The 41,005-nt window shown below is 45.9% G+C and carries 28 protein-coding genes; 2 read left to right on the top strand and 26 right to left on the bottom strand.

Annotated features, from left to right (window positions below):
- Nucleotides 1-4,479 (bottom strand): non-ribosomal peptide synthetase (locus H2C83_RS07350; protein WP_181739302.1); only part of this gene is annotated, 4,479 nt, incomplete at its 3' end.
- Between the two features lie 75 nt (nt 4,480-4,554).
- Complete coding sequence (locus H2C83_RS07345) at nt 4,555-16,080, bottom strand: non-ribosomal peptide synthetase (protein WP_181739300.1); 11,526 nt, start codon at nt 16,078-16,080, stop codon at nt 4,555-4,557.
- 451 nt (nt 16,081-16,531) lie between these two features.
- Here H2C83_RS07345 and sugE point away from each other — a divergent pair, with 451 nt between their 5' ends.
- Nucleotides 16,532-16,855 carry a quaternary ammonium compound efflux SMR transporter SugE gene (gene sugE, locus H2C83_RS07340; RefSeq protein WP_181739298.1) on the top strand — a complete coding sequence of 108 codons (324 nt, stop codon included), beginning with the start codon at nt 16,532-16,534 and terminating at the stop codon, nt 16,853-16,855.
- Nucleotides 16,856-17,085: 230 nt separating this feature from the next.
- Here the strand turns inward: sugE and H2C83_RS07335 are convergent, their stop codons facing one another.
- The 23 genes from H2C83_RS07335 to rimP all read right to left on the bottom strand — a co-directional run bounded on the left by H2C83_RS07335 (nt 17,086) and on the right by rimP (nt 37,852).
- Entirely contained in the window at nt 17,086-18,759 is a 1,674-nt protein-coding gene (locus tag H2C83_RS07335) for a ribonuclease J (RefSeq protein ID WP_181739296.1), read from the bottom strand.
- A 167-nt stretch (nt 18,760-18,926) separates the two neighbouring features.
- Complete coding sequence (dapA, locus tag H2C83_RS07330; protein ID WP_181739304.1) at nt 18,927-19,802, bottom strand: 4-hydroxy-tetrahydrodipicolinate synthase; 876 nt, start codon at nt 19,800-19,802, stop codon at nt 18,927-18,929.
- Between the two features lie 9 nt (nt 19,803-19,811).
- Nucleotides 19,812-21,041, bottom strand: coding sequence for an aspartate kinase (dapG, locus tag H2C83_RS07325; protein WP_181739294.1), 1,230 nt, complete (start codon nt 21,039-21,041; stop codon nt 19,812-19,814).
- 14 nt (nt 21,042-21,055) lie between these two features.
- Entirely contained in the window at nt 21,056-22,093 is a 1,038-nt protein-coding gene (locus H2C83_RS07320) for an aspartate-semialdehyde dehydrogenase (protein WP_181739291.1), read from the bottom strand.
- 95 nt (nt 22,094-22,188) lie between these two features.
- The gene (locus tag H2C83_RS07315) at nt 22,189-22,791 is read right to left on the bottom strand and encodes a dipicolinate synthase subunit B (protein WP_181739289.1); all 603 of its coding nucleotides are present in this window, start codon (nt 22,789-22,791) and stop codon (nt 22,189-22,191) included.
- Nucleotides 22,791-23,687: a dipicolinate synthase subunit DpsA gene (dpsA, locus tag H2C83_RS07310; protein WP_181739287.1), complete on the bottom strand. Its 897-nt coding sequence runs from the start codon at nt 23,685-23,687 to the stop codon at nt 22,791-22,793. Before dpsA ends, H2C83_RS07315 begins: the two co-directional genes overlap by 1 nt.
- Nucleotides 23,688-23,790: 103 nt before the next feature.
- Complete coding sequence (locus H2C83_RS07305) at nt 23,791-24,051, bottom strand: YlmC/YmxH family sporulation protein (protein WP_181739285.1); 261 nt, start codon at nt 24,049-24,051, stop codon at nt 23,791-23,793.
- A 118-nt stretch (nt 24,052-24,169) separates the two neighbouring features.
- Nucleotides 24,170-24,355, bottom strand: a complete 186-nt coding sequence (locus tag H2C83_RS07300) for an aspartyl-phosphate phosphatase Spo0E family protein (RefSeq protein ID WP_181739283.1) — start codon at nt 24,353-24,355, stop codon at nt 24,170-24,172.
- A 14-nt stretch (nt 24,356-24,369) separates the two neighbouring features.
- Complete coding sequence (gene dut, locus H2C83_RS07295; protein WP_376766349.1) at nt 24,370-24,798, bottom strand: dUTP diphosphatase; 429 nt, start codon at nt 24,796-24,798, stop codon at nt 24,370-24,372.
- A gap of 7 nt (nt 24,799-24,805) precedes the next feature.
- Entirely contained in the window at nt 24,806-26,059 is a 1,254-nt protein-coding gene (locus H2C83_RS07290) for a M16 family metallopeptidase (RefSeq protein ID WP_181739279.1), read from the bottom strand.
- A 77-nt stretch (nt 26,060-26,136) separates the two neighbouring features.
- A complete protein-coding gene (locus H2C83_RS07285) occupies nt 26,137-27,102 on the bottom strand; it encodes a polysaccharide deacetylase family protein (protein WP_181739277.1) in 966 nt (321 codons plus the stop codon).
- Nucleotides 27,103-27,217: 115 nt separating this feature from the next.
- Nucleotides 27,218-29,338: a polyribonucleotide nucleotidyltransferase gene (gene pnp / locus H2C83_RS07280; RefSeq protein WP_376766348.1), complete on the bottom strand. Its 2,121-nt coding sequence runs from the start codon at nt 29,336-29,338 to the stop codon at nt 27,218-27,220.
- 126 nt (nt 29,339-29,464) lie between these two features.
- Complete coding sequence (gene rpsO, locus H2C83_RS07275; RefSeq protein WP_181739273.1) at nt 29,465-29,734, bottom strand: 30S ribosomal protein S15; 270 nt, start codon at nt 29,732-29,734, stop codon at nt 29,465-29,467.
- A gap of 135 nt (nt 29,735-29,869) precedes the next feature.
- The gene (locus H2C83_RS07270) at nt 29,870-30,811 is read right to left on the bottom strand and encodes a bifunctional riboflavin kinase/FAD synthetase (protein ID WP_181739271.1); all 942 of its coding nucleotides are present in this window, start codon (nt 30,809-30,811) and stop codon (nt 29,870-29,872) included.
- The gene (gene truB, locus H2C83_RS07265; RefSeq protein WP_181739269.1) at nt 30,812-31,726 is read right to left on the bottom strand and encodes a tRNA pseudouridine(55) synthase TruB; all 915 of its coding nucleotides are present in this window, start codon (nt 31,724-31,726) and stop codon (nt 30,812-30,814) included.
- Nucleotides 31,726-32,703 carry a DHH family phosphoesterase gene (locus tag H2C83_RS07260; protein ID WP_181739267.1) on the bottom strand — a complete coding sequence of 326 codons (978 nt, stop codon included), beginning with the start codon at nt 32,701-32,703 and terminating at the stop codon, nt 31,726-31,728. The genes truB and H2C83_RS07260 overlap by 1 nt, the downstream gene beginning before the upstream one ends.
- Nucleotides 32,700-33,059 carry a 30S ribosome-binding factor RbfA gene (rbfA, locus tag H2C83_RS07255; protein WP_181739265.1) on the bottom strand — a complete coding sequence of 120 codons (360 nt, stop codon included), beginning with the start codon at nt 33,057-33,059 and terminating at the stop codon, nt 32,700-32,702. The genes H2C83_RS07260 and rbfA overlap by 4 nt, the downstream gene beginning before the upstream one ends.
- 24 nt (nt 33,060-33,083) lie before the next feature.
- Complete coding sequence (locus tag H2C83_RS07250) at nt 33,084-33,362, bottom strand: DUF503 domain-containing protein (RefSeq protein ID WP_181739263.1); 279 nt, start codon at nt 33,360-33,362, stop codon at nt 33,084-33,086.
- 1 nt (nt 33,363) lies between these two features.
- A complete protein-coding gene (gene infB / locus H2C83_RS07245) occupies nt 33,364-35,628 on the bottom strand; it encodes a translation initiation factor IF-2 (protein ID WP_246333800.1) in 2,265 nt (754 codons plus the stop codon).
- A 16-nt stretch (nt 35,629-35,644) separates the two neighbouring features.
- On the bottom strand, nt 35,645-35,944 hold the full coding sequence (locus H2C83_RS07240; protein WP_181739259.1) for a YlxQ family RNA-binding protein: 300 nt from the start codon (nt 35,942-35,944) through the stop codon (nt 35,645-35,647).
- A complete protein-coding gene (gene rnpM, locus H2C83_RS07235) occupies nt 35,937-36,215 on the bottom strand; it encodes an RNase P modulator RnpM (RefSeq protein WP_181739257.1) in 279 nt (92 codons plus the stop codon). The genes H2C83_RS07240 and rnpM overlap by 8 nt, the downstream gene beginning before the upstream one ends.
- 32 nt (nt 36,216-36,247) lie before the next feature.
- Nucleotides 36,248-37,369 carry a transcription termination factor NusA gene (nusA, locus tag H2C83_RS07230; RefSeq protein WP_181739255.1) on the bottom strand — a complete coding sequence of 374 codons (1,122 nt, stop codon included), beginning with the start codon at nt 37,367-37,369 and terminating at the stop codon, nt 36,248-36,250.
- 21 nt (nt 37,370-37,390) lie between these two features.
- A complete protein-coding gene (gene rimP / locus H2C83_RS07225; RefSeq protein WP_181739253.1) occupies nt 37,391-37,852 on the bottom strand; it encodes a ribosome maturation factor RimP in 462 nt (153 codons plus the stop codon).
- Nucleotides 37,853-38,287: 435 nt separating this feature from the next.
- Here rimP and pepF point away from each other — a divergent pair, with 435 nt between their 5' ends.
- Entirely contained in the window at nt 38,288-40,108 is a 1,821-nt protein-coding gene (pepF, locus tag H2C83_RS07220) for an oligoendopeptidase F (protein WP_181739251.1), read from the top strand.
- A gap of 245 nt (nt 40,109-40,353) precedes the next feature.
- On the opposite strand, the gene H2C83_RS07215 is transcribed toward pepF, so the two are convergent.
- Nucleotides 40,354-40,638, bottom strand: a complete 285-nt coding sequence (locus H2C83_RS07215) for a hypothetical protein (protein WP_181739249.1) — start codon at nt 40,636-40,638, stop codon at nt 40,354-40,356.
- Nucleotides 40,639-41,005: the final 367 nt, after the last annotated feature.

Genomic DNA, 41,005 nt, shown 5'->3' with positions numbered 1-41,005 from the left:
TCCTTTAAATGTTTGCAACAACTTCTGCTTTTCTTCCGGAGTAACCAGTTCCATTTCACCGAGACGCAGATCCGGATTTTCCACTACCTGATTGACAAGATAAATATAATCCCGAATCATTTTCCGGATGGTTTCGGTTTTGTACAAATGGGTTGCGTATTCCACAATCCCATTGATTTTCTCGTCCTCAACCATCATCCAGCTCATGTCAAACTTGGCTTTCTTCCATTCCCACTCTTCTGCCAGTTCAATGGAGAACCCGGGGAAATTAAAAGAAGACTGATCATTATTCTGCATGCTGAACATGGTGTCAAAGAGCGGGTTGCGACTCAGATCCCGTTTGATATCCAGTTTCTCCACCAGTTCTTCAAACGGATAATCCTGATGCTCCGCCATACGCAGGATATGCTCTTTCACTTGCCCGACAAACCGGGCAAAGGTGAGATCCGGATCCAGTTTGCTCCGGACGGCCAGGGTATTGGCAAACATGCCCACAATTGATTGGAGATCCGCATGCGGCCGGCCGGCAATCGGAGAACCGACTATCAGGTCTTTTTGCCCCGAATATTTTGCCAGCAACCAATTGTATGCCGCCATCAACACCATGTACAGCGTGGCTTTTTGTTTATCGCAAAACCGTTTCAACTTTTCGGACAGCACAGAATCGAATTCGAAAGTGAGATGGTCTCCTTCAAACTGTTGCACAGAAGGGCGCGGATAATCGGTCGGCAAATCCAGCACAGGCAGTTCTCCGGAAAGCTCGTTCAGCCAGTATTTCTCATGCCGGGCCCATTCCTCCTTTTGCTGCACATTTTGCTGCCAGACAGCATAATCCTTGTACTGCAAAGCCAGCGGCGACAGTTTTTCCCCTTTCATCAAGCTTATTAAATCCTGGAACAGAATCCGGATGGAGACCCCGTCTGCCACGATATGATGAAAATCCATCAACAAAAAGCGTTCTTCAGAGTCGATCCTGTGTAGCAACCCGACGCGCATTAACGGGGCCTGCTCCAGATCAAACGGACGGATAAATTGACGAATCACCTGTTTTCCATGAGACTCGTCTTCCGCCTGATAATGCTCAATGGTTATGGTGGCATCCGGGTGAATTTTTTGCTTTAATTCCCCTTCAATCAGATGAAAGGATGTCCTTAATGATTCGTGTCTCACAATCAATGATTGCAGTGCATTCTCCAGCCGCTTGACCGGCAGGGAGCCATGGACGCGAAAAACATAAGGCATATTGTAGCCGGTTCCCATTCCTTCCAATTGCCCAACCATGTATAGCCGTTTCTGGGCTGAAGAAACGGGATAAAACTCCATTGCTGGCGCAGGGGGAATTTCCGCATACTCTTTTTGATGACACATCTGGATATAGGCTGCCTGTTTCTGAACGGTCGGGCGGGAAAAAATTTCTCTTAACGGCAAATCCACATTGAACTGTTTATTGACTTGCGAAGAGAGAACCATCGCTTTTAACGAATGGCCGCCCGATTCAAAAAAGTCATCATGAATGCTGATTTGATCCACACCCAATACGCCTTGCCAGATTTCCACCAGTTTTTCTTCTACCGGATTTGCCGGCGCCACAAATTCCCGTTCGCTTTTTCTCGCTTCCGACGGTTTGGGAAGTGCTTTCCGGTCCACTTTTCCATTTGGCGTAAGCGGAAGTTGGTCCATTTTCACGAAGTAATCCGGCACCATGTAATCCGGCAGCGTTTCAGACATGTAATCACGCAATTCAAGATGGGAAACATCCTGTTCCGGAACAACGTACGCACCTAAATAAGAATGTCCATTCTCATCCTTGTCCGCCACGACTACCGCATGAAGTACTTTTGGATGGGACAGGAGCCTCAACTCCACTTCGCCAATTTCAATCCGGTTGCCGCGAATCTTGACCTGGTCATCCATCCGCTCAATGTATTCTATATTTCCATCTGGCAGCCATCGTACCAAATCTCCGGTTTTATACATGTGATTCCCCGGATTGAACGGATCTTCGACAAACCGTTCTCTGGTCAGGTCCGGCCGGTTCAGATATCCTTTGGCCACACCATCCCCGCTGATGCAAAGTTCGCCGGGAACACCAACAGGCTGCAGCTGCCCCCATCCATTCAGCACATACAGTCTGGTATTGTTTAATGGCTTGCCGATCGGGACACGCCCTGTGGCAAGCACCGAATTGTCAATCGAACAGGTTGTGGCAAATACGGTCGTTTCTGTCGGCCCGTATCCATTGATCAGCCGGTGTTCGCCCAGTTCCCTGACAGCCTTTTGCACATGTTTGACGGAAGCCTTTTCCCCGCCAAACAAAATTTTGCGCAGATTCCCCAAGCAATCCAGATCCAGGTCAACGATGGTATTGAACAGGGAAGTGGTCATAAACGCGACCGTAATCTTTTCTTCCCGGATCAATTGTGACAGCCGGGTAAAATCGATTCCGATCTCATTGGGAACCAACACCAGTGTGGCTCCATTTAACAAAGCGTTATATATGTCAAACGTAGATCCGTCAAAACAGTAATTGGACAATTGGAGCAGTCGGTCATTCTCATGGATCTCTATGTAACCATTATTGATGACCGTGCGGATCACATTGCGATGGGAAGTCAGATTTCCTTTGGGCTTCCCGGTCGATCCTGAGGTGTAGATCACGTAAAGAAGGTCATCAGCCTGGTTCACTCCACTTAAGTTCGATCTGTCTTCATTCGTCCAGATTTCAGGAAGCAAGTGGATGATCTCGCTTTGATAAGACGAAGGAACATTCAAACCTGGCTGCAGTAAAAGAACAGACGCCGCTGAATCTTGCAGCATAAATTCTTTTCGGTCCGGCGGATATTCCGGATCAATTGGCATATAAGCCCCTCCGGCTTTCACAATTGCCAGCATCCCGATCATCATTTCAAGCGACCGTTTGGTCACCAGACCAACAATTTGTCCGCGCCGGACGCCATTTTTGCGCAAAACACGCGCCAGCTGGTTGGCCTGTTCATTCAAATCCTTGTAGGTTAGTGCTTCTTCACCAATTTTTATCGCGATTTGCTGTGGATATTTCTCCACCTGTTCCTCAAAGATTTCCTGAATCGTTTTTTCCCGGGGATAATCGGCATCTGTTTGATTAAAACCGATCAACAGCTGCTCTTTCTCCGTTTCCGTCACCAGCTCAATCTCTTTTAACAATTTCTCCGGCTGTTGAATCACTTGCTCCGCGATATGCCTGAAGTGGCCAAACAGCTTTTCGACATAGGCTTTCGAACAGGCCAGCTCGTTATATTGGAACAGAATGGTCAGTTTTTCATTCGGAAGCACAATCACGTTGAAGTCATAGTTGGTTTTGTCAAATGTGCTTCTGGCATCGGTCACCGTAAAGCCCACCTGGTAGCTGTATTTGTCAAATACACCGGGGTCAAACGCGTAATTTTCGAAAACCACGATATGATCAAACAACTGATTCCCAGCCTGCGTATATTCCTGTGTATCGGCCAGGGATACGTAATCGTACGGTTCAGAAGCCAGTGCCGACCGTTGTACACGTTTCGCCAGATCGATAAACCGTTCTTCGCCAGATCCCCGTACACGCACCGGAATGGTATTGATAAACAAGCCAACCATCTTTTCAATATCGCGGATCAGTTTGTTCCGACCGGAAACGACAGACCCGAAGACAACGTCTTCTGTATTGTTGTATCGTTGCAGCAATACGCCCCAGATCGTCTGAAATACATTATTCAGAGTAAGATGATGCCTGCGGGCCATCTTATTTAATTCCCTGGTCAGTTCTTCGTCCAATGACAGGGTGAGTTCTCCCAATTGATACTCCCCGTCTGCAACTGGTTGCATACCGGGAACTTTAACGGGCTCTTCATATCCTGACAGATATTGTTTCCAATATTCCATGGCCTCTGATTGATTCTGCTGTTCCAGCCATCGGATAAATTCACGATATTGCGTCACTTTCCCGGCCGGTACCGGTTCATTGTGTTTGAGCTTCCCGTATATCTCAAACAAATCTTCAAAAACAATCCCCATGCACCATCCATCCATGAGAATATGGTGGGTGCTGAAGATGACCTGATACCGTCTGGTTTCTGTTTTCAGTACTGTAACACGCAGCAAAACATCTTTAAGCAGATCAAAAGGTTCTGTCTGATCCTGCCTGATCCACGCTCTGATTTTCTTTTCCTTTTCTTCATCCGTTAAATGGGAAAAATCCTCATACCGGATTTTGGTTTTACGCTCCTTTAAAATCACCTGACGTGGCTTTTGCACCTTTTTATACAGAAACACCGTCCGAAATATTTCATATCGGTCAATCAGCATGTTTAAGCTTTTTTCAAACAATTGCGGGCTAAAATCCCCCTCTATTTTCAACACCAATTGTTTGAAATAAGAGTTTCCTTTATCAAAAAGGGAGTGAAATAACATCGCTTCCTGCATCGGGGACAAAGAAAGAATGTCCTGTTGTTTTATTCCCATAATCAATCTCCTCAACATTACCTGAATTCATAATAAGCCAGGGGGCTTCCCGCTTTCACACCCCTGGCTTATAGCTTATAAATCAGAAAGCAAGTCGGAAATATCCTCCAACTCCTCAAAGGTCAGATCGCTGGAGCCAAAGTCGCTGGGTGTCCACTCTTCTTCTTTGGAAGAACAATGTTCAATAATCAGCCTCAACTTGCTCATAAATTCCTCCGCCACCCTGGTTATGGTTTCCGCCCGGTGGATTTTCTGATTGTAATCAAAATGCATTTCCAGGCGATGGTGCATCACCAACCCGTAAATATTCAACAAATACGGGCTGGATGATAACGGGCTGACTTCGTCACCCTTCGGCATCACCGACGGGCCAAAGAGTTCATGGTCAAAATCGCGATCAAATTGCCCCAAATAGTTAAAGCTGATCTCCGGTTGAACGCGGAAACCGATTCCTTCTTTTTGTTGTGGAGAAGTCAGGTATTTCAAAATCCCGTACCCAATCCCTTTATTGGGAATTTTTCGCAGTTGTTCTTTTATTTGCTTGATGGCTTCACCCACATCTGTTTTCTCCAGGTGCAATACAACCGGGTAAGATGAGGTAAACCAGCCGACGGTTCTGCTTATGTCAAGTTCGTTCATGATCTCTTCCCGGCCATGTCCTTCCAGATTAATCACTGCCTTGTTTTCACCCGTCCATTTTTGCAAGGCCAAAAGCAGTGCTGTCAGCAGAAGATCATTGATTTCGGTATGATAGGCATGATGTACCCCGGTGAGCAGTTTTTTGGTTTCTTCTTCCGTAAGTTGTACCGTTACTGTTTCGTGATCAAGGAGAACCCTTTGTTTCGGCGGCGCATAATCTTTCGGCAATGACGGGACCGCCGCTTCCTCCACTTGTTTCCAGTAAGAGAGTTCCGCCAGGGCATCCGGTGTATTCGCATATTCAGCCAGTCTTTTGCTCCATCTCTGATACGAGCTTGTTTTGTTTGGCAAGACCAGTTCCTGGCTGGCGGATGCCTGCTGATAAACTTTAGCAAAATCTTCGAGCAAAATACGCCACGATATTCCATCAATCAGCAAATGGTGTATGACAATGAGCAGATGATCTCCCTGATTTGTCCTGAACAAACCTAACTGAACCAATCTTCCTTGAAACAGATCGTTGCTCCGTTGCAATTCGTCAGCAACTTTTCTGATTTTTGGCGCAGGGTCCGTTTCATGCCGGAAATCGAATTCATGGAAAGTGAAAAATTCACCTTCTTCCAGTCCCCGAATTCTTTGCACCCACTTCTGTCCTTCAGGTTCAAAGACCATCCTTAAGGCATCATGATGCTCAACCAGCTTTAAAAAGGCCTGTTTGACCAAATGAGAGTCGAAACCATCTGGGTGGAATAGCATCATTGATTGATTCCAGTGATGCAAATTGGCAAAGTTTTGTTCAAAGAACCAATGTTGGATGGGGGTAAGCGGCACTTCTCCTTCGACATGATCCTGATCAGCCTCAGCTTCCGCCAATTCGATACAAGGTGCCAATTCGCAGATGGTGGGATTGTCGAACAAATCGTTGATTTTCAGTTTAAAATCCAGTTGGTGCAATCGCGATATGATCTGGATGGCTTTGATCGAATCCCCGCCCAGTTCAAAGAAGTCATCATGAATTCCAACGCTTTCCAACCCCAGAACTTCTTCCCAAATTTGCACCAATTTTTCTTCCACTTCATTTGTTGGTGAAGCCGGTTCCGTATTGGCCTGAACAGAATAAGTTGGTTCGGGCAATGCTTTTTTGTCGATTTTTCCATTGGGAGTCAGCGGGATGCGTTCCAACTCCACAAAGTAAGACGGGATCATATATTCCGGCAATTCTTTTATCAAATGCTGACGTAATTTCGTCACCGACCAGTCGCCCTCTGCAGTAAAATACGCGCATAAATAGACTTGTTCCATATGACCCTCGTGGGCGACAACCGTGGCTTCTTTGATGCTTGGATATTTGATTAATTGATTGGTAATTTCCCCCAATTCTACCCGATACCCTCGAATTTTGACCTGATCATCGACTCTACCCAGATACTCGATATTTCCATCCGGCAACCAGCATGCCAAATCCCCTGTCCTGTACATTTTGGTACCCGGAACAAAGGGATTGTCCACAAATTTATCCGCTGTTAAATCGGGCAGGTTCCAGTAGCCCCGGGCTAATCCCGCTCCACTGATACACAGTTCACCAGGCACTCCAATCGGCTGCAACTGATGATGCTTGTTCACGATATATACTTGTTGGTTAAAAAATGGTTTTCCAATCGAAGTTTCGGAAACAGAATCGTGATATTTGGCAATCGTTGCACATACGGTTGCTTCGGTTGGCCCGTATGCATTGATAAATGTACGCCCTGCTCCCCATTTGTTCACCAGGTCAGGTGAACATGTTTCCCCTGCACTGATAATGGTTTTTAAGTCAGGAAGTTCGCCGTATGAAACGGATTTAAGAACAGACGGAGGTAACGTCACATTGCTGATCCTCTTTTCTCTCAGATATTGAACGAGTTGATTCAGCAACACCATTTTTTCTTCCAGATACAAGGTCGCACCTGTAACAAGGGTGGGAAATACCTCTGCTACTGAAGCATCAAAGCTGACTGATGCAAATTGTAAAACACGGGTGTTTTCGTGAATTCCGTAAGGTTTGGCAATTAAAACCAGATTGCACAGATTCCGATGCTCAACCATGACTCCTTTTGGTTTGCCTGTTGATCCCGAAGTATAAATCAAATAGGCAAGGTCGGTCGGTTGGTTGACGACCGGCAAATTGGACGGGTCTCCCTGCAGCAATGACTCGTTTACGATAAGCACATTTTCCCGATAGTTGGCCGGAACTTGAAGTCCCGGTTGAACCAGCAGCAGTTTCACCTGACTGTCATCCAACATGTACTGAATCCGCTTGGCCGGGTATTCCGGATCAATTGGAAGATAAGCGCCACCTGCCTTTAAAATCGCCAAAATCGAAATGATGAATTCTGGTGACCGCTTCATCATAATTCCAACGATCTGTTCCCGGTCAATTTTGTTGTTTCTAAGAATCCGTGCCAGCTGATTGGCTCGTGTGTTCAACTCCTTGTAAGTCCATTCTTTTTCTTTATAAACCAATGCGATATTTTGGGGAGTTTTTTCAACTTGCTTTTCAAACAATTGATGAATCGCAACATTTCTGGCATAATCCGCTTTTGTGCAATTAAAGTCGACCAGTAATCGTTGCTTCTCTTCATGCGGAATAATCTCCAGCTGATGAACAGGAGTCTCCGGATTTGCCAGAATTTGCTCCATTAATGTTTGTAAATGGTCTATCACTTGCTTCATCTGATATTCAGTATAGATTTCTGTGTCATACTTCAATTTTACGAGCCATTCATCTCCCGGATATACAATCAGACCGACTCCATAACTGTCCTGTTCAAATGCATCCAGACCGGAAATCGAGAAGCCGGGTTCTTCTTTCCTGTTTTTAAACCGGTTGAGATCCAAAGGATAGTTTTCAAAAGCCATAATGTGATCAAATAACTTGTTAAATAACGGCGTGCCGGATTGAATCTCCGCCAACGAAGCATAGTGAACTTTTTCCGCTTCCAAAATTTCATGCTGCACTCTTTGTAACAGAGTCGCAAAGGTGTCATACTCCTTACTGCGAATCCGGATTGGAACCGTATTGATGAAAAGCCCGACCATTTTTTCCACTTGCGGCAATTCTGATGGCCTTCCCGAAACAACGGTACCAAAGACGACATCGTCAGTATCGTTGTATTTCTGTAGCAAAATGCCCCAGATGGTTTGAAAGAAAGTGCTTGGTGTGACGTGATACTGCTGTGCCAGCGATGTCAACCGTTCAGTCAATTTTTGCGGCAGGATGAAATCCGTTTCCTTTTTCTCCAGCTCATAATCCGTCTTTTTCCTGATTCCCCGGTTCAAAACACTTGCCGTCTGTTCATAACCACGCAAATAATCTTTCCAGAATGCTTTTGCTTCTTCATGATCCTGTTCTTCCAACCAGCGAATATATTCGCGGTATGGAGTAACCCGTTCCAGTTGCATCGAGGTTCCCTGCAAAAGAGCCTGATACATGGACAGCCAGTCTTCGAGCAAAAGGGAAATACACCAGCCGTCAAACAATATGTGATGGAAACTCCACACAAAATGGAATCGGTCATCAGCCAGTTTGAACAGGGCAAAACGAAGCAGTGGTTCGTGCAATGCAGGAAAGCCTTTTTTTCGGTCTTCCCGCTTGAATTTTTGCAAGAATGCCTGCTGCTTTGTTTCAGACAGGCTGCTTAAATCTTCATACAGGATCGGCACTTCGACCTTTTTCAGCACAACCTGCACCGGTTGGGCCAGATTTTGAAACATGAATACCGTTCTGAGCACATCATGTTTCTGCACCAGTTTTTCCAGGCTTTGCTTAAATGCGGCAAAATCAACCGCTCCGTCCAAATCGATGTAAAACTGCTCAAAATACTGGATCCGCGTCTGGATGGCATGGAACAGGATCCCTTTCTGCAAGGAAGAGAGCGAATAGATATCCTGGATACGATCAGCCGGCAACACGGAATATATGTGTTCCAGCTCAGCCATGGACAAATCTTTTGTGTTGAAATCACTCGGCGTATAGGTGGTATTCTCTTTTTCCAGACAATGCTCGATACATTCCGCCAAATGTTTGATAAAACTGCGGGCCACCGACTCAACCGTCTGTCTTTTGAACATCCGGGTATTGTAGCCTACACGAATTTTTAGTCTGCCGCCTGTCACCATACTGTTGAAAGCAAGCGCATGCGGCTCAGGCGTAAGCGGGCTGAACCAGTCTCCGGTCGGAATCTCATTTGACCCCAATCCTTCTTCTTCGAACTGTCCGAGATAGTTAAAGCTGATTTCCGGTTCCAGATCAAACGACAGATCCTGTTTTTGTTCAGGAGCAGTCAAATAGCGTAAGATTCCGTAGCCAATTCCTTTATTGGGAATATGGCGCAATATCTCCTTGATGGCCGGAATCACCCGTGACAGCCGGGAATCCTGAAGTTCAAAAACGACAGGATACATCGATGTAAACCAGCCGACGGTCCGGTTCAGGTCTACACCTCCAATAATTTCCTCACGCCCATGCCCTTCCAGATTCAGGGCAATTTTCGATTGTCCGGTCCACTCATTGATAGCCAGTGCCAATCCCGCCAGCAACAGATCATTCACTTCGGTGTGATAGGCATGATGCACCTGGGTCAACAATTGTCCGGTTTGAACCTCATCCAGTGTCAACTCAAATTCATCGATATCCCTGTGAAGTTTTTCTCCAGTCCAGGCAAAGTCTTTTGGCAGGGCTTCTATTTTGCCTGAGCAGAGCTGTTGCCAGTAGCTCTTTTCTTGCATCATTTTATTGCTGTCTGCATATTGGCGCAGCTGCTTTGCCCATGTTCTGAAAGAGCTGGTTTTTTGAGGCAGAATAATTTTTTGCCCATTGGCCGCCTGGTGGTACGCCGTTTTAAAGTCCTCCAGGATAATTCGCCAAGAGACCCCATCAACAACCAAATGATGAATGACAATCAACAGATAATCTCCGTCATCGTTATGGAAAATCCCCGCACGGACAAGCGGTCCGGTCTCCAGGTTGAGGCTTTGCTGCAAACGGTTGGCGTGTTCTTCCAAACTTTTCGAGCCGGGTTCCTTCAAATCCAGCCGCTCTACCGTAAATGCCCGGTGTTCTTCAGGCTGATTGAACTGCTTTACTTCGCCACCCGTAAAATCATATGTCATTCTTAAAGCATCATGATGCTTTGTTAACGTCTGAAATGCCTCCTTCACCCATGGCAGGTTCCATCCGTCAGCAGAATACAGCATCATTGCCTGATTAAAATGATTCGGTTTTTTGGACTGAAGTGAGAAGAACCATTGTTGAATCGGGGTTAAATGAACAGCACCCGTAATTTCACCCTCTTCTTCCAGCCTGTTCAGTCCGCTTTTTACATTTGGAGCCAGTTCTGCAATTGTTGGATAACGGAACAAGGTTTTTGTCTCCAGCTTTATTTGCTGCTGATTCAGGCGTGCCGCAATTCGAATAGCCTTGATCGAGTCTCCGCCCAGTTCAAAGAAATTGTCGTGAATGCCTACTCTTTCAATCCCCAACACTTCCTGCCATACCCGGACCAGAATTGCTTCCGTTTCTGTAGTCGGTTCGGCGTAATTTTCCGATGTCTGGTCTGTAAAATCAGGTTTGGGAAGTGACCGTTTATCCACTTTCCCGTTGGCAGTTAACGGAATGGAATCCAATTCTACAAAATAGCTGGGCATCATGTAATCAGGCAGCTTTTGCCGCAGTCTCTTGCGCAGGGAAGCTGTTTCTATTTCCGTGTCAGCCACAAAATAGGCACACAAGTAAGATCCCTGTTCGTCTTCATCCTTGATCACAACTGCATCGCGCACCTCTTTTTCTTCCATCAGATGGCGCTCGATTTCTCCCAGTTCGATCCGATGCCCGCGGATTTTCACCTGCATGTCCATACGACCCAGATATTCAATCGTACCGTCTTCCAACCACCGTACCAAATCTCCGGTTTTATACATGCGATTTCCCGGATTGAACGGATCTTCGACAAACCGTTCTCTGGTCAGGTCCGGCCGGTTCAGGTATCCTTTGGCCACACCATCCCCACTGATGCAAAGTTCGCCGGAAACACCAACAGGCTGCAGCTGTCCCCACCCATTCAGCACATACAGTCTGGTATTGTTTAATGGCTTGCCGATCGGAACACACCCTGTGGCAAGCACCGAATTGTCAATCGAACAGGTTGTGGCAAATACGGTCGTTTCCGTCGGCCCGTATCCATTGATCAGCCGGTGTTCGCCCAATTCCCTGACAGCCTTTTGCACATGTTTGACGGAAGCCTTTTCCCCGCCAAACAGGATTTTTCTCATATTGGCCAAACTGGATAAATCAAAATCGACCAGCATATTAAACAAAGCGGTTGTAATAAAGGATACAGTGATTTTTTCTTCCCGGATCAAACGGGTCAACTTATTCAAATCCAATAGGGTTTCCTTAGGTACCAACACAAGTTGAGCACCATGGAGCAATGACATGTAAATGTCAAAGGTAGATCCGTCAAAAGCATAATTGGACAATTGCAAAACACGGTCCGACTCATCCACCTCGACATACCCGTTGTTAACAATCGTCCGGACCACATTATAGTGCATGGTTGTAATCCCTTTGGGAGTTCCCGTTGATCCGGAGGTGTAAATAATATATAAAATATCCTCCGGTAAATTAATATTCGGCAAATTGCCGGAATATTGGTCTTCCCATATTTTTGGGGACAATTCCACCAACCTTCCGGTATACGCTTCCGGAACAGGAAGACCGGGTTGCACCAGCAGGGTGTTTGCCTGGCTGTCTTCCAACATGAAACGGATTCGTTCTTCCGGATAGCCCGGATCTATAGGCAAATACGTCCCACCCGCTTTGACAATGGCGAGCAAACCGATAATCATGACCGGTGAACGTTCCACCAACAGGCCAACAACATCGCCCCTTTTAATCCCTTTGCCGCGCAACAATCTGGCCAGTTGGTTGGTCTGTTCATTCAGTTCCTGATAAGTCAGGGTTTCCTCGCCCATTCTGATCGCCACATGGTCGGGAGTCTTCAATACCTGTTCCTCAAACAACTGCTGAATCGTTTTTCCCCGCGGGTAAGGCACATCTGTCCGGTTGAATTCCACCAACACTTTCTTTTTTTCCTCAGGCGGAAGCAATTCAATTTTGGCAATGGTACAAGCCGGATTATGGGTAATCTGCTCCAAAATGGTCAGGTAGGATTTGATAAACCGTTGAATCGTGGAACGTTTGAACAGCCGCGTGCAATATTCCACCGAGAACTCGATCGTTTCGGCTTCTTCCTTGGCTTCCCAGGTCATGTCAAACATCGATTGCTTCCACGGGATCTCCTTCATGTCAAGTACAGACACACCTGGAAGATTAATCGTTTCCGTGTCCATGTTTTGCAACACAAATGCTGTATCAAACAAAGGATTCCGGCTGCGGTCACGGTTGATCTTCAACTGCTCGACCACTTCTTCCAGCGGATAATCCCCATGCTCGTAAGCCTCCAGGATTCGTTTCCTGACTTGCTTCAGATAATCAGAAAAAGACAAATCCATACAGGGCTGAGAACGTAAAGGCAGAGTATTGACAAACATGCCGAAAACCGATTCCAAACGGGGCTGTCCGCGGCCTGCAACAGGAAACCCTGCAATGATATCTTCCTGTCCGGACAATTTTGCCAATAAAACCTTGTATGCCGCAAACAGCATCATGAACAATGTAGAATTTTCTTGTTTGGCAATCCGTTTCAAACGTTCAGTCAACGATGCGCCTACAGAAAATCGAACTTTGTCGCCAGCAAATTCCTGGACGAAGGGCCTCTGATAATCCGTCGGCAATTCAAGCACAGGAATGGAACCTGACAAGCGGTTTAACCAGTATTCCTTCTGCTTGCGGCATTCCTCCGACTTCAGCCACTCCTGCTGCCAAGCTGCATAATCCTTGTACTGGAGATCCGGGACAGGCAACACTTCCCCTTTGTAAAGCGCACCCAGTTCACGATACAGAATCTCTTCTACGGAAATACCGTCAGAAACAATATGATGCATATCAATGACCAAATAGTGCCTCTGATCCGGATGGTGAATAAGAGCAACACGGAACAAAGGCGCTTTTCCCAGATCAAATGGAGAAATAAAGGTTTCGGCAATCTGTTTTACTTCATCCATGGAACTGGCACGATAAACCTTCCACGGCAGCTCAACTTCAGATTGGACTTTTTGCACCACTTCACCATCAGCCAGATGGAAAGAAGTACGCAATGCCTCATGACGCTGCACAAAGTTTTCAAAAGCTGACTGCAATCGTTTTTCGTCAAGTTCTCCGCGCAGTTCCAGCATGACGGGGGTATGATATGTGGTCCCGATATTTTCCAATTGCTCTACTGCATATATCCTTTTTTGCACGGAAGAAGTCGGATAGGTTTCCCCCGGTCGGGATGTCTTGAATACATCATTTTGCAAAATTGTTTCAGCTTTCCAGATCGATGTAGCCATATCTCTCAAAACCGGCCGTTCATACAAGTCATGGATTGAAATCCGGACCTGAAACTCTTTCCTGATTCTTGACAGTAAACGCATTAATTTAAGGGAATCTCCGCCCAAATCAAAAAAGTTGTCAGCCGCACCAACCTGACCGGCATCAAAGATCTCCTTCCAGATTCGGATCAGACGGCGCTCGGTTTCACTGGTGCCAGGCATGGAGCGATTGGTTTTACCTTTTGTTTCCGGAACTGGCAGCGCTTTCTTGTCTACTTTTCCGTTGGGTGTCAAAGGGAACCGGTCCATGTGAATCAGATGCGCCGGAACCATGTAATACGGCAGTTCCTGTTCCAGATGCTGCCGAATCGATTGCTTCGTCCAACCTTCCCTGGCAGTAAAATAGGCACACAGATAGTTTCGTCCCTGTGCATCAGATCGTGTCAGCACCAATGCATCCTGAATATGCGGGTGTTGCAACAGACAGTGGGCGATTTCACCAAGCTCAATCCGAAAGCCCCTGATTTTCACCTGATCGTCAATCCGCCCCAAAAATTCCAGGCGCCCGTCGGGAAGCCATCGCACGATATCTCCTGTTTTGTACATCCGTTCTCCGGGTTCAAACGGATTTTCCACAAATTTTTCCGCGGTCAGTTCAGGACGATGTAGATAGCCCCGGGCCAAACCTGCTCCGCTGATGCACAGCTCTCCAGGGGCACCAACCGGCTGCAATTGTTGCTGGCGACTGAGTACATATACCCGATTGTTGGCGATTGGCCGACCAATAAAAATCGGTTCATCAGGATAAACCGGTCCGCTTGTCGTAACAACGGTATTTTCTGTCGGGCCATAGTTGTTGACAATCTTGTAAGTCTGCGGAACGACCTGTTTCAGACGGTCCCCTCCGACAAGGAGAATTCTCAGGCTGCGATTCTCCAGATGCATGAATTGCTCCGCAACCTGTGTTGGCAAAAAGCTGACCGTAACTCCTTTTTCATCCATATACCGGTTCAGCTCTTCCAAATCATACCGCAGTTCTTCATCGATGATTTGGAGCGTGGCTCCGGCCAAAAGAGTTGGAAAAATTTCCCATACAGATGCGTCAAAACTAAACCCGGCGTACTTTGTACAACAGTCATATTCCGAGATTTTAAATTCGTCAACGTGCCAGAAGGCCAGGTTTACAAGAGACGAATGCTCTATCATCACACCCTTGGGTTTCCCGGTTGAGCCGGAAGTATAGATCACGTATGCCGGATCATGAACTTGCACCATGGGATCAGGGCGGCTTGCCGCTTCTTTTGTCCAATCCACCATTTTCAGATCCAACCGGTCCAAATGAGTTCCGATATCATTTGAATCATTTCCGTAAGTTAAAAGCATTTGTGTCTTACTGTCTTTTAACATATAAGAAATCCGTTCCGACGGGTAATTGGGATCAATCGGCAAATAGGCTGCTCCTGCCTTGAGAATCCCCAGTACACCAATGATCATTTCAAGGGAAGGAGGCACCATGACCGCAACAATATCCCCTTTTTTTACGTTGCGATCCTGCAAAATTGCCGCTAACAAGTCAGCGCGCCGATTCAGTTCCCGATAAGTCAACCGGGTATCCAGAAATTCAACGGCTGTCTGGTCCGGCGACTGTCTTGCTCTGGACTCAATCAACTGATGAATGGTTTCCTTGTCTGGATAATGTTGTCTGGTTTGATTAAATGTATGCAGTTTTTTCTTTTCCTCGGCGGTGATCAGATCAAACTCGGAAATGGACAAGTGAGGCTGGTCAATGATGCTTTCAATCATTTTTTTGAGATGATGCCCCATCCGCCTGATCAGTTCACTGTAATACCGGTTTGGCTCATAATTAATTTGTATGGTTAAATATTTGGCAGGGACAAATGTAACAACCAGTTGAATGTGAGGATCCAGTTTTCTTATTTCATTGACTTGATTTTTGCACTTATTGGTATATTTTTGGTATTCAAACTCCTTTTGATTCAGTAAATGATTTGCTATGACAACAAGGTGATCGATGGCTTTTTCATCAATTCCGGTTGCTTCGCATAATTTGGATAACGGAAACCGTGGATAATCCGTTTTCGACAAAGCGTGAAACAGTTGGTTAAATGTGAAATGCTGGTCTCTTATACGAGCCAGCTGCACTTCCGGTTCATTCTCAAAAAAAGATTTACAGGCAGAATGCGAAATGGCAAACAGAACATCCGTTTCACCGCTGTATTTCAGCAGCAAACTTCCCCAAAGCCCTTGAAACAAGGAAGACAGGGAACCTGGATACTGTTTTGCCAATGCATAAAGACTTTCTGAAGTGGAACGACTCAGGCGTATTTCAAACTGCTCAAAGGCTTCCTGTTCACAATCGCCTTTGATACGGCTTTTCCTAGCTGGAATAAACACACTTCCTTCATAATCACTCAACCACTGATCATAAAGCTCTCTGTGTTTACTCCATCTTTCTTTCACCTTTGTCATGATTAACCTCCAGTATATATAAAACTTATATCGAATTTTATTTGTGAAAAAATTACAGTTACCATCTTATCCAAGTTTCCAGCCGCTGTCAATATCCTATTGGTTAAGATAAAAGTTTCTGCATGAAATTATTTTAACAAAAAATATTTAACAAAACAAACGATAGAAACACTGTGATCCGAGTGATTCTATCGTTTGTTTTCAAATGTTAATATTGCTATGATTGTATAGACGGCAGGTTCCATTTGGCAAATTATGAAATGTCATACTATTTATTTTCCATCAGTTATTTATTTCCTGCTGTAAAAACAATATTTCATTCTATTACTCCACCAATTTTTTCAAGAAAATATTGTTCTTTGCAAAAAAATTGCTATTATTATAGTTAATAAAAAAATTGGTAAAATCAATGAATAATGAAATTTCGATCGATTGCAAGGAGGAAATGATTGTGGCATGGATTTATTTATTCATTGCAGGAATATTTGAAGTTGTCTGGGCGATCAGCCTTAAGTATACACATGGTTTTACCCGTTTTTATCCATCCCTTCTTACTTTGGCCGGAATGGTCGTCAGTTTTTATTTTTTATCGCAGGCTACCAAACAATTGCCCATCGGCACAGCCTATGCGGTCTGGACCGGAATCGGCGTTTTGGGCACCGCCATCCTGGGAATCATCCTGTTTCATGAATCCCGCCATTGGCTTCGTTTATTATTTCTATGTATGATTTTGACCGGTATTGCCGGATTGAAATTGGCCTCCGCAAGCCAATAATGGAAAAAAGTCTGCTTGATCTGACTTTTTTCCATTATTTTGATATTTTAATGAATTTTACTTGCAACAAATTGGTATAAGCCCTACAATCGGGCAATTGGAGCTGCTCGTTTCAGAACCGCTTTGATCTATCCAAAATTATTTGCTTCAGTGACGAACCTTTTTACGACGAAAAGCTGCAACTCTTGACTATCCAAGAGCTGCAGCATTTTTGTGCGGTTCCATTTTCATTAAACTTCCATAATGATAGGTAAAATCATGGGGCGACGACGGATCCGCTCAAACAAGAATTTGCTCAGTGCTTCTCGAATGCTTGTTTTGAGGGAAGCCCATTCGCTCACATGTTCTTTCATGCATTTTTCCATTGTTAATGCCACAATCCGATTAGCTTCATCCAGCAATTGTTCGGATTCACGGACATAGACAAAACCTCTTGAAATAATGTCTGGTCCCGATACAATCGTACCATTTGCTTTACTGAGGGTGAGAACAACAACCAAAATTCCATCTTGCGAAAGCAATTTGCGATCTCTTAATACAATATTTCCAACATCTCCAACACCCAAACCATCGACGAGCACTTTTCCGGTTTGGATTTTTGGACCGTATCTTGCCCTGCCACCTGTGAATTCAACCGTGTCACCATTGTCACAAATAAAAATGTTTTCGGGGCGTACCCCCACTGATTCGGCAAGTTGGGCGTGAGTGCGCAGCATGCGATACTCACCGTGAATCGGAATGAAGAATTTGGGTTTAATCAGGTTAAGCATCAGTTTCAGATCTTCCTGAGAACCATGCCCTGAGACGTGTACATGGGAAGTTTTGCTGTAGACAACATCCGCACCAATACGGAATAATTGGTCTACGGTACGGCCAATCAGTTTCTCATTGCCAGGAATCGGCGTAGCAGAGATGATCACGGTATCCCCTGGCAGGATTTCAACCTTGCGATGGGATGCATTTGCCATCCGCGTCAACGCAGACATGGATTCCCCCTGGCTTCCGGTTGATATGACTGCCACCCGATTGGCAGGCAACCGGTTGATTTCATCCGTATCAATGATCAGATCTGAAGGCACATGCAAATAACCCAGTTCCGAAGCAATATTTACGACATTTACCATACTCCGTCCCACCACAGCCAGCTTTCTGCCGTACAATTGGCACGCGTTCACCACTTGCTGGATGCGATGAATATTGGAAGCAAATGTTGCCACAATCACCCGTTGCTTTGCTTTGCGAAAAACTTCGTTAATCCCTTCACCCACTGTGCTTTCAGATCCGGTAAACCCGGTCCGTTCAGCATTGGTGCTGTCAGACAATAAACATAAAACCCCTTTTTTCCCAAGTTCAGCCATTTTATGCAAATCGGCAACCTGTCCATTAACAGGAGTCATGTCAAATTTAAAATCTCCTGTATGAACGACAGCTCCTTCAGGCGTATCTATACAAACTCCCACAGAATCAGGAATGCTATGGTTGGTATAGAAAAAAGAAGCTTTCAATGTTGAACCTAACCTGATCTCCGATTTGTTATTGATAACGTACCGTCTCGTGTCGCTTAAAATATTGGCTTCGCGCAGTTTATGCTCAATCAGCCCCATGGTCAGCTTGGTCGCATAGATGGGAATATCAAGCTGACGCAAAATATATGGCAATCCACCAATATGATCCTCATGACCATGAGTCAATATAATCCCACGTACCTTATCCTTATTCTCAACCAGATATGTGATGTCGGGTATGACTATATCAATCCCCAGCATTTCCTCCTCAGGGAACATTAAGCCCGAATCAATTACTACAATGTCATTCCCGTACTGCACCACATACATGTTTTTCCCGATTTCATCCAACCCACCGAGTGCAAAGATAGATAATTTGCCTCGTTGGTCTTTTGTCAACTACTACCCTCCTATTAAGTTGTTATCACCCTAAACCGCACAAATTTCACTTGGTTTCATTATATACGATTAAAAGATCAATATGCAACTAAATCTTTACCCGGAAAATTTCCAGCAAGCAAAAAGACCTGGCCGCACATAAGCGGACAGGCCTTTTTTCTCTCTTTTTACAGGAGTTTTTCGATCCACTCGTCAGTTTTCTTTTTTTCTTCCTCCGTCAGTTCGACAATCGGCAAACGCACATATGGCTCAGACCAGCCTTTTTTGTACATAGCATATTTAAGCGGAGCCGGGCTGGTCGTAATAAAGACGCCATGGAAAACGGGCAGCAGTCGGATATGCAGTTCCCGGGCTTTTTTGATATCTCCCGCAAAATACGCATCAATCATTTCCTTGATTTCCCGGCTCACCAGATGACTGGCCACACTGACAACTCCGGCTCCGCCTACGGACAAGACAGGCAAAGTCAACCCGTCATCGCCGCTGTATACAGCCACATTCTCCGGAAGTGCAGCAATCAGGCTTGAAATCTGATTCAGATTTCCACTCGCTTCCTTGATGGCTGCAACATTTTCCAGCTGCGCCAGCCGGGTCATGGTTTCCACGGACATGTTGACGCTTGTGCGCCCTGGTACATTGTAAAGCATCACCGGCAGTTTGGTGACTTCCGCAATCGATTTGAAATGCTGGTACAAACCTTCCTGAGATGGTTTATTATAGTATGGAGCAACGATCATGACTCCGTCTGCCCCGATTTCATCGGCTTTTTTCGTCAGTTGAATGCTTTGTGCAGTATTGTTGCTGCCGGTACCGGCGATTACTTTGATGCGTCCGTTTACTTTTTCAAGCGCGAACCGGAAAAGCTCGATTTTTTCCTCTTGTGTCAAGGTCGGAGACTCGGCGGTTGTGCCTGAAACGACGATGGCATCATTCCCATTCTCGATCAGACGTTCAATTGTTTCTCCCAATCGTGGCCAGTCAATCTCACGTTCTTTTGTAAACGGGGTATACAAAGCCGTAATCAATCTGCCAAAACCCATTATGCTTCCCCCTTATGAATAGTGAAGTTGATGCAAATGAAACTTCTGATGCAATGCACGAATCGCCTTGGCCATATCCTGTCCGTGTACCAGGACCCAAATGGTGGTATGGGAATCTGCCGATTGCAGGATCTGAATGTCCTCTTCTGTCAATGCTTCCGAAATTTTGGCCATAATCCCCGGAACTCCGGCAATCCCCGCACCTACCACAGAAACTTTTGCGCAACCTCTGCATAATTCCGGTTCCAATCCCATATCATACAAGATCTGTTCAGCACGTTTTGCCAGATCATCATTAACCGTATAAGCAATTTCACTGGGATTGACACTGATAAAATCCACGCTGATCCCCTGGTCAGCCATGGCCTTGAAAACTTGCATTTGGGTATTGTATTGCCCCTGTCTCAACCGGATTTTGATCTGGGTTACCTCAGGCATTTGTGTAATTCCGATGATGGTTCTTTCTCTTACCTCACTCTCCTGTCGGTCAATTTCAGTCATATGGGTGACCAGTGTCCCGTCAGAATCGGACATCGTTGAACGAACCCGGATCGGGATACTGGATTGCATGGCAATCTCCACTGCCCGGGGATGGATCACTTTGGCGCCTTGAAAAGCAAGATTGCACATTTCCGTGTACGTGACTCTTTCCAGTTGCGTTGCATTCTCCACAATTCTTGGATCAGCCGTCATGATTCCTTCTACATCAGTAAAAATGTCTACAAAAGAGGCAAGAAGAGCCGCTCCCAATGCCGTTGCAGTTGTGTCACTTCCGCCCCGCCCCAAGGTAGTAATTTCTCCGTCTGTCGTCTGGCCCTGGAATCCTGCCACAATAACCACCTGATTTTTTTCCAGTTCCTGCAGGATCCGTTTGGGGTTGACCGTAATGATCTGCGCATTGGTATGTTGATTATTCGTAATGATTCCCGCTTGTCCACCAGTCAATACACAGCAGCGGATTTCCGCCTGATTCAGCATGCTGGAGATCGTGGAAGCAGAGATGATCTCCCCGCAGCTCATCAACAAATCTCTTTCACGAGGACGAATTTGATTGCCGTATTGATTCAGCAGGCTGAGCAAGGTGTCTGTGGCATATGGTTCGCCCTTTCTTCCCATTGCCGAGACCACAACAACAAGCTGATGCCCTTCTGCCAGCGCCTTGCGGATATGGTGCAGGACCCGTTGGCGTTGCTCAGGGGTAGCTACTGAAGTACCCCCAAATTTTTGCACGATGATACTCATTGCTTATCCCTTCTCTATTTGTCTTTTCCAATCAATGCTTCAGCAATCTGGATTGTATTTGTAGCTGCTCCTTTCAGGAGATTATCCGAAACAACCCACATATTCAATGCGCGCGGGTTATTCAGATCACGGCGCAGACGGCCTACAAACACTTCTGTCCGATCCTCTGCATTGATCGGCATGGGATAAACCTGTTCCCCGATGGCATCCTGAACCACTACTCCCGGTACTTCGCCCAGCTGCTTTCGCACTTCTTCCAGATCAAAGTCTGATTTCAATTCAACGTAGACCGATTCGCTGTGACCGCGCATCACCGGTACACGCACACAAGTTGCAGTAACGTCAATCGAATCATCTCCAAAAATCTTTTTCGTTTCACGGATCATTTTCATTTCCTCAAGGGTAAACCCGTTTTCTTCCGCCACGTCCACTTGTGGAATCACGTTGAATGCCTGCTGGTAATGTTTGTTAAGCCTGCCGACAGGAAGTACGTGTGCCGAAACCTCTTTTCCTTCCAGAACGGCCTTGCTCTGTTCTTCCAATTCATTAATCGCCTGCCACCCGGCTCCTGATACAGCCTGATAGGTGGATACAATCACTTTTTCGATTCCATAGTGATCATACAATGGTTTCAAGGCAACAACCATTTGGATCGTTGAGCAGTTAGGATTGGCAATGATTCCTTTATGATGGTTCAATGCTTCAGGATTAACCTCTGGAACAACCAACGGAACTTCCGGATCCATCCGAAAAGCGTTGGTATTGTCAATCACAACAGTCCCCCGTTTTACGGCTTCCTTGGCCAATGCTTTACTTACACTCCCGCCTGCACTGAAAAGGGCAAAATCGACACCGGCAAACGATTCCGGCAATGCTTCCTGAACCGTTACTTCATTGCCACGGAACATGACTTTTTGTCCGGCAGAACGTTTGGAAGCAAGCGGACGCAGTTCCTTTACCGGGAAATCTCTCTTTTCCAGATATTTTAACATTTGTTGTCCGACAGCACCTGTTGCTCCAACAACTGCAACGACAAATTCATTTGCACTCATGGAGTACCCTCCCATTAAACATATGAAGTTAGTCCCCGCTTATTTGTTTGAAAATTGGGGACCCCGGATATTTCACTATCAAAATCTCTTTTCTATTATGAAGTCAAGTCGCGATATTTTTCAACTATTATTGGCTGCAACTGTTTTCCTTCGATCGCTTTCAGACAGGTTTCCGGAATCAATTCCATGCGTGCAACCATTGATTTAGGCTTCTTTTCGGGTGCATCCTGTCCAAACGGCACAAAATATATATCTTTTGTGGACAACAATTTTGCCAGATTGACAGCATTTATTCCCAGTGCATCATTGGTGGAAACGGCCAGTACTACCGGCCGGTGATTCCGCATTTGCGCTTTGGCCGCCATCAGGACAGGACTGTCAGTAATGGCGTTGGCCAGCTTTGCCAGCGAATTGCCGGTACAGGGAGCAATAACAAAACAATCCAGTGTTTTTTGGGGGCCAAAAGGTTCCACTTCCGGAATCGTCATTAAAGGTGACCGGCCGGTAATTTCCACTATCTTCCGTTTCCAGTCCCCTGCAGTGCCAAACCGGCTGTCTACCGTAGCCACGGTATGCGAAATCACCGGTATGACATTGGCCCCCAATTTGATCAGCCGTTCCATTTGGGGAAGCACTTCATCATGTGTACAATGGGATCCCGTCAGACCAAAGCCTATCGTTAAATCATGCCAATTCATCAGACGGATTCCTCCCTGAACAACTCTTTTGTCATTAAACGGGTGATTGTCCGTGCCAGAATCTGACCAGCTGTCTTTGGAGCAACGATTCCCGGCAAACTTGGAGCCAATATCGCCTTAATACCCCGTTTTTCGGCAAAGGGATAATCGACTCCGCCAGGCTTGGAGGCAAGATCGATAATGACAACATCATGAGGGACCAGCGCCAACACCGAGGCGTCGACAATCAGAGCCGGAACCGTATTGAAAATCAGGTCGGCTGTTCTTACATAATCTTTCAGTTCCGAAACATCAAACGATTCCATCCCCATTTCAAACGCCCTGGCCCTGTGCACGGTATTTCTTACGCCAACCTTGACCCTGGCGCCGATGGCATGAAGGGTGCGTGCCAGAGACAAACCGCATCTGCCCATCCCAAGCACGATACATTCTGATCCATGAATCGTAATATCCGTATGCTGAATGGCCATCATCAGGGCGCCTTCTACAGTTGGGATGGAATTGTAAATGGCCACATCGTCCCGTTTTAACAGTTCATATAATTGAATTCCATTCTGACGGCACTGCTCCCGTACATAATCCTTGGCCATTCCGACGAAAACCAGGCAGTTTTCAGGCAATGACTGAAAATGTTCTTCCGTCAGGACCAGCTTTTTTGAAGTAAAAACACTGCTTACCTTCCCTTTTTCATCCGTGCCGATAATGGGAAGCACTAATACATCTGCCATGCTTAACACTTCTGTTGTCAACTCTTTCAATGACGCACCGCTAAGCGGGCTTTGCAGGTTGTCAAATCCGATCAGTGAAACCTTGGCATCCATTTGGATACAGCTTTTGATCACTTCCAATTGCCGTGCATCTCCACCGAGGAAGACAACATGTTTGCCTGTCAGCACTATTTCATACTCCTTTCCTCGGAAGGCTCTCCCCTTTTTTCTTTGTATGCTGATGATTAATTCTTGATGCATCATATGAAAAAAACCGGGATTCGGTTCCCATTTATTCAAATTGTTTTTTGGAAGCTTTTCTGTCTGCAGAATCGACAATAACCATCTCCGGTCCCACTTTTCGGATCATGCTCCACTTCAGTTCCAGGGAGTGCTGGTTTCTTTTCAACCAGGACGAATGGGTCGGCAAAAGAATAAACTGAATCTTTCCGGTTTGCGGGTCGAAAGCAAGATCGGCATGCATAAAATCCCCCAATCGTTTCCCATTTACCAGATCAATGCATTCCTTTGCAGCAAATTCACTCCAGCGCAAATTCAGTCCCTCCTCTTTCTCGTCAAGCATCTCATTCTATCCTTATGCAGGATTTTTGCAAAAATAAAAAAGCCCGGTATGAAAACCGAGGCTTGAATCTCTTAAAAACTCAGCATTTCTAAAGACAATGTTCCAGTTGGATTCGTTGCATTTCCACAATCAATACATCCAGCTGTTCTGACAATGGCAACACATGAGCATCCATTAATCGTTCGGGTTCTCCATTCACCGACTGATACAGTTCATTACGGAGACGTTCCATTTCTTTCTGTAACCTTCTGATCCGATGATTCCGTTCGGACATGAAGATCACCTCTCCTATTTACCCGTATGACCAAAGCCTCCTGAACCACGTGAAGTTTCATCCAACGACTCCACAACTTTCAGCGAAACAGCAGGTATCTGCACAAAAACCAACTGTGCAATGCGGTCTCCCCGCTGGATCCGAAACGACTCCTCACCGGCATTGAGCAAGATGACTCCAATCTCCCCGCGGTAATCGGAATCAATGGTGCCTGGTGCATTTAGCACCGTAATCCCATGCTTCAAGGCGAGACCGCTTCTGGGGCGGACCTGTGCCTCCAGTTCTGCCGGCATGGATAATGCAATACCAGTAGGAATCAACTTCCACTGGCCTGGTTTTAATTCCACTGGCTCAACAACTGCGGCATGGAGATCAAAACCACTGGAACCCGTCGACATTTTTACTGGAAGAGGTAGATCTTCGTTTCCTGGCATGTGAATCATTTTGACATCAAGCAATTGAGTTCCTCCTAAAACTGGCCGGTATTTTTCCATCAGGGGAAATTAGCGCCAACGACATGGGAGACGAAAAGGTTTTTTGCGCCAATCGGTTCACATCTTCCAAAGTAATGCTTTCTATCTGCTCGATAATTTCATCCAATGTAAAATTTCGGTTAAGCAACAGTTCATCCCGTCCCAGCCGGCTCATCCGGTTATTGGTACTTTCCAGCCCCAGCATGATACTTCCTTTCAGCTGCTCTTTCGCTTTTTGCAATTCGTTCTCGCTTAATCCGCCGTTAAGTATATCGTCAAAAACCTGATAAATGCAGGAAAAGACCTCATCTTCCTGACCGTGTTTTGTTCCGGCATATACGGCAAACAGTCCTGTATCCCGATGGGAAGAATGATAAGAATATACCGAATATGCCAGTCCCCGTTCTTCGCGAATTTCCTGAAAAAGTCGTGAGCTCATATTGCCGCCTAGGACATTGTTCAATAATACCAGGGTATAAAGGTCATCATGGCCAACTGGCAAGCCAGGCAGTCCGAGGCAAATATGCGTCTGTTCCGTATCCTTTTTCCTGACTTTGAGCCGGGGTGTAAATACGGGAACTTCCTTGTTTACAGGCGGTGTTTTTCCCTGATGGTGGCTGAATGCCTCATCGATCAGTTCCAGGTACCCGTCCGGAAGGTTTCCCGCCACAGCGATAACGACATTGGACGGCACATAGAACTGATTTTTATATTGGAACAGGTCTTCTCGCTTAAAGCTTTGGACCGTTTCTGCATTTCCCAGGACCGGATATCCCAGCGCATGGTCCCCGATCGATACTTCCGACAGCAGGTCATGTACCAAATCATCGGGCGTATCTTCCACCATATATATCTCTTCCAATACAACTTTCTTTTCTTTTTCTATTTCATTTTCGGCAAAAATTGACTCAAAAAACATGTCAGCCAACACATCCAATGCCGTCGCAAAGTGCTCATCAAGTACCTTGAAATAATAACAGGTGATCTCTTTTGAAGTAAATGCATTCACATGGCCGCCAATGGCATCAAAAGCTTCTGCCACTTCCCGCGCTGTCCTGTTTTTGGTTCCTTTAAACATCATGTGTTCAATAAAATGGGAAATTCCGTTATTTGCCGGTGTTTCATTTTCTGAACCCGTACCAACCCATATACCCAGGGCTACCGAGCGAACATGAGGAATTTTCTCCGCTACGATGCGCACGCCATTATTCAACGTATATTTAACGATCAAATAAGATCCTCCTTATTCATTCGATAAGCTGTCCAAAAAGCAATCTTACTATATCAAATCTAATATTTTTGCTCAATCTACTTAACCCTTTTCGATGATAACAGATTGCTGACCGTCATCCATTTCAAACCTTTGTTCTTTCCCGCACGGATGATTTGCGGCAACGCCTTTACCGTCCGGTCGGTCGGATGGGTGAGCAGCAAGGTACCTGGAACAATTTCCTTTTCCACCTTGCCTACCATCATTTCCGGTGAGACTGATTTTTTCCAGTCGACGGTATCCAATGTCCATAATATGGTATTCATGTGAAATTGTGCGGCCATTTTTATCACTCGCCGGTCAAAATCCCCTGCGGGCGGAGCAAACCATTTACTTTTGACCTGCAAGTGTTTTTCAATCAGTGCTTGTGTTTTTCCAATCTCTTTTTCCATTTGCGCGGTACTGATTTGACTCATCAGCGGATGGGAATAAGCGTGGTTTCCGATTTCATGCCCCTCCCGGATGATTTGCCTGGCTGCCTCCGGATTCTTTTTCAGCCAGGAACCATCTAAAAAAAAAGTGGCTTTTATCTGCTCTTTTTTTAAAATTTTCAATATTTGCGGTATGTATTCTGTTCCCCAGGCCACGTTGACCATCAGGGCGGCGGCCGGTTTTTTTTCATTTCCCCGGTAAACCGGTTCATTTCCCAGATCCTTGAGTTGAATTTTGGGTGGAATTTCCCGATACACCCATTGAATGGACTTTCTGTCTTTTTGTTCCAAAGTGCGCCGAATCGTTTCATTCAGATTGACTTCACGACCGTTTAAACCCGGGATCGCTTTCCAGATCCGGTCAACCCGGGCATTGATGGGTTCAATATAATGCTTTGGCGCCTCTTTCCTGATTTGCCTGACGATCCTCTGTTCCGTTGAGTAGCCAAACACTGGCACGACATCATGTTTTTTTACAGAAGCAACATACGCTTCAATGGTAGGGAGTTGTACCAGTATAACAATGAAACATACTGATGAGATAAGTGCGATCACGCGAACAGGTGGTAACAAAATTCTGTCGCCTCCTTTTTCTTCCTACCATATGCATCCGGACAACTCCCTATGCCGGCCCCAAAATGTAAAAAAGAGGCAGATCGCTCTGACTCTTTTGCTTTGCCTCTTGTGGTTATAACATCTCTTTTTTCTTGTCGGCCATTTCTTTCAATACCGCCTTGCGTGAAAGATTGATCCTGCCCTGGTCATCAATTTCCGTTACTTTGACCATGATGGAATCTCCGACATTGACCACATCACTTACTTTCCCTACACGGTTAATATCCATTTGTGAGATATGTACAAGCCCTTCCTTGCCTGGGATAATCTCAACAAATGCCCCGTATTTTTCAATCCGCTTAACTGTTCCAAGGTATGTTTCCCCAACCACCACTTCGCGAACCAGATCTTCAATGATCTGTTTGGCCCGTTCATTCTGTCTTGCTTCAGAAGAGGCAATAAAAATACGGCCGTCCTGTTCAATATCGATTTTCACACCGGTTTCTTCGATGATTTTATTGATGACCCGTCCGCTCGGCCCGATCACATCGCGAATTTTATCCGGGTGAATGCGCAGGGTCAGGATCTTCGGAGCATATGGGGACAACTCTTTGCGTGGTTCCTTTATGGTTGCTTCCATATTGTCAAGGATCACCATTCTTGCCCGGTTGGCCTGCTCCAGCGCTCTTTGCAGGATATCCCGGTCAATGTCTTCAATCTTGATATCCATCTGTAGCGCAGTAACACCTTTACGCGTCCCGGCCACCTTGAAATCCATATCCCCGAGATGATCTTCCATTCCCTGAATGTCGGTCAATACCACGACATTATCCTTTTCTTTGACAAGTCCCATCGCAATTCCGGCAACCGGGTCCCTGATCGGAACACCCGCATTCATCAGTGCAAGGGTTGAAGCGCAAATACTTGCCTGTGAAGTAGATCCGTTTGATTCAAGCACTTCCGAAACCAACCGAATCGTATACGGGAAAATATCCTCTGACGGAATCACAGGTTCCAGCGCCCTTTCTCCCAATGCCCCATGACCGATTTCCCGTCGTCCTGGAGCACGAAGCGGTCTGGCTTCACCAACACTGAAGGGAGGAAAATTGTAATGATGCATAAAACGCTTTGATTCTTCCAGATCCAAACCATCCAGAATCTGTACATCGCCCAAGGCACCTAACGTACAGACACTTAAAACCTGCGTTTGTCCCCGGGTAAACAAACCGGAACCATGCGCACGCGGCAAAATATCAATTTCGCTTGAAAGCGGGCGAATTTCATCGATTTTCCGTCCGTCCGGGCGTTGTCCTTCTTCCAGAATCAAGCGGCGGACTTCCTCTTTAACAATCTGGTCCAGGACTGTATGAATATCTTTTTCTTTTTCCGCAAACTCTTCTTCGCCTAACTCATCAGCAAACTTTTCGGAAATTTGTTCCTTCACCTGATCAATGGCATCCTGGCGCGCCTGTTTGTCTATCACCTGAACGGCTTCCAGCAAAGAATCCGTTGCCAGATTCCTTACCCTTTGTTCGATGGTTTCATCAACCTGGTACAACTCCACTTCCATTTTGTCCTGTCCGATTTCTTCGACGATTTTTTCCTGGAAGGCCACAATTTCCTTAATGACTTCATGTCCGAACAGGATCGCTTCCAGCATCGTCTCCTCCGGAACTTCATCCGAACCTGCCTCTACCATGTTAATTCCTTTTTTTGTACCGGCCACTACCAGATGCATATCCGATTTTTCGGCCTGTTCTACCGTAGGATTAATGATGAACTTGCCATCCACCCGACCAACTACCACGCCTCCGATCGGCCCTTTAAACGGGATATCGGAAATGGAAAGAGCAGCAGAGGCACCAATCAGGGCAGCTATTTCCGAAGAACAATCCTGATCGACCGACATGACCATCGTCACAATTTGGACTTCATTGCGAAATCCTTCATCAAACAGGGGACGGATCGGACGGTCAATTAACCGGGAAGCTAAAATCGCCTTCTCACTAGGGCGTCCTTCACGTTTAATAAAACCTCCGGGGATTTTCCCGACCGCATAGAGACGCTCTTCATAATTCACGGTCAGCGGAAAAAAATCGGTATCCCGCGGTTCCTTGGAAGCCACAACAGTAGCCAAAACCGATGTATCACCATAACGAACCATGACGGAACCATTAGCTTGTTTGGCAAATTTTCCAACCTCAAGTATCAGTTTTCGTCCTGCAAAATCTGTTTCAAATATTGCAGATTCCATCTTCAACAATTTCCCCCTCTCAAAGACACAAATATTCCATATTTCTTCATATTTACAGTATGTTCCTTCTTCTGGTGTTTTAAAAGAACCGAAGTTAAAAAGCGGGGCAAGCTGCCCCGCTTTATCCTATCGACGTAACCCGAGTTTCTTGATCAGTTCGCGATAACGAGTGATATCCTTCTTCTTCAGGTAGTTTAGCAAGTTACGGCGTTGACCTACCATTTTCAGAAGACCACGGCGAGAATGATGGTCTTTTTTATGATCTTTCAAGTGGTCATTTAACTCGTTGATCCGATAAGTTAAAATCGCGATTTGCACCTCTGGGGAACCCGTATCACCATCGTGTGTTTTAAATTCATTGATGATTTCTCGTTTGCGTTCATTAGATAATGCCATAGATGATCCTCCTTAATTTTAAACCCCTGTAACCCAGAACACCGTCGAGGCCTCGGTGAACCGAGCTAAGGTTACTTACAGTTGGTGACTGTTTCCAAATAATTTTACCATAAGAGAAACATAAGTACAATATTCTTATTCCACCAGTGACCTTAACCACTGATCCGCTTCCTGACGGTCTCTTTCAATCTGTTCAACCAAGGCATCCATGTTCCGGAATTTCCGTTCTTCCCGCAAAAAATGATAAAAGCAAACCCTTATTTGCTTGTCGTAAAAGTTGCCGGACCGCTCCAGCAGGTGCACTTCCAGTCTTTCGCGCGAAGCAGGGTCTGAAAACGTCGGGCGGACTCCGATATTCATCAACCCATATGATTCAGCCCCATCCACTGAGGCTTTCACAAGATATACCCCGGACCGGGGAACAAGATACGGCATTTCCAGGTCAAGATTTGCTGTGGGATATCCCATCAGCCTTCCCCGCTGATCTCCTCTAATGACTGTTCCAGCCAAAGAATAAGGGCGTCCAAGAATTTGCCACGCCGTATGCATATCCCCTTCAGCTAACGCTTGGCGCAAGCACGTGCTGCTAACCGCAACTCCATTCTGCCGGATCGGGTCGATAATTTTTGTCTTGAAATGTCCTTTTCCGAGTTCCACCAGATCCCGTGCTTTCCCTTCTGCGGCGCGGCCAAACGAAAAATTGAATCCGGTAACCACACCTTTTGCACCAAGCGGCAATAAAAATTGCGCTACAAATTCTTCCTTGGACAAGGCAGACAAGTTTTGGTCAAAACGGACAACAAACGCTTTTTTTACACCTAACCGTGCAAATTGGGCCAATTTCTCCGATAGAGGAGTCAAATAGCGCCTGATGGAATCCTTGCCCAAAACTTCACGCGGATGCGGATCAAATGTCATTACGGCCGGAGTAACACCCAGTTCCTCAGCCAGTGATACGGCTTCCTTGATTACTGCCTGATGTCCCCGATGTACGCCATCAAAAAAACCGATGGCCAGCGAAACAGATTCCGGGTTTATCGATTGGTCAAGCGGGTACATTAAGTGTATCGTTTCCATTTACTCCACATCCCGAAAAACTTTTTCAGGTTTTGCCAAATCATCAGAGATGATCCGATAAACAGCGCAAAAAACGCCTGAGCTGGCATAAACGCGAACAAGCTGATTTTCCATGAACTTTTCACCGGATTCAGGAATCTGTATCTTCCACCCGTCATAAACTTTCTGAATATCTTCATCCCCGACAACCAGGCTTGGCATGAAAGAAATGCCTTCATCCAGCCGGGTTAAATGGTCTTGCCAGGTATTTTGCTCACTGATTTGCTCCAGCTCATCCAGGGAATAACAATCTTCCAGATGAAACGGACCGCTTTGGGTTCGCACAAGGGATACCATGTGGGAAGGATATCCCAGCTTTTTCCCGATATCCACACACAATGTGCGAATATATGTTCCTTTGGAGCAAAGAACCTCAAACGCAATTTCAGGATAATCCCCCTCCGTTATTCCCCGCAACTTCAATTCATAAATATGGACGGTACGGGAAGGACGGTCTACCCCAATTCCTTTGCGTGCCAATTCATACAGGTGGCGCCCGTTGATCCTGACTGCTGAATACATTGGCGGTACCTGTTCCAATTTGCCGACAAAACCGGCCAAAACGCGTTCTGCCTGATCCGGATGGACTGGATCGACCCATTCCGCCTGCTCGACAATTTTGCCCGTCTGGTCTTCCGTTTCCGTGGAAATCCCTAACTTGAGTACCCCTTGATAACGCTTGGGCATATCCTGAAGATATTCAACAAGCCGGGTTGCCTGTCCCAAACAAACAGGTAGCACGCCTTCCACTTCCGGATCAAGCGTGCCAGTATGACCAGCCTTTTTTTGCTTTGTCAAACGGCGGACAATTGAAACAATGTCATGGGATGTAAATCCTCTTGGTTTTCGTACGGGCAAAATCCCATGGCATTTCATTACACTTCACACTCCTGCTTCAACTTCGACTGAACCAGGGATAAAACGCGATGATGCGCTTCTTGCAATGTTCCGCTGATGCTGCAGCCAGCAGCACGGGCATGTCCGCCCCCGCCAAACGATTTTGCCAGGTTCCCCACGTCTACCATTTCCCTTGACCGAAAGCTGACCTTGATCGTTCTATCATTTGTTTCATGAAATAAAATCCCTACGTCGACCCCATAAATATTTCGGGCGTAATTGACGATTCCGTCCAGGTCCTCATGTGAATTTGCAAACCGGTCAATATCCTGTTTTCTCAGATCCATCCACGCAACCAACCCGTCTTCCGACTTTTGCAGCGTTGACAAAGCCGTTTGAAGCAGTTGCAATTGTTCCATCGTAACGGTTTCCAGGACGGCATCGGCAATCTTGTGAGATTCAATTCCTGTCTCCAGCAGTTTAGCCGCCTGCGTGAACACTTTTGAAGAAGTGTTGGAATAACGAAATCCTCCCGTATCCGTCAGCAGTCCCGTATAGATGCAGGCAGCCAGTTGTCTGTCAACCGGGAAATCGGCCTCTTCGACCCAATCAAATATGATTTCCGCTGTTGCAGCGGCCTGGGGCTGAATAATATTAATAGTGCCATACCGGTCATTGGTTGCATGATGGTCAATATTTACGACAATTGCTTTTTCCCGGATCAATGAACGGCAGCTTCCCATTCTTTCAGCATCCGCACAATCCAGGGCAATCGCATACGGAAATATCTCTGAAACACTGTCTGCCAGCTTTATTTCTTCAACTCCCGGCAGAAAAGAGAATTTTTGCGGGATCGGGCTTTCATTCACCATTGTCACTTTTTTCCCCAGTTGTCTCAACACATATCCCATCGCCAACGTGGAACTGATTGCATCGCCATCCGGGTACAAATGGGCTACCACCAGGATGGGATCGGCGTTTTCCAAAAAAAGGTGAAACTGTTCAAATTGGTTCATTGTTCTTCTTTCTCCTGTTTATGAACATCATGTAACAGACGGTTAATGTTCTCACTGTATTCCAGTGATTGATCAGCCACGAAAATGAGTTCCGGCACATGACGCAATTGAATGCGATGGCCCAGTTCAGAACGAATGAAACCTTTGGCCTTTTCCAATCCCTGCCATGTCTGCTGCTTTTGTTCCGAGCTTCCAAGAATGCTGACATAGACTTTGGCAATTTGCAAATCCCCACTCATTTCAACACCTGTCACGGTAACAAATCCTATGCGGGGATCCTTGATTTCCTGCTGAATAATCCGGCTGAGCACTTTTTTGATCTGTTCTCCTACACGACTCACACGTATCCGTACCACGAATCAAACCTCCTGTCGCCAATCTCAAAATGTCACATCTGCTGCAACAACTTCCAGGCCGTCCGTATTTTCAAGCAACTGGAGTGCCTGTCTCAGTTCATTTTCAACGATTCGCCGACTACCTCCAACACCAACGACAGTAAGCGAGACAAACTGACGATTGTCCTGATCCGCAACTTCTGCCACCGACAGATTGAACCGGTTTCTGATTTTGACCTGCACACTCTGGATCACCCTGCGCTTGTCTTTCAGGGAGAAAGAGGCGATTAGGCGCCCCTTAAACTCCAAAACACCAATGTACAATTTACATCCGCTCCACTTCCTGGATAACGTAAACCTCGATTTGGTCTCCTTCTTTGATGTCATTATAGTTTTGCAAAGTGAGGCCGCATTCATACCCTTGCGCAACTTCTTTCACATCATCTTTGTAACGTTTGAGCGTATCCAGTTCTCCATCGTGAATGACAACCCCGTCGCGAATGAGTCGGGCATGCCCGTCACGAACCACCTTGCCTTCTGTCACATAACAACCGGCAATGGTACCAACACGGGATACTTTAAAGATTTGCCGAACTTCCGCCATGCCTACCACTTTTTCTTCATACTCGGGATCCAGCAGCCCTTTCATGGATGATTCGATTTCCTCAATTGCTTTATAAATGACACGATGGAGACGGATATCCACTTTTTCCTGCTCGGCAACCGACCGGGCATTGGGTTCCGGCCGTACATTAAAACCGATAATAATGGCGTTGGAGGCTGAAGCCAGAATAATGTCTGACTCGGTAATCGCACCTACTGCCGTGTGGATGATTTTTACGCGGGCCCCTTCAACATCAATTTTTTCCAGCGAGCTTTTCATCGCTTCCACCGAGCCCTGTACATCTGCTTTAATAATAACATTTAATTCCTTGACTTCGCCTTCCTGGATTTGTTTAAACAGATCATCCAGCGAAACGCGGGTATTTTCTCCACGTTCCTGCTCTTTTTGTTTTGACTGGCGTTTTTCTGCAATCGCACGACCTTTTTTCTCATCCTTGAATACCATAAATTGATCTCCGGCATTTGGCACGTGAGACAACCCGATAATCTCAACAGGTGTCGATGGAAGGGCATATTTGACACGCCGGCCCCGGTCGTTCACCATAGCACGGATTTTACCAAAATAATTCCCTGCCACAATCCCGTCGCTGACATGCAGGGTTCCATTTTGTACAAGAACGGTAGCCACGGCTCCCCGACCCTTATCCAGTTCGGCCTCAATGACAACCCCGCGCGCCCGTTTGTTGGGGTTGGCTTTCAATTCCTGCACTTCAGCGACAAGAAGAATCATCTCCAGCAAATCTTCGACTCCTTCTCCCGTCAGGGCGGATACCGGAACAAAAATGGTATCTCCTCCCCATTCTTCAGGGATGAGTCCGTATTCGGTCAGTTGCTGTTTCACATGATCGGGCCTTGCCTCCGGTTTATCTATCTTGTTGACAGCAACAATAATGGGAACATCCGCTGCTTTCGCATGATTGATCGCCTCAACCGTCTGAGGCATGACCCCGTCGTCAGCCGCAACAACCAGAATGGTGATATCGGTCACTTCTGCCCCCCGGGCACGCATTGTTGTGAAAGCGGCATGCCCCGGCGTATCCAGAAAGGTAATCTTTTTATCGTTAATCTCTACCTGATATGCTCCGATATGCTGCGTAATCCCGCCAGCTTCCCCTTCGGTCACCTTGGTATGGCGGATTTTGTCAAGTAAAGTGGTTTTTCCGTGGTCTACGTGTCCCATAATCGTAACCACCGGCGGACGCTCAACCAGATCTTCAGGAGCATCCACTTCCTCGATCTCTTCAAAGTTGCTCTCATCCACTTCTTCCTTGAAAATGAGAGTTACGTCGAATTCCTCTGCCAACACAGACATGGTTTCAACGTCAATCTCCTGATTGATCGTCGCCATGATTCCAAGAGAAATCAGTTTCTTGATGACGGCAGAAGCCTCCCTGCGCAACATTTTGGCAAATTCCCCAACCGTCATCGGCCCAGAAACGGTAATTTCCTTTGGCAAAACAGGGGCTTGCTTTTCCTTGCCTGCCTGTTTCCTGTCTCCTTTGTTTCTGCGTCCTTTACCTTTGCGGTTCATATTTGTGTCACGATTTTTGGAATGTAAGGACCTGCCTTTTTTTTCTTTTCGCTGGCGTTTCGTTTCGTGATGTTCAGATGGATCAGCGGCACCGGTCTTACGTGCCTCATCGGCATGCCCGCGGTTGGAACTGCCTTGTTGATTCTGGCGGCCTGCGCTGCCGGACGGACGTTTCTTGTTCTGGCCCGCAGGCAGCTGTTTCCTGTTGCCGTTTGACGGGGACTTCCCTTTTTTCGCCCCCTGGGACCGGACTTTCTCCTGTGAGGATTTTTCATTGTTTTGCTTTAACCTCTGATCCGCTTTCCGGATCATTTCATCATTCATCACACTCATGTGGTTATTCAGCTTGAAACCAAGATCTTGCAGGATGTGCAAGACTTCTTTACTGTTCCTGTTCACTTTTTTGGCATACTCATATACACGCATTTTGGTCAAATCCATTCACCCCCGGTTACTTACTGCCTGACTTCATCAGCAAACGGGCAAAACCTTGATCGGTTACAGCTGCAACGACACGTTCTTCTTTACCGATCGCTTTTCCAAGTTGCTCCCTGTTTCCGCATCGCATCAGGGGAACATTGTAAAAACTGCATTTGTCGGCGATCTTCTTTTTCGTGTTTCTTCCGGCGTCCACAGCCAATAAAACCAACCATGCCTTTCCCGAACGAATTTCCTTTAACACGAATTCTTCTCCTGAAACGACCCTGCCGGCCCTCATTGCAAGTCCCAGTTGTTGCAACAACTTATCCATTTTGTTGTAACTGCCTTACATGATCCCGGAGCTGATCGTACAATTCAGGCGGAACTTGTGTCTTAAGGGCACGGTCCAATACTTTTTTCTTCTGTGCCAAATCGATGTATTCCATTCGGGCGCACAAATAGGCACCACGTCCCGATTTTTTTCCCGTGGGATCAATAACCACTTCATTGTCCGGCGTTCTTACAATCCGAATAAGACTCTTTTTCGGAAACATTTCCTGGGATGCCACACATTTTCTCATTGGTATCTTTCTCTGTCTCATACTTAAGAACAACCTCCCCCCATGAAAAATGGTTATTCAACTTCTACATCCACTTTGCCCATTTCAACGGAATCATCAAAGGTTGGCTCTTCAGGTTTTTCGCTCTCTTCCTCCATCATCTCTTCAACTTCCGATTCACTTTTGATATCGATCTTCCAGTTGGTCAGCTTGGCAGCTAGGCGTGCGTTTTGGCCCTCTTTCCCGATGGCAAGGGACAACTGGTGATCCGGCACAACAACCCTCGCCATTTTCTGGTCTTCATAAATGGTGACGGAAATGACTTTGGAAGGACTCAGTGCATTTGCGATCCATTCGTCAATATTTTCCGACCAGCGAACAATATCAATTTTCTCTCCGCGCAGCTCATTGACTACTGTTTGTACCCGGGCTCCCCGATGCCCTACACAGGCGCCAACCGGGTCAACATCGGGATTGCGGGAAGAAACGGCCACTTTGGAACGATGCCCGGCTTCACGGGCAATAGCCTTGATCTCCACAACCCCATCGTAAATTTCCGGAACTTCCAATTCAAACAGACGTTTCAACAATCCCGGATGGGTGCGGGACAAATAAATTTGCGGCCCTTTTGTCGATTTTTCCACCTTGGTGATATAAGCTTTCACCCGGTCACCGTGCTTGAACCGTTCCCCGGCAATCGTTTCATTGTGGGGCAACAGAGCTTCAATCCGCCCCAGATCCACATAGTAAAACCGGCTGTCTGTCCGTTGGACAATTCCTGTAATAATGTCTTCTTCCCGGTCAATAAAATCTTTATAAATCGCCGAACGTTCCGCTTCCCGGATTCGTTGGGTAACAACCTGTTTGACTGTCTGGGCAGCAATTCGTCCAAAATCTGCCGGCGTCACTTCAATCTCCACAATATCCCCCAATTGATAATTGGGATCAATCTCACGCGCCGCATCCAGCGAAATTTCCAGACGGGAGTCGACTACCTCATCCACGACCGTTTTGCGGGCAAATACACGTACCAGGCCGGTTTGCCTGCCCACGTCAACACGTACATTTTGCGCAGAGTGAAAATTGCGTTTGTACCCGGAAATCAATGCAGCTTCAATCGCCTCAATCAATATGTCTTTACTGATCCCTTTTTCTTTTTCTAATTGATCAAGGGCCTCGATGAACTCAGCATTCATCGGCCTAATCCTCCCTTCGCGTTAAAAAACGACGCTTAATCGTGCTTTGGCCACCTTGTCGAATGGAATCTCGAACGATTTCTCTTCTTCGCCTACAGTGAGAGTCGTTCCGTCAAAATGGCGAAGAACCCCTTCAAACACTTTTTGCCCTTCGATCGGCTCAAATGTGGTAATATAAACATTCTTGCCGATCGCTTTCCGGAAATCCTTTTCTTTTTTCAGCGGTCTCTCCACCCCGGGTGAAGATACTTCCAGGATATACGCTCCCGGAATCGGGTCTGCTTCATCAAGCGCTTCACTCAATTTTTCGCTGATGCGGGTGCAATCATCCAGATCAATACCACCCTCTTCCCGGTCGATAAAAATGCGCAAAAACCAATTTTGCCCTTCTTTTTTATACTCAATGTCAACCAGCTCAAGGCCTTCTTTTTCAACAATTGGTTGGGCAACTTTCTGTACGGTTTTTGTAACTTGCCGGCTCAAAGCCAACCCTCCTTATTTGGCTAATAACATCTTTGATAAAACGCAAAGAGTGGGTGAAATAACCCACTCTTTGCCCGCACAAGATGTATCTACAATAAGTATAGCCAAAGCGATTATAACACAATCATCAAAAGAGGCGCAATTACAATTATCATCCCCGCGCTTTCTGTCAATTTTCAGCTATGGTTTCAACAAGGCAGCTTCCAGATCAAATGAAAAGAAATTATCCGACCAATTTGTATACAGGAAATGAAATCGTGTAAAATTCGGAGTAAACCGGTGCTCCAATTCCTACAATGGCAAACCGGATAACAGTATTTAAACATTGATTTCTTCATCTCAACCCGGGCAACGAGGGACTTGTCCGGAAAAATATTTCTGAATTAACAAGTACAGTAGTATACTGGAAACAAAAGGTATTAAGGAGGTAAATCCATGCCCAAACCACAATCAAACAAGAAGCTTCCTCTTCGCTCGGAAATCCCGGCTGAATTCACCTGGCGCCTGGAAGATATATTTCCCAGCGATGAGGATTGGAATAAAGAATATGACGAAATTAAAAAACTGATTCCGGGAATCGATAGATTCAGAAATGTTTTGGGACGTTCGTCTCAAGATTTGTTGAAAGGATTGCAATTTCAGGATGAATTGCTCATGCGGCTCGACAAACTTTATACATATGCCCACATGCGGTTAGATCAGGATACAACCCAGTCTTTCTACCAGGCAATGAATAACCGGGCCAGAAGCTTGTATACAGAAGCTTCCAGTGCCATGTCATTTATTGTCCCCGAAATCCTTTCCATCCCGGAAGAAAAACTGAACACCTTCCTGGCTGAAAACGAACAGCTGCAAGTTTACAGGCATGCATTGGAAGAATTAAACACCAAAAGGCCATACGTTTTGTCTCAAAAAGAAGAAAAGATCCTGGCACAGGCAAGCGACGCGCTGCAAACAGCAGCCAACACCTTTGGCATGCTGAACAACGCGGATCTGGTCTTCCCGACAATCATCGATGAAGATGGCAGCGAGGTCGAAGTTACGCACGGCCGATACATTCATTTCATGGAAAGCCGCGATCATCGCGTACGAAAAGATGCCTTTGAAGCCGTCTACTCCACGTATGGCAAATACCAGAATACCTTTGCCAGCACCTTGAACGGCGCGATCAAGAAAAACAATTTTTATGCCAATGTCCGTGGTTACAAGTCGGCCCGTCATGCGGCCCTGAGCAAAAACCAGATTCCCGAGACAGTATATGATCAATTGGTTGATACGGTTAACAGGAATTTGCCCCTTTTACATCGGTACATGTCCATTCGCAAAAAAGCATTGGGGCTTAAAGAAATGCATATGTACGACATTTATACGCCTCTGGTCAAAGATGCCTCGTTTAAAATATCCTACCCGGAAGCACAGAAAATTTTGCTCGATGCCATGAGTGTCATGGGTGAAGAGTATGTCTCCATTCTTCAGGAAGCTTATGAAAACCGCTGGGTGGATGTGTATGAAAACAAGGGGAAACGAAGTGGTGCCTATTCATCGGGAGCTTACGGAACCAGTCCCTATATTCTCCTGAACTGGCAGGACAATATTGATAATTTGTTTACCCTTGCCCATGAATTTGGCCATTCGGTCCACAGCTATTTCACCCGTAAAAACCAACCTTTTGTATACGGAAACTATTCCATTTTTGTGGCTGAGGTTGCATCAACCTGCAATGAAGCCCTGCTCAATGACTATTTGCTCAAGCAAGTGGACGACAAGCAAAAACGCTTATACCTGCTAAACCACTATTTGGACGGTTTCAGGGGCACCGTGTTCCGCCAGACCATGTTTGCCGAATTTGAACACCTGATTCATCAGAAAGCACAAGCAGGGGAAGCTTTAACTCCCCATGTCCTGACTTCCTTGTACTATGAATTGAACAAGAAATATCATGGGCAAGACATGGTAAGCGACAAGGAAATCGGCTTGGAATGGGCACGAATTCCGCATTTCTATTACAACTATTATGTATATCAGTATGCTACCGGGTTCAGTGCTGCAGCCGCTCTATCCCAAAAAATTCTGCATGAAGGAAAACTATCCGTCAACCGCTACCTTTCCTTCCTGAAGGCCGGCAGTTCTGACACACCGATCAATGTACTCAAAAAAGCGGGAGTGGATATGACTTCTTCTGCGCCTATTGAACAGGCACTGCAAACATTTAAAGACAAACTGGATGAATTTGAACAGCTGCTGTTAAAAGCCTAGCAACCTGGTCAATTTCCCTGTTTTGGAACGTATCAGGCCCCTCCCTGGTAAAGAGAGAGGCCTGACGCCTGTTTTACCATTTTTTAGACCATCTTTCCCCATCACTTCGACGAATAAATATTTTTTATTTTTGGGTGATTAAGAATTTTTGGCCAGTTTTCTTTTCACATCTGCCTGGATTTGCCTCAGAATATGCCAATCGGCGCTGGTCCAGTTTTTTGGTAGCAAAGCCTTTTTATAAAATTCTACCGTTTTGGCGGATAGCCCAATGCCTTATCCAATAAAAAATGAAACTCGGGCGATTTGGGCTGAACCTGCTGGAACTGATTGATAAAATATTGTTTTTGCTCTTCCCTTTGGAAGAAAAGATAGGTATCCGCATCATCGATCAAATTGATTCCGTTATTTTTTAAATTTAAATATGGATAATTCTGTTTTAGATAAAAAACCATGTGATCCAATAATTTTTCAAGGGTTGTCCCATATATCGCCGGCTTGTGACCAAACAGAAACATTTCCATATAGTTCATACCATCACCCTGTTTGAAAAAGTTTATCCAACCGGTTCTTCAGCAGACTACAAATTCATCCCGGTCAATTTCTTTCGCCAATGCCTGCCATAGCAAAATAATTTTCTGTCTGGCAAAAAATATGTCTCTTTTCTTCCAGACAGTTAACGGGCGTGACAATGAATTTCAGCTTTTCGGGACTGATTTTTCTGAATTGTATCCTTGCATTGTTTTATCATATTTATGTGCCAACTTGATGATGAGCCAGAAGGACCACTATCGTTAAAAAATATCATAATCTGCTTGCAACAAAAAAGGCTGTTGACAAAAGAAGGTCAACAGCCTTTTTTGCGTATTCCTTGAAAACCGAAGAGTGAACAACCGCGAC

It is taken from the genome of Thermoactinomyces mirandus (assembly GCF_013868055.1).
In the GTDB taxonomy this organism is placed as follows: Bacteria; Bacillota; Bacilli; order Thermoactinomycetales; family Thermoactinomycetaceae; genus Thermoactinomyces; species Thermoactinomyces mirandus.
The sequence above is the reverse complement of the archived record's forward strand: the minus strand, read 5'-3'. Positions and strand labels throughout refer to the sequence as shown.

Coding starts and splice junctions, on each gene's coding strand:
- H2C83_RS07345 (WP_181739300.1), bottom strand. CDS start 16,080: ATGACAAAGGTGAAAGAAAGATGGAGTAAACACAGAGAGCTTTATGAT.
- dapG (WP_181739294.1), bottom strand. CDS start 21,041: ATGAGTATCATCGTGCAAAAATTTGGGGGTACTTCAGTAGCTACCCCT.
- H2C83_RS07320 (WP_181739291.1), bottom strand. CDS start 22,093: ATGAGTGCAAATGAATTTGTCGTTGCAGTTGTTGGAGCAACAGGTGCT.
- H2C83_RS07315 (WP_181739289.1), bottom strand. CDS start 22,791: ATGAATTGGCATGATTTAACGATAGGCTTTGGTCTGACGGGATCCCAT.
- H2C83_RS07300 (WP_181739283.1), bottom strand. CDS start 24,355: ATGTCCGAACGGAATCATCGGATCAGAAGGTTACAGAAAGAAATGGAA.
- dut (WP_376766349.1), bottom strand. CDS start 24,798: ATGATTCACATGCCAGGAAACGAAGATCTACCTCTTCCAGTAAAAATG.
- pnp (WP_376766348.1), bottom strand. CDS start 29,338: ATGGAATCTGCAATATTTGAAACAGATTTTGCAGGACGAAAACTGATA.
- rpsO (WP_181739273.1), bottom strand. CDS start 29,734: ATGGCATTATCTAATGAACGCAAACGAGAAATCATCAATGAATTTAAA.
- H2C83_RS07270 (WP_181739271.1), bottom strand. CDS start 30,811: ATGGAAACGATACACTTAATGTACCCGCTTGACCAATCGATAAACCCG.
- truB (WP_181739269.1), bottom strand. CDS start 31,726: ATGAAATGCCATGGGATTTTGCCCGTACGAAAACCAAGAGGATTTACA.
- H2C83_RS07260 (WP_181739267.1), bottom strand. CDS start 32,703: ATGAACCAATTTGAACAGTTTCACCTTTTTTTGGAAAACGCCGATCCC.
- H2C83_RS07240 (WP_181739259.1), bottom strand. CDS start 35,944: ATGGATAAGTTGTTGCAACAACTGGGACTTGCAATGAGGGCCGGCAGG.
- rnpM (WP_181739257.1), bottom strand. CDS start 36,215: ATGAGACAGAGAAAGATACCAATGAGAAAATGTGTGGCATCCCAGGAA.
- nusA (WP_181739255.1), bottom strand. CDS start 37,369: ATGAATGCTGAGTTCATCGAGGCCCTTGATCAATTAGAAAAAGAAAAA.
- pepF (WP_181739251.1), top strand. CDS start 38,288: ATGCCCAAACCACAATCAAACAAGAAGCTTCCTCTTCGCTCGGAAATC.
- H2C83_RS07215 (WP_181739249.1), bottom strand. CDS start 40,638: ATGAACTATATGGAAATGTTTCTGTTTGGTCACAAGCCGGCGATATAT.